General features: G+C 64.5%; 56 protein-coding genes (1 of these 56 only partly in view). 30 read left to right on the top strand and 26 right to left on the bottom strand.

Going from position 1 to position 56,577, the window contains the following annotated elements:
* The 5 genes from CO669_RS06940 to CO669_RS06920 form a co-directional block, all read left to right on the top strand.
* Positions 1-1,137, top strand: the 3' portion of a protein-coding gene (locus CO669_RS06940) for a hypothetical protein (RefSeq protein WP_097659036.1). The gene continues 117 nt to the left of window position 1, outside the view; 1,137 of the gene's 1,254 nt are visible here — the last part of the coding sequence; its start codon lies off the left edge, out of view; its stop codon occupies positions 1,135-1,137.
* Positions 1,138-1,433: 296 nt separating this feature from the next.
* Positions 1,434-2,441: a hypothetical protein gene (locus tag CO669_RS06935; protein ID WP_143278628.1), complete on the top strand. Its 1,008-nt coding sequence runs from the start codon at positions 1,434-1,436 to the stop codon at positions 2,439-2,441.
* Positions 2,442-2,500: 59 nt separating this feature from the next.
* Positions 2,501-4,324 (top strand): WecB/TagA/CpsF family glycosyltransferase, encoded by a 1,824-nt coding sequence (locus CO669_RS35910; RefSeq protein WP_198963880.1) that lies wholly within the window; start codon positions 2,501-2,503, stop codon positions 4,322-4,324.
* Between the two features lies 1 nt (position 4,325).
* Positions 4,326-5,648 carry an O-antigen ligase family protein gene (locus tag CO669_RS06925; protein ID WP_198963879.1) on the top strand — a complete coding sequence of 441 codons (1,323 nt, stop codon included), beginning with the start codon at positions 4,326-4,328 and terminating at the stop codon, positions 5,646-5,648.
* 8 nt (positions 5,649-5,656) lie between these two features.
* On the top strand, positions 5,657-6,568 hold the full coding sequence (locus CO669_RS06920; RefSeq protein ID WP_198963878.1) for an NAD-dependent epimerase/dehydratase family protein: 912 nt from the start codon (positions 5,657-5,659) through the stop codon (positions 6,566-6,568).
* Positions 6,569-6,588: 20 nt separating this feature from the next.
* Here the strand turns inward: CO669_RS06920 and CO669_RS06915 are convergent, their stop codons facing one another.
* The 3 genes from CO669_RS06915 to CO669_RS06905 form a co-directional block, all read right to left on the bottom strand.
* Positions 6,589-7,875 (bottom strand): hypothetical protein, encoded by a 1,287-nt coding sequence (locus CO669_RS06915; protein WP_097659033.1) that lies wholly within the window; start codon positions 7,873-7,875, stop codon positions 6,589-6,591.
* 18 nt (positions 7,876-7,893) lie between these two features.
* Complete coding sequence (locus CO669_RS06910) at positions 7,894-9,114, bottom strand: UDP-N-acetylglucosamine 2-epimerase (protein ID WP_158228747.1); 1,221 nt, start codon at positions 9,112-9,114, stop codon at positions 7,894-7,896.
* A gap of 200 nt (positions 9,115-9,314) precedes the next feature.
* Positions 9,315-11,117: an ABC transporter ATP-binding protein gene (locus tag CO669_RS06905; protein WP_097659031.1), complete on the bottom strand. Its 1,803-nt coding sequence runs from the start codon at positions 11,115-11,117 to the stop codon at positions 9,315-9,317.
* A 373-nt stretch (positions 11,118-11,490) separates the two neighbouring features.
* Here CO669_RS06905 and CO669_RS06900 point away from each other — a divergent pair, with 373 nt between their 5' ends.
* From CO669_RS06900 to CO669_RS06875, 6 genes are all read left to right on the top strand, one after another.
* Positions 11,491-12,117, top strand: a complete 627-nt coding sequence (locus tag CO669_RS06900; protein WP_158228746.1) for a 2OG-Fe(II) oxygenase — start codon at positions 11,491-11,493, stop codon at positions 12,115-12,117.
* Positions 12,118-12,245: 128 nt separating this feature from the next.
* A complete protein-coding gene (locus CO669_RS06895) occupies positions 12,246-12,530 on the top strand; it encodes a PqqD family protein (RefSeq protein WP_097659029.1) in 285 nt (94 codons plus the stop codon).
* Between the two features lie 10 nt (positions 12,531-12,540).
* Positions 12,541-13,476: an HPr kinase/phosphorylase gene (locus CO669_RS06890; RefSeq protein ID WP_158228745.1), complete on the top strand. Its 936-nt coding sequence runs from the start codon at positions 12,541-12,543 to the stop codon at positions 13,474-13,476.
* Entirely contained in the window at positions 13,473-14,306 is an 834-nt protein-coding gene (locus CO669_RS06885) for a sulfotransferase domain-containing protein (RefSeq protein ID WP_158228744.1), read from the top strand. Before CO669_RS06890 ends, CO669_RS06885 begins: the two co-directional genes overlap by 4 nt.
* Before the next feature lie 35 nt (positions 14,307-14,341).
* Positions 14,342-14,581 carry a hypothetical protein gene (locus tag CO669_RS06880; RefSeq protein ID WP_097659027.1) on the top strand — a complete coding sequence of 80 codons (240 nt, stop codon included), beginning with the start codon at positions 14,342-14,344 and terminating at the stop codon, positions 14,579-14,581.
* Positions 14,582-14,673: 92 nt separating this feature from the next.
* Positions 14,674-15,138: a lasso peptide biosynthesis B2 protein gene (locus tag CO669_RS06875; protein WP_097659026.1), complete on the top strand. Its 465-nt coding sequence runs from the start codon at positions 14,674-14,676 to the stop codon at positions 15,136-15,138.
* A 247-nt stretch (positions 15,139-15,385) separates the two neighbouring features.
* Here CO669_RS06875 and CO669_RS06870 read toward each other — a convergent pair whose 3' ends face one another.
* Positions 15,386-17,251 (bottom strand): asparagine synthase, encoded by a 1,866-nt coding sequence (locus CO669_RS06870; protein WP_097659025.1) that lies wholly within the window; start codon positions 17,249-17,251, stop codon positions 15,386-15,388.
* A 596-nt stretch (positions 17,252-17,847) separates the two neighbouring features.
* Here CO669_RS06870 and dusA point away from each other — a divergent pair.
* Positions 17,848-18,843 (top strand): tRNA dihydrouridine(20/20a) synthase DusA, encoded by a 996-nt coding sequence (gene dusA, locus CO669_RS06865; RefSeq protein ID WP_097659024.1) that lies wholly within the window; start codon positions 17,848-17,850, stop codon positions 18,841-18,843.
* Positions 18,844-18,961: 118 nt separating this feature from the next.
* On the opposite strand, the gene CO669_RS06860 is transcribed toward dusA, so the two are convergent.
* The 5 genes from CO669_RS06860 to CO669_RS06840 all read right to left on the bottom strand — a co-directional run bounded on the left by CO669_RS06860 (position 18,962) and on the right by CO669_RS06840 (position 23,775).
* Positions 18,962-19,516 (bottom strand): TIGR02281 family clan AA aspartic protease, encoded by a 555-nt coding sequence (locus CO669_RS06860; RefSeq protein ID WP_097659023.1) that lies wholly within the window; start codon positions 19,514-19,516, stop codon positions 18,962-18,964.
* 28 nt (positions 19,517-19,544) lie between these two features.
* Entirely contained in the window at positions 19,545-19,748 is a 204-nt protein-coding gene (locus CO669_RS06855; protein WP_097659022.1) for a DUF1289 domain-containing protein, read from the bottom strand.
* Between the two features lie 44 nt (positions 19,749-19,792).
* Complete coding sequence (locus CO669_RS06850) at positions 19,793-21,388, bottom strand: sensor histidine kinase (RefSeq protein ID WP_097659021.1); 1,596 nt, start codon at positions 21,386-21,388, stop codon at positions 19,793-19,795.
* A 137-nt stretch (positions 21,389-21,525) separates the two neighbouring features.
* Positions 21,526-22,806: a sodium:proton antiporter NhaD gene (gene nhaD / locus CO669_RS06845; RefSeq protein WP_097659020.1), complete on the bottom strand. Its 1,281-nt coding sequence runs from the start codon at positions 22,804-22,806 to the stop codon at positions 21,526-21,528.
* Positions 22,807-22,902: 96 nt separating this feature from the next.
* Positions 22,903-23,775 (bottom strand): NAD(P)-dependent oxidoreductase, encoded by an 873-nt coding sequence (locus tag CO669_RS06840; RefSeq protein WP_097659019.1) that lies wholly within the window; start codon positions 23,773-23,775, stop codon positions 22,903-22,905.
* A 199-nt stretch (positions 23,776-23,974) separates the two neighbouring features.
* On the opposite strand from CO669_RS06840, the gene CO669_RS06835 reads away from it, so the two are divergent.
* From CO669_RS06835 to CO669_RS06800, 8 genes are all read left to right on the top strand, one after another.
* Positions 23,975-24,412, top strand: a complete 438-nt coding sequence (locus CO669_RS06835) for a VOC family protein (RefSeq protein WP_097659373.1) — start codon at positions 23,975-23,977, stop codon at positions 24,410-24,412.
* 129 nt (positions 24,413-24,541) lie between these two features.
* On the top strand, positions 24,542-25,684 hold the full coding sequence (locus tag CO669_RS06830; protein WP_198963877.1) for an Mrp/NBP35 family ATP-binding protein: 1,143 nt from the start codon (positions 24,542-24,544) through the stop codon (positions 25,682-25,684).
* 218 nt (positions 25,685-25,902) lie between these two features.
* Positions 25,903-26,991 (top strand): TRAP transporter substrate-binding protein, encoded by a 1,089-nt coding sequence (locus tag CO669_RS06825; protein ID WP_097659017.1) that lies wholly within the window; start codon positions 25,903-25,905, stop codon positions 26,989-26,991.
* Positions 26,992-27,158: 167 nt separating this feature from the next.
* The gene (locus tag CO669_RS06820) at positions 27,159-28,247 is read left to right on the top strand and encodes a TRAP transporter substrate-binding protein (RefSeq protein ID WP_097659016.1); all 1,089 of its coding nucleotides are present in this window, start codon (positions 27,159-27,161) and stop codon (positions 28,245-28,247) included.
* 422 nt (positions 28,248-28,669) lie between these two features.
* Positions 28,670-29,233, top strand: a complete 564-nt coding sequence (locus CO669_RS06815; RefSeq protein WP_097659015.1) for a MarR family winged helix-turn-helix transcriptional regulator — start codon at positions 28,670-28,672, stop codon at positions 29,231-29,233.
* Positions 29,234-29,310: 77 nt separating this feature from the next.
* Positions 29,311-29,670 (top strand): hypothetical protein, encoded by a 360-nt coding sequence (locus CO669_RS06810; RefSeq protein WP_245444203.1) that lies wholly within the window; start codon positions 29,311-29,313, stop codon positions 29,668-29,670.
* Positions 29,671-29,779: 109 nt separating this feature from the next.
* Positions 29,780-30,454, top strand: coding sequence for a response regulator (locus CO669_RS06805; RefSeq protein WP_097659014.1), 675 nt, complete (start codon positions 29,780-29,782; stop codon positions 30,452-30,454).
* Between the two features lies 1 nt (position 30,455).
* Entirely contained in the window at positions 30,456-31,838 is a 1,383-nt protein-coding gene (locus tag CO669_RS06800; RefSeq protein ID WP_097659013.1) for a sensor histidine kinase, read from the top strand.
* A gap of 117 nt (positions 31,839-31,955) precedes the next feature.
* On the opposite strand, the gene CO669_RS06795 is transcribed toward CO669_RS06800, so the two are convergent.
* The 7 genes from CO669_RS06795 to CO669_RS06765 form a co-directional block, all read right to left on the bottom strand.
* Entirely contained in the window at positions 31,956-32,378 is a 423-nt protein-coding gene (locus CO669_RS06795) for a hypothetical protein (RefSeq protein ID WP_158228743.1), read from the bottom strand.
* Positions 32,379-32,441: 63 nt separating this feature from the next.
* Entirely contained in the window at positions 32,442-33,731 is a 1,290-nt protein-coding gene (locus CO669_RS06790; protein ID WP_097659011.1) for a M20/M25/M40 family metallo-hydrolase, read from the bottom strand.
* A 119-nt stretch (positions 33,732-33,850) separates the two neighbouring features.
* On the bottom strand, positions 33,851-35,506 hold the full coding sequence (locus tag CO669_RS06785; protein WP_097659010.1) for a TRAP transporter large permease: 1,656 nt from the start codon (positions 35,504-35,506) through the stop codon (positions 33,851-33,853).
* A 26-nt stretch (positions 35,507-35,532) separates the two neighbouring features.
* The gene (locus CO669_RS06780) at positions 35,533-36,114 is read right to left on the bottom strand and encodes a TRAP transporter small permease subunit (protein ID WP_097659009.1); all 582 of its coding nucleotides are present in this window, start codon (positions 36,112-36,114) and stop codon (positions 35,533-35,535) included.
* A gap of 167 nt (positions 36,115-36,281) precedes the next feature.
* A complete protein-coding gene (gene moaA, locus CO669_RS06775) occupies positions 36,282-37,301 on the bottom strand; it encodes a GTP 3',8-cyclase MoaA (RefSeq protein ID WP_097659008.1) in 1,020 nt (339 codons plus the stop codon).
* A 108-nt stretch (positions 37,302-37,409) separates the two neighbouring features.
* A complete protein-coding gene (locus CO669_RS06770; RefSeq protein ID WP_198963876.1) occupies positions 37,410-37,904 on the bottom strand; it encodes a hypothetical protein in 495 nt (164 codons plus the stop codon).
* Between the two features lie 155 nt (positions 37,905-38,059).
* Positions 38,060-38,734, bottom strand: coding sequence for an HAD-IA family hydrolase (locus CO669_RS06765; RefSeq protein WP_097659007.1), 675 nt, complete (start codon positions 38,732-38,734; stop codon positions 38,060-38,062).
* A 157-nt stretch (positions 38,735-38,891) separates the two neighbouring features.
* On the opposite strand from CO669_RS06765, the gene rpiA reads away from it, so the two are divergent.
* Genes rpiA through gor form a run of 3 tightly spaced genes read left to right on the top strand, consistent with a single transcriptional unit; the run spans position 38,892 to position 41,582 of the window.
* Positions 38,892-39,605, top strand: coding sequence for a ribose-5-phosphate isomerase RpiA (gene rpiA / locus CO669_RS06760; RefSeq protein WP_097659006.1), 714 nt, complete (start codon positions 38,892-38,894; stop codon positions 39,603-39,605).
* A gap of 2 nt (positions 39,606-39,607) precedes the next feature.
* Entirely contained in the window at positions 39,608-40,147 is a 540-nt protein-coding gene (locus CO669_RS06755; protein WP_097659005.1) for a DUF2059 domain-containing protein, read from the top strand.
* Positions 40,148-40,193: 46 nt separating this feature from the next.
* Complete coding sequence (gor, locus tag CO669_RS06750) at positions 40,194-41,582, top strand: glutathione-disulfide reductase (protein WP_097659004.1); 1,389 nt, start codon at positions 40,194-40,196, stop codon at positions 41,580-41,582.
* Positions 41,583-41,589: 7 nt separating this feature from the next.
* On the opposite strand, the gene CO669_RS06745 is transcribed toward gor, so the two are convergent.
* Positions 41,590-42,729: a hypothetical protein gene (locus CO669_RS06745; RefSeq protein WP_097659003.1), complete on the bottom strand. Its 1,140-nt coding sequence runs from the start codon at positions 42,727-42,729 to the stop codon at positions 41,590-41,592.
* Positions 42,730-43,105: 376 nt separating this feature from the next.
* On the opposite strand from CO669_RS06745, the gene CO669_RS06740 reads away from it, so the two are divergent.
* The gene (locus tag CO669_RS06740; RefSeq protein WP_245444201.1) at positions 43,106-43,414 is read left to right on the top strand and encodes a hypothetical protein; all 309 of its coding nucleotides are present in this window, start codon (positions 43,106-43,108) and stop codon (positions 43,412-43,414) included.
* Positions 43,415-43,427: 13 nt separating this feature from the next.
* Here CO669_RS06740 and CO669_RS06735 read toward each other — a convergent pair whose 3' ends face one another.
* The 5 genes from CO669_RS06735 to CO669_RS06715 form a co-directional block, all read right to left on the bottom strand.
* Entirely contained in the window at positions 43,428-43,613 is a 186-nt protein-coding gene (locus tag CO669_RS06735) for a hypothetical protein (RefSeq protein WP_097659002.1), read from the bottom strand.
* Positions 43,614-43,677: 64 nt separating this feature from the next.
* Complete coding sequence (locus CO669_RS06730; protein WP_097659001.1) at positions 43,678-44,907, bottom strand: carboxylate-amine ligase; 1,230 nt, start codon at positions 44,905-44,907, stop codon at positions 43,678-43,680.
* Positions 44,908-44,926: 19 nt separating this feature from the next.
* Positions 44,927-45,754, bottom strand: coding sequence for a class II glutamine amidotransferase (locus tag CO669_RS06725; RefSeq protein ID WP_097659000.1), 828 nt, complete (start codon positions 45,752-45,754; stop codon positions 44,927-44,929).
* An 83-nt stretch (positions 45,755-45,837) separates the two neighbouring features.
* The gene (locus tag CO669_RS06720; protein WP_097658999.1) at positions 45,838-46,434 is read right to left on the bottom strand and encodes a redoxin domain-containing protein; all 597 of its coding nucleotides are present in this window, start codon (positions 46,432-46,434) and stop codon (positions 45,838-45,840) included.
* A gap of 33 nt (positions 46,435-46,467) precedes the next feature.
* Positions 46,468-48,213, bottom strand: coding sequence for an MOSC and FAD-binding oxidoreductase domain-containing protein (locus tag CO669_RS06715; protein ID WP_097658998.1), 1,746 nt, complete (start codon positions 48,211-48,213; stop codon positions 46,468-46,470).
* 428 nt (positions 48,214-48,641) lie between these two features.
* Between CO669_RS06715 and CO669_RS06705 the strand changes: the two genes are divergently transcribed.
* The 4 genes from CO669_RS06705 to CO669_RS06690 are packed head-to-tail and all read left to right on the top strand — an operon-like array spanning position 48,642 to position 50,720.
* A complete protein-coding gene (locus tag CO669_RS06705) occupies positions 48,642-49,112 on the top strand; it encodes a tellurite resistance TerB family protein (protein ID WP_097658996.1) in 471 nt (156 codons plus the stop codon).
* Between the two features lie 2 nt (positions 49,113-49,114).
* Positions 49,115-49,477, top strand: coding sequence for a hypothetical protein (locus CO669_RS06700; protein ID WP_097658995.1), 363 nt, complete (start codon positions 49,115-49,117; stop codon positions 49,475-49,477).
* A complete protein-coding gene (locus CO669_RS06695; RefSeq protein WP_097658994.1) occupies positions 49,474-50,109 on the top strand; it encodes a TerC family protein in 636 nt (211 codons plus the stop codon). Before CO669_RS06700 ends, CO669_RS06695 begins: the two co-directional genes overlap by 4 nt.
* Before the next feature lie 29 nt (positions 50,110-50,138).
* Positions 50,139-50,720, top strand: coding sequence for a TIGR00645 family protein (locus CO669_RS06690; protein ID WP_097658993.1), 582 nt, complete (start codon positions 50,139-50,141; stop codon positions 50,718-50,720).
* A gap of 180 nt (positions 50,721-50,900) precedes the next feature.
* Here the strand turns inward: CO669_RS06690 and CO669_RS06685 are convergent, their stop codons facing one another.
* The 3 genes from CO669_RS06685 to CO669_RS06675 all read right to left on the bottom strand — a co-directional run bounded on the left by CO669_RS06685 (position 50,901) and on the right by CO669_RS06675 (position 52,900).
* Positions 50,901-51,347: a hypothetical protein gene (locus CO669_RS06685; protein WP_143278627.1), complete on the bottom strand. Its 447-nt coding sequence runs from the start codon at positions 51,345-51,347 to the stop codon at positions 50,901-50,903.
* A gap of 14 nt (positions 51,348-51,361) precedes the next feature.
* Positions 51,362-51,736: a winged helix-turn-helix domain-containing protein gene (locus CO669_RS06680; RefSeq protein ID WP_097658991.1), complete on the bottom strand. Its 375-nt coding sequence runs from the start codon at positions 51,734-51,736 to the stop codon at positions 51,362-51,364.
* An 81-nt stretch (positions 51,737-51,817) separates the two neighbouring features.
* A complete protein-coding gene (locus tag CO669_RS06675; protein WP_097658990.1) occupies positions 51,818-52,900 on the bottom strand; it encodes a substrate-binding domain-containing protein in 1,083 nt (360 codons plus the stop codon).
* Positions 52,901-53,013: 113 nt separating this feature from the next.
* Between CO669_RS06675 and CO669_RS06670 the strand changes: the two genes are divergently transcribed.
* Positions 53,014-54,498, top strand: a complete 1,485-nt coding sequence (locus tag CO669_RS06670) for an aldehyde dehydrogenase family protein (protein ID WP_198963904.1) — start codon at positions 53,014-53,016, stop codon at positions 54,496-54,498.
* Positions 54,499-54,681: 183 nt separating this feature from the next.
* The gene (locus CO669_RS06665; protein WP_097658988.1) at positions 54,682-54,945 is read left to right on the top strand and encodes a hypothetical protein; all 264 of its coding nucleotides are present in this window, start codon (positions 54,682-54,684) and stop codon (positions 54,943-54,945) included.
* A gap of 124 nt (positions 54,946-55,069) precedes the next feature.
* On the opposite strand, the gene CO669_RS06660 is transcribed toward CO669_RS06665, so the two are convergent.
* Positions 55,070-56,577: hypothetical protein (locus CO669_RS06660; RefSeq protein ID WP_210202676.1), on the bottom strand; the 1,508-nt coding region annotated here is incomplete at its 5' end.

Below are 56,577 nucleotides of genomic sequence, written 5' to 3'. Positions count from 1 at the left end.
CGGGCGGCCCTGGCCGCTCTCCGCGATGCCTTCCTGTGCCTGGGTCTCGAGGCGCGGGCGTCGGTGTCCTCGCCGGTTGTCGTGATCGCCAGCCGGGGTGGGTCCAGCGGCCTCGACGCGCTGCAGCCCTTCATGGACGATCTCGACCGGCGCGGGATCGACTATCGCAAAATGGTCCATCCACGGCTTCGCGCTGCCGTGGCGGGCGCTTCCGGCCCGCTGCGCCCCGCGCCGCGCGCGTGGCTCCATGCCTGTCAGGCGTTCTGGATCTCCTTCGCCCGTCCCGACCAGCGCGCCTTCGCGGTCCGCTGCTGCCTGTTCCGGCTGCGGCTCTGGCAGGGTGCCTGGTCGCGGGCCTTGTCCGGCAGATCAGGCGGCGTGCTGGTTCTGCACAACGACTTCGAGCTGTTCTGCGTTGCCGCACTGACGGCGGGGATGGGCCGGTGGCGGGGCGTCTGCATCCAGCACGGGCTGCCGACGGACGAGTTCTTTCCGACGCGTGCCCCGCGCCAGGTCGTGTGGGGCGACCGCAGCCGCGCGGCCTATGTGTCTCAGGGCACCTCGCCCGAAGCGATCAGATTTGGTCCGTTCCCGTCGCCGGCCATGCGATCGGGCGCGACGATGTCCGCCGCGGTTGCGCTGGTGTCGCAGACCCATACGCCTGTTTTCGGCCGCTCGCTGGCGCGCGATTTCCTCGAACTGGCCGAACGTCTGGCGGACCGTATGTCCGGACACGGCCATTTTGCAATTCTGCTGCATCCGGAGGAGGTCAAGCTCGGGCATCCCTTTGCGAAGACGCGGCTCGCCGGTCTGTGCCGATTGCCACCGCATCGCGAGTTCGGCGCCGACACGGGGCCGTCGTCGATTTTGGTGGGCTTCTGTTCGACCGCGCTCATCAAGGGGGCTCAGCAGGGGCATCTCGTGATCGGGATGAACTGGCCCGTCACTGCCTCACATGCATCTTTGTTGGTGGGCCGTCCCGCTGTCGTGGCCGACAATCCGGATCAACTCTGCGACCTGATCGAGCGACTGCTCGCCGATCCGGCCGAGCGCGCCTCGCTGATGAAGACCCAGCAAGCCTGGCTTGACCGCACCTTCGCTGACGGCGACGACTGGTTGCCGGAGGTCACGGCGTGAGCGTTAGACGAGCTTACCTTCTGGTTCTTGTGGTGTGGATTCATCTTGGGGATTTTGCCGCGGCGTGGGCCTATCAGGGGGGAGCGTTGCCGGAGGTGGGGTGGGCCCGCGTGGTCCGCGACATGACCGTGGTTCTCGCCGCATGCCTGTGCCTGGCGACAGTGCGGATCTCGCGCTCGCTGCTGCTGCCGTTTCTGCTCTATGGCCTGCTGATTTCCCTTTCACTGGCGACGAGCGCAAAGAGCGGAGTTCCGCTCGGTGTCCTGGTCGGATCGTTCGGCACGCTTCTGATCCCGATGCTGTTCTTTCTCGTCGGATATTACTGCGTCCGCGATGCCGCGGACATCCGGGCCCTGGTCGCTTGTCTCGTGATCATTGCCTGCCTCAGCGCCACTTTCGGCGCATGGGACATCCATCACACCGAGTTCTGGACGCGGACGATCCAGTTTCCCTCCTACATGGCCGAGGTGAAGGGGATGATCTATGGAGCCGAACCGGATACCGGCCTACCCTATAATTTCTTCATCGATCTCGATCAGACGCGCCGGGCCGCCGGGCTTCTCGCGGCGCCGCTGGCGCAAGGCATGGTATTGGCAGTTGCCGCAGTTTTGCTCGTCGCGGCGGGGCCAGCGCGGCTCACTGCGACGCATGTCGCGATCTTCCTCTTGATCCTGCTCGGACTGTGCGCCGGCGTCTGGATGTCCGGCACCCGCGGCGCGATGCTCGCCGGAACGATTGCTCTTACCGGTTATCTCATGACGAGTCGCGCCTTGAGGCGCCATCCGCTGGCGAGGTTGACCGTGGCTGCGGCCGTGGTGCTGGTCATCGGCCTTGCGACACGAGACGTCGTGGACGCAACGATCAATCAGACGGATGGATCGAGCCCGGGACACTGGGCTGCGCTCCGGCGCAATATCGACGGCCTTTTTCAGATCCCCGTGGTGGGCTACGGCATCGGCAGGCAGGGGCCGATTGCCGCACAGGCTTCAATCACCAATGTCGGAGGCGGTGAAGGCGCGGTGTTCTCGATCGCTTACCAGAGCGGAGTGTTGGCCGCGCTTGCCTTGCTGATCTTCTATGCCGTCTGTCTGAGGCGCCTCTGGTTCGCCGATCGCGAGCACCAGGCGCACTTCGCCTTGGCGATTTTCTGGCTGATGATCGGGCTCGCGACGACGCTGGTGACGTCCGATCATATGTTGTCAGTGTCCGGGTCGGCTTCGCTCTGGTTGCTGACCGGCGGCGCCATGCGCCTGCTGTCGCGCGCCCAGGAGCGCCCGGATGCAGTTGCCGAGGCCGGGGCATGAGAGGTCTCCGGCTGCTGCACGTCCATCGCGATTTCGCTCCGCATCAAGGCGGAGGCGGCGTGGCGCGGCACATTCACGGCCTGGCCACCACCGCCGCCAGGCTTGGGTTCGACGTTCGCATTGTTGCGCCGGGGGCATTCCTTGCCGAGACAGAGCCGGGCTATGAGGTGAAGGCCGATGCGTTTGGCGGCCTCTGGCATCATGTGGGCTGGGCCGACATCGTCCATGTTCACGGCTCCCGTAATCCGATCGCGGGAGTTGCGGCGGCGATGGCGCGGGTGCGCGGCAAGCGCCTCGTTTACACGCCGCATTGCTACTACGATGACGACGCTGCGCTGAAGCGGGCCGCAAAATGGTTATGGGACCGCACCGTCGAACGCCGCCTGCTTGCCGGAAGCCACGCCGTGGTTCTGCTCGCGCGGTTCTGGACCGACGAGTTACGGAGCCGTGGGCTGGCTGCAAGTTCGCCGGTTATTCTGCCGAACTGCGTGCTGGACACGGCGATCTTGTCGCGGGCGGCGCCGCCGCGGCGCCTGGAAGGCGATCCATCCCTGCTGTATGTCGGGCGGCTCGATCGGGTGAAGCGTCTCGACGATGCCATCCTGGCGCTGTCCCGGGAGGGCCTGACGCAGGCGGTGCTGCATATCGTCGGCCGGGGGCCGGATCGCGATCGCCTCCAAAAGCTGGCGGCGCATGCGGGCGTCGCGCCGCGTGTTCGGTTCCACGGCTTTGCGCCCGACGCGGAGGTCGCCGCGATGGCGGCGGGTGCGAACTGTTTCCTGCTGCCGTCCGCGGCCGAAGGCGGCCCGACGGTCCTGATCGAGATGCTGCTGATGGGCTGCAATGTCGTCGCCAGCGACATTCCGGCCAATCGGGCGATACTTGCCACCGCAGGTTGGACCGACGGACTCTATCCATTGGGCGATGTCGAAGCATTGGCCGCGACGGTGAACGACATCGCGGGGCGGCGCATGCCGCCCGACGTGACCGAGCGGACCAGGGAAGCTTTCACATGGGAGCGCCGGACGTTGCTCATTCTCGAACTATACGGAGCGCATCGCCGGCCCTGCCAGTCCGGGATCGTGCCGGCGGTCGCGGAAAGGCCGGATGCCCCGCTGAACGAGAGAGTCTGGTTTCTCGGCTGCCCGGTCGATCTGCTCGACAGCGCAGAACTGCTGCGTCGCGCCGCGGCGGCCGGACGGGGACGAGAACCGCGCATGCGGATCGAGGGTTTGAACGTCGCCAAGCTTGTGGACGCGCGCCGCGATCCGGATCTGTCTTGGGCCCTTCGGGATGCCGAGCTCGTCCACGTCGATGGCAAGGGCATCGCGCTCGGTCTTGCTGCCCTCGGCGTCAAAGGCGAGCGCTATGCCGGGATTGATCTAATGCTGGACCTCTGTGAGCAGGCGTCCAGACTTGGCCTTGCGATCTACCTCCTCGGCGCGCGGCCGGAGGTCGTCAACGCAGCGGCGGAGCGGCTGCGCCAGCGCTGGCCCTCGCTCCTGATTGCGGGTGTGCGCGGCGGCTATTTCGAGCAACACGAAGAGGCCGCCGTCGTCGACGCGATCAACGCCTCGGGCGCGGCATTCCTCTTCATCGGCATCAGCTCGCCGAAGAAGGAGATATTCCTGCGGGACAATTGGGAGCGCCTCGCCGTTCCCGTTGCGATGGGCGTCGGCGGCACGTTCGACGTCGTGTCGGGTCGACTCCCACGCGCGCCGCGCGCGGTGCAGAAGATCGGAATGGAATGGCTGTTCAGGCTGTCGCTGGAGCCGCGACGGCTGGCAATGCGCTATCTCCGCACCAATGCGATCTATGCCTCGTTGCTGGCACGCGCATGGTTCGAAAAGCGAATGGCGGCGACCAAGGCCAGGCTGCCCTGACATGGCCTTCTCGAGCATGGCGCCGGACACGAGACCCAAGGTCGCATCCGTAACGGTGCGGCAAACCGCCGCCACCATCGGTCTTGCGCTTCTGTACCTGCTGTTCTGCCTGCAGCACGTCGTGATCGGTCGCGCATTCGAGGAGGGGCAGGGGCTGTCGCTCGGCTCAACCGCGCTTCGTCTCGTCGCGTTGGGATCGACGGTCTTCTTCCTGGTCAGGGAGCGCGGCATCGCGAGCCGGCTGCGGGCTCCGTTCGTCGCGATCGTTGCTTGCCTCTGCGTCCTCGTCATCTCGACCGCGCTCTCCGATCACCGCGCGATCGCAGCGAAATTTGCCGTTCGCTATGCGACGCAGCTCTTGATGCTCTGGTGCATCCTCAATTTGCTTCTCCTCTATCCCCATCTGCGCGGAGCAGCCGGCCGCGCGCTGATCATCGCGCTCTGGATCGGGCTCGCCGTCGGGCTGGGCGATCGATACGGCATCGACTGGATCGCGCGGCTCGGCGTGCTGTTTCACGGCTCCGATGCACTCAGATACATGCCGCGCATCATCGGGCTCTACGAGCATCCCGCAACCTTCGGCGCCATCGCGGTGGTCGTCGCCGTCATCGCGACGCAGTTGCGTGCGGAAGGCGCGATCGGTACGCCGGATCTGACCGCGGCGATTGCCGGCGCGGCGGCTACATTGCTGCTGACCGAGGCGCGCAATCCGGTGGTGCCGCTTCTCATGCTGTCGGTGGTGTTCGCCATCACGAGACGGGGCCGCCAGCGCTGGCTCGCCCTTTCCGTGCTGGCGCTGCTGGCCGGGCTCGTCGCGGCGGTGATCTGGCTTCGCTATGAAGAGCTGACGAGCGCATCTCGCGAAAGTTTTGCCACCATGTTCTCGCTTGGCCGGACATATATCTGGCAGGGCGCCCTTGATGCCTGGACCGGGCGGCCCTGGTGGGGCTTGGGTCCCGGGGTGTTTCAGTTCCTGACGCCGGATTTTACCGGAGGGCGATTCCTGCGTGGTGAGCTGCATGCGCACAATCTTGTCCTCGGAATTCTCTCGGAAACCGGACTGATGGGGCTCCTCGCCATGACCGGGCTCTTGATGACGCTTGGCTTGCCCGCTCTGTCCGATACGCGCGACAACACCGGCCGCCGGTGGGCGCTGACGTGGCTCGTCGTCATACTGGGCCTTGAGCTATTTGATTTCTACCTGCCGTTCCACGGGTTCGCGCTACATATCTCGGTGGCGGCAGCCTTGGTTTTTTCTGCTCCGGCAACCGAGCCCGGTGCCGAGCGAAGCGCTGCCGAGACCACGTGGGAGGCGCAATCATGAGGGTGTGCGTGACGGGCGGTGCCGGCATGATCGGACGACGCCTCGTTTCCCGCCTGGCGGGCCAAGGCCATGTCGTCGCGGTCGTCGACGACCTAAGCAGCGGGTTGCCGATGCCGGCCGACGCCGTGATCGCGCACCGCTGCGATATCCGCGAAGAGCGCGAGATGCAGGCGTTGATTGGTGATTTTCGACCGGGTGCGATCGTGCATCTGGCGGCGCTCCATCATATTCCGACCTGCGAGATCGACCGGCGACGGTGCCTCGACGTCAATGTCCTGGGGACGGAAACGGTGCTCCTTGCTGCGTCCGAAGCCAGGGTCGCGCGCGTCGTTCTGGCGTCCAGCGGCGCGGTCTACCAATGGACGGACGGCCCGCTCCAGGAAGAGACATCACCGACGCAGGCGATGGACAATTACGCCCTGTCCAAACTCTCCAACGAAATCCAGCTGCGGCTATGGTCCGAGCGCAGCGGCGCCACCGGCCGCATCGCGCGGATATTCAACACGATCGGCCGTGACGATCCGAATGCGCATCTGCTTCCCGATATCCTTGCGCAGCTGGAGCGCCCAGACGTGGACGTCGTAAGGCTCGGCAATCTCGACTCGCGCCGCGACTACCTGCATGCCGACGAGGTGGCCGGCGGACTGCTTGCGATCCTGGCGGATGCACGGCCCCAGCCACTCGACGTCTTCAATCTGTGCTCGGGCGAGGAGCACTCGGTGGAGCGTCTCGTGAACTGTCTTGCCACTTGCCTGGGACGAACCATCCGCATCGAGATCGACGAGACGCGCCGCCGCCGCTCCGATCGTGCCAGCCAACTGGGCGACCCCAGCAAGGCCTACGCGCTGCTCGGCTGGCGCGCCCAGCTCGGGCTGCAGGGCATCTTGAACCGTTTGCTGGCGGAGAGGGTGTCTGCCTGAACGCCGGCTATCCGGCTTGGCTAGGGTGTCTTGTGTGGGTAGCGCCGCTCGTAGCGGAACAGGACGCCGCGCAGTCGCTGCGGCAGCCATGCAAAGAGTGGGTCCTTCGAGGCCAGCCAAGGCGTCGTCCGGGAGGGCCCGTCGATCTGCCTTGCGCTGCGATAGATGCTCAAGAGCAGTCCGAACAGCAACATCGCCGCAACGAACACGCCGCCCGCCACCGGCAGCGGCGACCGGGTCGCGACCGGCCGGGGGTCGACGATCGGCGCGGCGCCGTAGACGATCCGATCGCCGCGGGTGCGCGCTTCGGCGATGGCGAACGCGATCTCCTGGTCGACCTGGATCGCCGCGCCCGCCGGCGCGGAAAAGAACGCCTTGCGTTTGCCGTCGAGCCAGTCGGCGAGGCGCGAACCGGAGCGAACGTCGTCAGGCGGCGCAGCCGCATGTGCGAAGAACTGCTCGTACCACCGAAGGATATCGAGCTCGCGCTGCGCGGTCGCGATCTGCCCTCGCTGATCGATCAGCGTCGATTTGAGCGCGACGAGTTGAGCCGTCGGAGACAGATAGCGGCCGCCACCATTCTCGGGCGAGACGATGGTGTTGCCGCCGGCGTCCCTCAGATCCGGGAATGCATCGACGAGCTGGCGCATGTCCAGGATGCGCGTCTCGGTCTGCGTGAGTGCGAAGCTCAGCTTCGTCAGCATGACCTCCAGCTCGGCCTTCCGGCTGACCGTGGCGTCCCTTCGATCGCGCAGGAACGTGTCGAGCATCGACCAGGACAGGGCCTGACCGACATGACGCGCGATCGCGTTCATCAGCTCGGTCGCGATCTCGCGGCCGGGCGCCCGTAACGCGACATCGATGCCCAGGGTCGTGGACGCTTTCGGATCTGAGCCGGGCGCGTCGCGCACGTCCTCGCGCCGCAACGCGCTGCGGTACTGAAGACTTCCTTCCCAGAAGGTCCGGGACGCGAAGCGCTTGCGCACCGCCACCGCATGCGGCGTCGCTTCCGAGCCATCGCCGTTGAGCCATCCGAGTTGCCCGAACGTCCCGCTGATGAGGCGAGAGTCCGGAAGCAGTGGGCCGAGATGGCGCCATTCGTCGAGCGACAGTTTCGGTGCATCGAGCAGGCCGGTGGCCTCGTAGACCGGCTTTGTGTGGACGTAGATCGCCGCCGTCAGCGCCGCCAGCAACGCCAGCGGAACCAGCAGCGCTGCGAAGTCCAGATAGAAACGGAGCACGGATCGCCCCAGCTCCGAGAGCAGCACGTCCTCGTTAGCGTTCTTGTGCTGTCGATCATGGGTCATGGCGTCAGCCGTCCGGCGTCAGGAATCGCACGCATCGGCTCCCGAGGCGGCCGCAGTGAAGCGCCCGGATCGCTGGCCGGTCCGAAGGTCCTTGACGAGGCCCGGGCTCTCCGCCGTCCTGGAACGCGCGAACGGAACGAGGATCCCCTGCTGGTCGCGATCAGGATCGGTGCGGCCCTTCGCGTCACGAACGCCGCTGTCGTTGAGGTGATCGAGAATGAGTGTCGCGATCCGCTTGGCGCTTTGGCCGTCACCAAAAGTCTCGCGCAGCGGACCGCGACCGCCGCGCTGCCGGGACAGCAGACGTTCGATCAGCCGCGGCAACTGCGGACCTTCAACGTCGGCCGGATCGATGCAGTCGACACCCTCGACCAGCCGACCACGCTCCAACGTCCGGCGCAGGCACACGACCGGCACGCCCAACGTCACGGCTTCCTCCAGAATTCCACCGGAATCGCAGATCGCGATCTGGGACCCGGTCAGCATTTCGAGAAAATGCAGATGTTCCGTCAAGCCGATCATGGTGGCGTTGGCGCCGAAATCCGCGGCCTCGCTCGCCGCCAGCAGACCGCGCTTCAGCAGACGAAATTCAGTCTCGGGAAAGCTCGCGATGAGCCTCGCGAGCGATTTCAGGATCAGCTCGCGATGCCGGTAGTTCTCGCGCCTGTGCAATGAGACGAGAACGCCGTTCGGCCATGTCGCGGCCGAAGCCAGTTGGTCGCGGTGCTGGAAGATCGGGTCGCAGACCGTGTTGCCGACGACAAAGCTCTTCTTGTCCGCGACGCTCGCGGTCGCACAGAGGTCGTCGAGATCGGTCCGGGTTGCGCAGAACAGCAGGTCGCTCTGCGTGTCGATGAACACGCGGTTCATTTCTTCGGGAAACGGGCTCAGCGGGTCATGGCTGCGAAGTCCCGCTTCGATGTGGGCGAGCGCCGCGCCGGCCCTGACGGCGCCGTGGGCGCCGGCCAGGGCGCTGTAAGTATCGCCCTGGACTACGACGAGATCGCCGCACAGCTCGGCGATCTCGGCTGCGCAACTGGCCACCCAGTCCAGATCGTCACGACACTCGGCGCGCACCACGCTGCTCCGGATGATTCGGACATCGCGATGCCGATCGAATTCGTCCGACCTGTTCTGAAGCGTATCGTAGATCGAGACGCTGAGTCCGTTCGTCGCCAGCTCTCGCGCAACATCGATCGACTTGATGATGTCGGGCACCGTCCCGACGACGAAAGTCACAAGGGGCATCATAATGAGCGCAGCTGATTCCGAGGCAAAAGTGGTGGACGTCGTCTAGTCGTAGTGGATTTTGTCGTTGCTAGCATAGCGAGAACTGTCCGGCGACCCTCGCCGCCGGGAAATGGCCATGCAGGGCTCGTCAGCGGGACGAAGCCAGCCGATGTCCACAGGCCGGGTCCCAGGGCGCCGTCATGGGGAAGTTATCGGTTCCGAGGATCGACGGATGCCGGTGCCGATCCGCCGCCAGGATCGCATCCGGCGTCGGGCACAGACGCGACAGATGAGCGCATGACACTGGTCCATGGTCCGGCGGCAGCGACGCGACCGCCACGGAGCATCACCACCATGTCGGCGCGGTCGAGGTCGAGCAATCTGTGGCCGATGATGAAGATCGTCATCCGTCCACGAAGGGCGTCGAGAGCCGCCTGGACCTGCCTCTCGCTGTCGAAATCGAGGGCGCTGGTGGCCTCGTCGAGTATCAATACGTCCGGTCGCGTCAGAAGCGCGCGGGCAAGTGCGATCCGCTGGCGTTCGCCTCCGGACAAACGTGCTCCGGCATCGCCGATCATCGTATCGAGGCCGCGAGGAAGCTGCAGGACGAATTCGGCAGCGGCCTGTTTCAGCGCGTGCCGCAGATCGTCCTCGCTCGCGGTTGGTCGGGCCCAGAGTAGATTGGCGCGAATGGTGTCGTTGAACAGAAACAGTTCCTGCGGAACATAGCCGACGGCCCTGCGCCAGCGTGGCTGCAGGGCGGGGGTCAGTTCGACGCCGTCCACCGACACCGTGCCACGGTCCGGACCGAGAAGCCCTGCCAGGAGGTCCACCAGCGTGCTCTTGCCCGCCCCTGATGGCCCGACGATCGCCGTCGTGGTTCGGGCCGCGAACCGCAGCGAGACCTCAGTGAGCGCGGCTTCTTGGCGTCCATCATAGCACAAGGTCACGCCGTCGAGCCGGATCTCCCGCTGCGGCGGGAGCGCCGGATCGTCGCGGCCGGCCCTCGGCCGTCCGACCCGTTTGCATTCCGCGATCAATCGCTCGACCTCGGCATAGGCGGGCAGGGCGTGCAGCCATAGATGCGATTGCTGCTGAAGGTTTCCGAACATCGGGATCAGGCGCGCGAAGACGACAACCAGCGTCAGGATCTCCGCCATGGGCACCTGCCAGATGGTCAGCCCGACATAGATATAGACGGCCACGAGCGCCGCGCCTGCGGTCTGGAACAGCGCCCGCGACAGGCTCGCATCGGAGCTGAACGCCAATTGCGAGGTCCGCAGGTTCCGGCTGGTGGAAAGAATGGCCTCGGCCTGGCGGTGCTCGGCGCCAAGAATCTTGGCGAGCTTGATGCCGGAGAGACTGTTTTGAACGTCTGCGTGCAGCGCACGGCTGGCTTGTCCCAGTGTCTGGCCGAGGCGCAATGCGGCACGGCGATGACGCGCGAGCAGAAGGAAGATGCTACCGCCGCTGATGATCGCGAGCGCGCTGATCTTCCACGAGAGCAGGATCGCGGTGGAGAGATAGGCCAGCGTGATTGCGCATCCGGCCAGCAAACCCAGTCCGGCGTTGAGGCCGAGGCCGACACGGTTGATCTCCGTCAGCAGGAGGCTGGCATGATCCGCCTGCCGTTGCCCGACGATCCAGCGCCAGTCGGCATGGAGTATCGCATCGAGGCAGTCGCGGCGCAGGGCGTCGACGAACTCGAACTGGACGCTCGTCGCCAGCCGTTCGCGCGCAAACTGAATTCCGTTTCGCGCCATCACGACACCGACGAAGAGTGTCAGGACGCCGTGCAACGTCAGCGGGATTCCGGATGTCGCGAGCAGGCGGTTCAGGCCATGCGTTGCCCCGGTCTCCGGCGCCGATCCGAGCAGATCGAGCAAGGGAACGAGCAGGATCAAGCCCACGCCCTCGCTGATGCCGCCGAGAGCCATCAGGACGAGAAGCAAGATCAGGCGACCGCGCGGCGCCGTCGCCATCAGGCGCAGAAAAGTAGGCATGCCGGTCATGGGCCGCTGGACGCGTTGCCAGGCTGGTCGGTCGTGGCGACCGGGTGTCCTCGGCGGATCGCAGGGAGGGATTTGGCGAAGGTCGGGAGTTCTTCGCGGTGGATGTCTCCATCGGGAAGAAGCTCGCGCATCCGGGCGGCGTTTGGCCCTCCATTAGGTCCGGTGTTCTTCGACATTGATGCCCTCGCGCGAGCCGACTATCGGCAGATCGGGATTGATACGCAAGCGGATGTGTGGATATTGGCGACAGCACAGGCGTTCAGCCCCGGCTAAGGCGAATGACGAAAACCACGAGTGCAGGCGAGGCCGCGATGGCCGAACAGGCGATCCGGCACGACGTGCGGCAGTTCTCAACCCGCCGGGACCGTCGGCATTGATCCCGCTTCAAAAGGCACTGGAGCAACTGCCGCCCTACAGACGCGTCGAGTCGTTTCTGGGAGAGGCGTTGGTCGAACGGTTGCTGGCCTACGCGGCCCGTCGCGAAAGCGATTTCGTGTCGACGCGCGTCAACAAGGGCAGGCTGAACGAAACCATTCGGGTCTCGCGCATGCTGAGGGACTTGGGCGATCTGCGTCCCGAGCTCGAGGCGCGATTCCTCAGCGTCGTCGCGTGGGCCATTCAGGATCTCGGCCTCTCCGCCGTCAATCTTGCTCCGCTCGAACTCGAACTGGTGGCCCATGGCGACGGCGCCTTCTTTGCGGAGCACATCGATACCGCAACGGACGAGCCTCATGCCAGTTCGGCGCGGGCTTTGACCGGCGTCTATTATTTTCACCGCCAGCCCAAGGGATTTGGCGGCGGCGATCTGAGGCTGTTTGCGATGGCGCCCGCAGCGGACGGCGAACGACGCTTCGTCGATCTCCCACCCGGCCCGGACACACTGCTCCTGTTTCCGTCATGGGTCCCCCATCAGGTGCAACGGGTGTCCTGCCCGTCCGGTGCGTTTCTGGACAGCCGCTTTGCCATCAACTGCTGGTATCGCCATCGATGGGCGGAATGAGCGGCCGCGAAGATCGGTTCCGGTCCGCATGGTTCTGACTGACGGTTTCGACTGCAGATTTGTATCTGCGGCACGGAGACGCTAAAGGACCTCAGTTTTTTCGATATCGTGAAAGTCGGCGATCCCGTATGCGCAGCACGTTGAGCCTCACCGATACAGTATCCCGGGCACAGAAGCATCTTGCCACCGAGGTTGACGGCAACTTCATCCTGATGAGCATCGAGGGTGGCACGTATTGCGGGCTGGACGAGATCGCCAGCGACATCTGGCGGCGCCTGGCGCGGCCGTTGACCGTCGAAGCGCTCTGCCAGGCCATGGCGGCAAATTACCGCGGCGATCGTGAGCAGATCACGGCCGATGTTCTCGAACTGCTTGCGTCCTTGCGCGATCAGCGGCTGATCGATGTCGGGTGAATCTGGCAGAGTGACGGCCGGACCGGGCGGCGATCTGTTCTTGTGCGGCTGGCGTGTCCGCTCCGACCTCGTGCTTCCCGAACTGGCGCCTTGGAACGGAGACGAGCAGGAGCCGGATCTGACGATTCGGATCGGCGCCGTCCCGGCGAGGCTCGATGGCGCGCTTGATGTCTCGCCGCTGTTGCAGGTCACTTCGCAGCGGCAGGCCCGCCTTTCCATCGACGGCGTCGCGAGCTACTGGCTGCGCAGTTCGCACGAGATCGTCGTCGATCCGCAAATGGCCGCGGATTCCCCTGACATTCGCACGTTCCTGTTCGGCACCGTTCTGGGCCTTCTCGTGCATCGCCGCGGCCTGATGCCGCTGCATGCATCGTGCATAAGGATCGGCGGCAAGGGGGTTGCGATTTCAGGGATGTCAGGGGCCGGCAAATCGACGCTGGCAGCCGCCCTGACGCGGCGCGGCCACGCGCTGGTGTCGGACGATATCTGCGTCATCGATACCGGCGCCGTCGGCGGGCCCGTGGTATGGCCGGCATTCCCGCGCGTCAAACTGTGGCAGGATTCCCTGGAGGCCATGGGCATGGGATCCGATGGCCTGGAGGCGAACCGCTTCGGCCAGCGCAAATATTACCTGCGCTTCGCCGGCGCCGCCGACTTTCAGACCGCGCCGGTACCGCTGAAAGCAGTTCATCTGCTCCGCGCCCAGAACGTCGCTCTCAGCGGTCAAGCCGATATCCAGAAGCTGTCTCCGATGGCTGCGGTGGCAGGGCTGAACGATCAGATCTATCGGAAGCGCACCGCCGCAATCTGGGGACGGGAAGGCGAGCTCTTCAAGGCGATCGGACAGATCGTCAGCGCGGCCGATGTCTATCGCCTGACTCGCCGGAGCGATTTCTCCCAGCTCGATTCGTTGCTTCGAAGCATCGAGGACGACGCGGTGTCATGAGCGGGCTGCACCTGATCGCGTCCTATCCGAGATCGGGCAACACCTGGGTGCGGGCGTTGTTGACGGCCCTCATGCGAGGTGATGGCCCGCTCGACATCAACGCGTTGGAGGGGCCGATCGCCTCCGATCGCTCGTTTTTCGACAACGCGCTTGAAATCGAAACGTCTGATTTGCTGCCCGATGAGCAACGTCGATTGCGACCGCTTGCCCACCGGGCGGTCCCGCCGCCTGGAAAATCATTCCCGATCAAGACGCATGACGCGTGGCTGCCGGCGCCTGGAGCTGCCGAGCCACCGTTTCCACGCGAGGCGGTAGGGGCTGTGGTCCTGATCATCCGGGATCCGCGCGATGTCGCACCGTCGTTCGCGACCTATTACGGGGTCACACTCGATGAGGCGATTGCCTGGATGGCGCGACCCGAATTGTCGATCGGCAACAGCACGCAGGGTCTGCGGCCGCAATTGCCGCAGCTCGTCTCCAGCTGGAGCGCTCACACCGCAAGCTGGCTCGATTCAGGGCTCAATCTGACGCGCGTGCGTTACGAGGACTTGCTCGCCGATCCACTGCCGACCTTTGCGGCCATCGCGCGGGCTTTCGGCCAATCCGCGCCAGCGGATCTGCTGGCCTCGGCCATCGATGCCAGCCGTTTCGACAGGCTGCAGGCCGCAGAAAGCAGCGAAGGCTTTCGCGAGTCGTCGCCGGAAGCGCCGAACCGCTTTTTTGGCGCAGGAACCGCCGGCGGCTGGCGTCAGCGTCTGACGGCCGCGCAAGCCAGCCGCATTCTGCGCGATCATGGCCCCATGATGCGGGACCTCGGCTATGACGATTGAATGGTTGTTTTCCAGTCGGCTTCTTCGGGGACCGCATGACTGGAGTCGCGGATTCGCTTTTCAACTTTTGTTTTCCCGGTGATGATAATATCGTAGAGGAGACTTGGTCTTACGAGGATGAATCGATGCAGGATCATGAGAGTGCGGCAGAACGGCAACCCGCTGTGGAGACGCCGGTTTTGGAATGGCACAAGCCGGTCATGACCATCCTGCAAGCCAACAGCGCCGAAAATACTCCGGGCGCTTTTCCGGATGCGGGAGTTGACTTTTCGTGATCCGTTGCGGCCTTTGACGAGCTGGCTCGGTTCCGAATTTTTCCTTGAACTTGTTCGTCGCGAGAATCTGGTGTCCAGGCCGAAGCTGGGCGATGACAGTTGAGCGACGCTGCAGGCTCTGGGCGCGCCGCCGCGATCTCCCGCTGCTGGCCGAGGCCGTGCGCGAACTTGCGCTCGCCGCTCTCACCCTGAAGGTGCGGCCATTCGACCGGGTCGCGCGTGATCTCACCCGTCCTGCGGGTTCCGCCCTGGTCGACGATCCGGACCTGCTGTCGAGGCGCGTGCGTTGGGCTGTTCTGGCCGCGTCCAAACGCGTGCCGTGGCGCTCAGTCTGCTTCGACCAGGCTATTGCCGCGCAGCGCTTGTTGGGGCGGCGAGGCATTGCCGCCGATCTGGTCTACGGTGTCCGCAAATCGGAGCAGGGTCTGGACGCGCATGTCTGGTTGCGCCTCGCAAGCGGGTGGATCGTGGTTGGCGGTGAGCAGGCTGGGTTGTTTCGGCCCATTGCCATGTTCCGACCCGGACAGGACGATGTGACCGTCCCGCTAGACGATTGACGCCGGTACGATCGGTTGTGCCGACCGCAATGCGTGATAGAATTGTGATCGCGAATGGACTGGAAGGGACCTGTGGTGCGAGAGTCGGAAAATACTCAGAAGAGCGAAGCCGCCCAGGCTTCGAGTGCGTCCACGCCGGTCAAGGTTTGGCACAAGCCTGGGCTGACGATCGCTGACGCGAACACTGCGGAAAATGGACCCGGAGCCATTCCCGACAGTGGTGGAATCGATTTTTCCTGAGAGGCGATCACTCGTTACCGCCCTCGAAGCGGCGAAGGAAGCGGCCCGTCGCCAATCCTCGCGCCAGCGCGAGCTGGTAATCGTAGACGACCTCGGCCCGGTGCCATCCGCCGTCGGGCCAATTTTCGAGCAGACTGCGAAGGCGCGGCAGATCGAGGCTGGCCTTGGCCAGGGGGCTTCGTTCCAGTCTTTCGATCTCAGCCTCGATCTCCGGCCGGGCTGCGATCATGTGACGCGACCAATCGGCGGCTTGCATACCCTTGCGCCGTTCGAGCCTGACGATGTCGGGCAGAATTCCCTGCATTGCGCGGCGGATCAGCGAACGGTTTTCTCCGTGAAGCAGAAATTGCTCGGCTGGAATCGCAAGGCAGAATTCAATCAGGCGTCGGTCGGCGGTTGGATCACACTGTGTAAAGCCGTATCTGCGCTTGTAGGATCGCCAAACCATCGCGCCGTCAGTCCGCCCAAGCACGGCGAGTCGCACGTCCTGTCGCCCCAGGTCGGAATTGCCGACATTGCCGGCCATGGATTCTGCTTCGTCCAGGACGCCGACGCGGTCGGCGAAATCGGATCGTAACGCCGAGTACTCGCGCAGTCCTCGTTCCGGCCGGCCAAACAGCCCGCGCAGGAATCGGCGCATGTATGGCGGCAGCAAGGGTGCGATCACCCGGTTGCCGAGCGAAAGCCATGACGTCCCGGTGCGATGGAGCGTCCTCAGATGCCTGCCAAGCGTGATCCATTCGCCGTCGCGCGCCAGCCGGGTGAGGTAGCCGAAGCCGTCATAACTGATCGTCATGTTGCCTTTGCCACCGCTCAGCATGACGGTGACGCCGCGGCGCTTTGCTGCCTCGCCGAGCGCATGGCTCCAGATCTGATTCATCGTATTCACGGCGGGGATGCCGGAGGCATCGCCGATCTGATCGAGGACGTCGAACAGGGCCGGCCCCTCGTTGGGCACCAGCACGTGATCGATATTGGGATAGGCCTCCGCAACCCGCGCCGCCAGCGGGCCTTCGTCCCAGATTCGATCGCGGACAGCGCTGCCGTCGAAGCCTGACGAGGGAACGGCCGTAAAGGCCGACAGCCGCAGCCCACGCTGGTCGAGCTGACGCGCTGTGAGTGCCGCGACGCTGGAGCTGTCTAGGCCCGCGCTCAAATGGCTGCCGACGGCGACGGCGCCGGCAATCCTGCAGCGGATGGCCTGGTCCAGCAGCGCGCGGATGGCTTCGGCATAGTCCTCGTCACGCGCGAGCCGGATGGGACGCAATTCTTCCGGCCGCCAGTAGCGCAATTGTCGCGCGGTGCCGTCCTCGAACAGCGCGACATGCCCCGGGATCACCCGGTTGATCCCGCGATACAGCGTGCAGGCATCGTGCTGCGGCAGCAGCGCCAGCCAGCGCGCGATCCAGCGCTCGTCGACTTGCCGCTCGATTTGCGGATGCGTCAGGAGGCCCCGGGGCTCGGTCGCGAAGAAGACCTGGTTTCCGTCACGCCAGAAATGCAGCGGCTGGAATCCCAGTGCGTCGCGCGCCAGCAGCAGGCGTTTGGTTTGGCCGTCCCATACGGCGCAGGCGAAATCGCCGATCAGCCGCAGCGGGAAGTCCAGCCCCCAGCGTCGGTAGGCGTGAATGACGATATTCGCAGCCGACAGGCCGGCGCGCGGGACGTCCGGCTCGGTGACTTCGTCGAGGCGCCCGTGAAACAGTGCGACGATCGGTCCGGCGACAGCAAGCTCCGCGTCGTCGCAAACTCCCATCATGGTGCCGGTCTCGCGATGCCAGCTGGGCCTGGCCGGACCAAGTGCCATCGCCCGCAGCGCGCGCGGCAGATCCGGCATATCGTTCGTGAAATTGATTGCGCCCGCAATGGTCATGCCGCGCCGCCGTCAAGGCCGGAGAATGGAATGAAAACGATTTTCCACGCGGCGTGTTGCGGCGTTGCATGATTGCCGATCGGAAGGCAAGGCCGTCCGGGTTCGCTTCGACGTCCAACTCAGTCGTACGTTCAAGGCAATTCCTGTTACGTTGTCCATCATCGCCGGGATGTCCTTCCCGGCTCGATAGCCGACCCTCGGACGGATGCCAATGAGATTTCCCATGGCCTCGTAGCAACCCGCCAAGCGGCCTCCGGACGCAACGATCCTATCCATGGCAGCATAAGGCTGGCCTGCGGATGGCGATTGTCATGCCACCGGCAAATCCGCAGGAGCTCGGCGACGAATGAGGCCCGCCGGCGTGGAGCCGCCGCAGTTTGATCAAAGCAGTTGCGAGGCGCGGCTCATCAGACGTCACTATGTCAGTTGTATCTCCCTGGCATACCCGGCACTGATAATCCGAAGATGTGATTTTCACTTCCAATTTATGCATGTATGGCCCTAGAAGGGGCCGGCAGCGGAAGCCTCGTCAACTCGGATTTCTCGATCGCTCCAATTGCTTTTGGGGTCGATACGGTGCGAAATATCTCAGTAAAATGAACGGTTTAAATAGCAAATTCTCCGTCGCGCCCATGATGGACTGGACCGACCGGCATTGCCGGGTGTTCCACCGTCACCTGACGCGGCGGGCGCTGCTCTATACGGAGATGCTGACCACGGGCGCCGTCATTCATGGCGACCGGGAGCGGCTGCTTGGGTTCGATGCGGTCGAGCATCCGGTGGCGCTTCAGCTTGGCGGCTCGGATCCGCGCGAGCTCGCGCAGGCCGCGCGGATCGGCGAGGGGTTCGGCTACGACGAGATCAACCTCAATGTCGGTTGCCCGTCCGACCGCGTCAAGGACGGCCGCTTTGGCGCCTGCCTCATGGCGGAGCCGGAACTCGTGGCGCGCTGCGTCGAGGCCATGAAGCGCGCGGTCGTCGTTCCCGTCACGGTGAAGTGCCGTATCGGCATTGACGATCAGGATCCCGAAGTCGCGCTTGATGCGCTTGCGCGCGCGGTGGTCGCCTCCGGTTGCGACGCGCTGATCGTGCATGCCCGCAAGGCCTGGCTCAACGGATTGTCTCCGAAGGAGAACCGTGACATCCCGCCGCTCGACTATGATCGCGTCTATCGCCTCAAGCGCGCGATGCCCGATGTGCCTGTCATCATCAACGGCGGCATTCCTGGAATCGACGAGGCCAAGGCGCATCTCGAACATGTCGACGGCGTGATGCTCGGCCGTGCCGCCTATCAGGAGCCGTGGCGGCTCCTCTCCGTCGATTCCGACATCTTCGGCGAGGCAGCGCCACACGCGACCATGCAGGACGCGCTCGAGGCGATGATGCCCTATATCGAGCAGCAGCTTGCGCGCGGCACGCGGTTGCATGCCATCACGCGGCATTTCGTCGGGGCATTCCACGCGGTGCCGGGCGCACGGGCATTCCGCCGCCATCTGGCCGAGCAAGGTGTGAAGCCGGGTGCCGGTCTCGACGTGCTGCGCGATGCGATCGCGCGCGTCGGCGCACGCGCGCCGGCCGAGGCGGCTGCCTAGCTGCACCATGAAGCGCCGCGACATCCGGCTCTTCGTCGCTCTGTTTCAGCGGAACAGGTCGAAGTAATAGTTCACGCCGAGGCGAGGTGTGGCCAGGGGCGTGGCGTCGCGGCTGCGATCAGTCGATCGCCGTGCGCGAGCGGCGATGGCTGCTCTGGAGCTCGGGATAGCCTGTCAGCATCAGCTTGTCGGCGCGCACGCCCCAGCTCTCCAGGCGGTCGAGGAAGCTCATGCCGAGCAGATTGGTCTTCATCTGTCCGCGCTGAACGACGAGGGCCGGTACCGATTTTTCGACGAGGTGGCCGACGGAGAGGCGGTCGAGCGTCAGGCGGGCTGCCTTGGTATGGCCGCCCGCGGTTTCGAGGTCGACATCGTATTCGAGCATTTCGAGCGGCAGCCCGATCGCCTTTGCGGTTTCCCAGGTCAGCACCACCGACGTCGCGCCGGTATCGATCACCATCGGCGCTGCGACGCCGTTGATCTTCGCCTTAAGCGCAAATTCGCCGCCCTGGCCGCGAGGGATCTGCACCGCTGGTGCGGGCGTCGCCGTCTGCGCACGAAAAATGTGCGAGACCTTGTGGCTGGCGCGCGCGATCTGATCGGAATCGCCGTAGGCGACGACTGCACCTGCCGTGCCGGCGAGCATGACGAGAACGAGCAGGAAGCGGATCATCGCGCGCCTCCGGCGGCGCGCAGGCCGGTCAGGTGCGTTTCGGTGATGCCGCGATCGGCACAAGTCCGGCTTCCGTCATGCGTGCCGGCAACAGGGCCATGACGGCGAGCCGTTCCGGGCTTTCCATGGCGTGCCAGCGCGCGATCTCGGGCAGGGTTCGGCCGCAGCCGAAGCAAAGCTTGGTTTTGGGATCGATCATGCAGACGGCGACGCACGGCGTTTCTTTGTTCATTCGGACATAGTGAGGGATGGTCGGGCATGTCTGCAAGCATCTGGTTAGGAGCCCGTGCCGGCGCTCATGATCGGCTTGTGGCGCGGCCGGCGTTTCTCGTCGGGCAGTACGGAACTCTCCGGCTGGAGCGGTGGGGAATCATCCGATAGCGGCGCAAGCGCGCTCATCACACGTTCCGGCGGGAACGTGACGATCACCTCGGTGCCGATGCGCAGCTTCGATTTCAGGGTGAACGTGCCGCCATGCAGGTCGATCAGATTCTTGGCGATGGGCAGCCCGAGGCCGGCCCCCTGTTCTGCCGATTTGATCGAGTTGGAGCCCTGGCCGAACGAAGCCAGCACGACCGGGATCTCGTTCTCGGGGATTCCGGAGCCGGTATCCTTCACCGAGAGATATTGTCCACCGGAAGCGGTCCATCCCGCCTTGAGCCAGATCTCGCCGCCCTGCGGGGTGAACTTGATCGAGTTGGAAATCAGGTTGAGCACCACCTGGCGGATCGCGCGCTCGTCGGCCCAGAGCCGCGGCATGGCCTGCTCGAATACTTCGTGGATGGTGATGCCGCGGCTCGAGGCACGCAGCTTCATCAGATGGTGGCAGTCGGCGACGATGCCGACCAGCGACACGGCTTCCTCGTTGAGCTCGTAGCGGCCGGCCTCGATCCGCGAGAGGTCGAGGATCTCGTTGATGAGGTTGAGCAGGTGGACGCCGGAATTATGAATGTCCGCCGAGTACTCCTTGTAGACCGGCACCGCGTGCGCGCCGAAGATCTCGCTCTTCATCACCTCGGAGAAGCCGAGGATCGCGTTCAGCGGGGTACGCAGCTCGTGGCTCATCTGCGCAAGGAAGCGCGACTTGGCGACGTTGGCGGACTCGGCGCGGTGGCGCGCTTCGTCCGAGATCGCCTTGGCCTGTTCGAGCTCGCCGATCAGCGCGTCCTTCTCGGCCCGCGCCTCGAGCGTCGCGAAGGTCGAGGAATGCAGGCGATGCGCCAGCAGCACGAAATAGCCTTCGGCGGCGAGGGCGAGCGCAGCCAGGATGTAATTATCCAGCGAGCCGGTCATCGCGAAGCTCAGCGCCATCGCAACCGCGACCGGCGCGGTGGCGGCGAGGGCGGCGATCGGCAAGTTCGCGGCCAGCATGCTCGACACTGCGATCACCAGCAGCATCAGGAACATCATCAGGGTTTCCGTGACCATGTCGAGCACGGGATGGATCAGGATCGCCATCCAGCACAGGCCATAGAGCAGGTCGAGCACTACGAAGCGCGTTCGCCATGTGCGCATCGCCGCGGGCGAGGCCGGTTCGGTCAGGAAGCGCCGGCAGCTGCGGACCATCGCACTGTGCAGGCAGAGCATGCCGGCGGTCCAGGCGGCGGCGGGGATCGGCTGCATCCACAGACCGAACAGCACGCCGGTTGCGACCACCAGCAGCATCACGACATAGGAAGCCGACAGCCGGGTCTGGGCATATTGGCGCAGCATCTCGGCGTCGAAGGCCGGACGGGTTCCGCTGGTCGACGTTAACTTGTCCCGCGCCTCGCGCACCCGCTGCGCCGCAGCCCTTCGGCTGCTCGCCGATGGAGCGCTCACCGGCTCGGCCGGAAGCTGCACTACCTCAGGCTTTTCAGCGGGGTTACTCATCAAGCAACAACGATTCCTGCCCACGCCGGACGCGGGCCTTCTGCATTGTCTATCTCTGGCAAGAAATCCTTAAGAGGTGACTTAAGGAGCTAAAGAATTACGTTAACCCGGCGTTAATTTGGATCCGCCCGCGCCGTTCAGTGCAGCGCGGCATACTGCGCGATGTAGACCATCGCCCCCGCCAGATATCCCACGAGCGCAGGGCCCGCGATGCGGCGGGCGTACCAGAAGAACTCGATCTTCTCGAGCCCCATGGCGGCGACGCCCGCGGCCGAGCCGATGATCAGGATCGAGCCGCCGGTTCCCGCGCAATAGGCGATGAACTCCCAGATGAAGCTGTCCGGCGGATATTGCACCAGATTGTACATGCCCATCGTGGCGGCGACGAGCGGCACATTGTCGATGATGGCGCTCAAGAGCCCGAGCAGGATGACGATGACGTCGAGGCGTCCGACCGTGGCGTCGAGCCATTTTGCGAGCAACTCGAGGACGCGGGCGTGCTCCAGGCACGCCACGGCCATGAGGATGCCGACGAAGAACACGATGGAGCTCATGTCGATGCGCGTCAGCGCATGGACGAGGGTGAGGGGACGGCGCACATCCTCGTCCTTGTGGCGGTGGACGATCTCGCCGACCAGCCAGAGGATGCCCAATCCGAAAAGGATGCCCATGAACGGCGCAAGATGCGTCACGGCCTTGAAGACCGGAACGGCAACCAGGGTGCCGAGGCCGAGATAGAACATCAGATTGCGCTCGAACACTTCCACCCTGAGGGCCTGTTCTCGGCCCTGCAGCGGAGGGACGATCTCTTTTCCCTTGAGCGAATAGCCGATGATGAGCAGCGGGATCAGGAGATTGAGCAGGGACGGCAGGAACACCGACTTCATGATGTTGACCGGCGAGATTTGCCCGCCGATCCAGAGCATCGTCGTCGTGACGTCGCCGATCACGGTCCAGGCGCCGCCGGCGTTTGCAGCGATCACGATGATGGAGGCGAACAGCAGGCGATCGCCCTTGTTGCCGATCAGCTTCTGGATCAGCGAGATCATCACGATGGTGGTCGTCAGGTTGTCGAGGATCGAGCTCAGGAAGAACGTCACGAAGCCGATGATCCACATCAGCGTGGTCTGCTTCGTGGTGCGGATGATCGAGGTGATGACTTCGAAGCCGTTATGGGCGTCGATCACCTCGACGATCGTCATCGCGCCGATCAGGAAGAAGACGATCTGCGCGGTCGAGGCGACGGATTCGTCGAGCTGGTGATTGACCAGCGAGGCGTCGCCGACGGACATTGCATAGATGGTCCAGAGCAGGCCCGCTCCGAGGAGGGCCGAGGCGCTCTTGTTGACGCCGAGAGGGTGTTCAAGCGCGATGGCAGCATACGCAACGACGAAGATGGCGGCGATCACGCTCAGCAAGTCAATTCCCCCCGGAATTCGTTCTTCGGCTCAATACGGGGCCGGTCGAGACTCGCGGGGGCCGCAGCTGCCCGGCTGCGGCCCCCGATGCATTCCTCAGCGTTGCAGGCGCGCGAGCAGACTCGACGTATCCCAGCGCTTGCCGCCCATCTTCTCGACCTCGGAATAGAACTGGTCGACCAGCGCGGTGACGGGCAGGTTGGCGCCATTGCGGCGGGCTTCGGCGATCGCGATCGAGAGGTCCTTGCGCATCCATTCGACCGCGAAGCCGAAATCGTACTTGTCGTCGTTCATGGTCTTGTAGCGATTTTCCATCTGCCAGGACTGCGCGGCCCCTTTCGAGATGGTCTCGATCACAGCGGCGACGTCGAGGCCGCTCTTCTTGGCGAAATGGATCCCCTCGGAGAGGCCCTGCACCAGGCCGGCGATGCAGATCTGGTTGACCATTTTCGTCAGCTGGCCGCTACCGGCGGGCCCGAGCAGCTTGCACATGCGCGCATAGGCGCCGGTGATGATCGGCTCGGCGCCGGAATACGCATCCTGCGTGCCGCCGCACATCACCGTCAGCACGCCGTTCTCGGCGCCGGCCTGGCCGCCGGAGACCGGCGCGTCGACGAACTTGAAGCCCGCCTTGGTGGCGGCTGCGTCCAGCTCACGGGCGACCTCGGCGGAGGCGGTGGTGTGGTCGACGAAGGTTGCCCCCTTCTTCATGCCGGCAAAGGCGCCGTCGGCGCCGATCGTGACCGCGCGCAGGTCGTTGTCGTTGCCGACGCAGCACATCACGAAATCCTGACCTTCGGCGGCCGCCTTCGGGGTCGCCGCGGTCTTGCCGCCGAACTTGTCCGCCCATTCCTTCGCCTTGGCCGCGGTGCGGTTGTAGACGGTGACCTCATGGCCCCCTTTTTTCACGAGGTGTCCGGCCATGGGGAAGCCCATCACGCCGAGACCGAGGAAAGCGACTTTAGCCATGTGTGGTACCTTGTCCGTAGTTTTGAGTTTTTACGGTTTTAGCCGGGCGAGGGCGCCGGGCGGCGTCCTCGAAGTTCCGCTGCGAAGGCGGACCGGAGGCGCACCATAAACCGTTAAGGGCGGAGGGCAACGGCTTCGTTTGGCGGCCCCCTGTGCTAGGATGGCGGGACCCAAGGACTTCGAAAAAGGGAGCGAGAGCATGGGCGGTGTGAGCGTTGGCGTCCTCGATCATTTCAACATCCGGACCCGGAATCTGGGCGAGACCGTCCGTTTCTACGAGGATGTGCTGGGCCTGGAAAAAGGCGCTCGGCCGAATTTCGCCTTTCCCGGCGCCTGGATGTACAGCGAGGGCAAGGCGGTGGTGCACCTCGTCGATATTTCCGCGACGGCGGAGCCGCAAAAGCCGGATTCCGGCGTCGTGCATCACGTCGCGTTCGTCAGCCGCGGCTTCGACGGTATGAAGCAGCGGCTGGCATCCAAGGGCATGAAGTTCGACTCCCGCCAGGTGCCCGGCGGCGACCTCTGGCAGATTTTCGTTCACGATCCCAACGGGGTCATGATCGAGCTGAATTACGAGGCCGCCAGGGAGGAGGGGGCTGCGCCCGCCGAGATGGCTGACGATATCGGCAGGCAGTAGCCTTTTGGGCGTTTCCGCTCTAATGGGGCATCCTAAAGTCTTGAGCATGACCTCGCCGGAATGCCGCTCAGCGCTTTGCGCTGGCGCGGCCCTCCGGGGCCGGATCAGGCTCCGTTCAGGAGATGCGCTTTGAGCGTGACGCAGCAACAGGTTCTCGACAGCCTCGCCAGGATCAAGTCGCCCCGCGGGGTCGCGCTCACCAATGCCGATGTCCTGAGCGCCATCAGCGCGTCCGACGGCAAGGTGTTCTTCTCGATCAATGTCGATGCTGCCGAGGCCAGGGCCTGGGAATCCATCCGGGCCGAGGCCGAGGCCGCCGTGCGCGCCATTCCCGGCGTCACCACCGTCATGGTGGCGCTGACGGCGGAGCGCAAGCCCGGCTCCGCGCCGCCACCGCCTCCGCAACCGAGCCGCGGCACGCCGGGCGTGCAGCCGGTCCACGCCCACAAGCCGCCGCCACAGGGCGGCGCCCAATCGCCGATGGCGCGGCAGTCGGAGATCCCAGGCGTTGCCGCCGTGATCGCGGTGGCCTCCGGCAAGGGGGGCGTCGGCAAGTCGACCACCGCGCTCAATCTGGCGCTGGGCCTGCGCGATCTCGGCCTCAAGGTCGGGCTGCTCGATGCCGACATCTACGGCCCTTCGGTGCCGCGGCTGACCGGCCTGCACGACAAGCCGGAGCTGAATGACGAGCGCAAGATGATTCCGCTCCGGCGTTTCGGCCTTGCGATCATGTCGATCGGCTTCCTGGTCGAGGAAGAGACCGCGATGATCTGGCGCGGTCCCATGGTGATGTCGGCGGTGACGCAGATGCTGCGCGACGTCGAATGGGGCACGCTCGACGTGCTCGTGGTCGACATGCCGCCGGGCACCGGCGATGCCCAGCTCACCCTGGCGCAGAACGTGCCGCTGAAGGGCGCCGTGATCGTCTCGACCCCCCAGGACCTGTCCCTGATCGACGCGCGGCGGGGGCTTGCGATGTTCAGGAAGGTCAACGTGCCCGTGCTCGGCATCGTCGAGAACATGAGCTATTTCCAGTGCCCGCATTGCGGTACGCGGTCGGACATTTTCGGCCATGGCGGGGCGCGGCACGAGGCCGAGAAGCTCGAGGTGCCGTTCCTCGGCGAGATCCCGCTGCACATGGCGATTCGGGCCACCTCGGATGCCGGCAATCCCGTCGTCGACAGCGAGCCGGACGGGCCCCATGCGGCGATCTACCGCGCCATTGCGGGGCAGGTCCGGGACCAGCTCAAGGGCGTCGTCGCGCGGGCCTGAGCAGGGGCCCGCCGCACGCCTTCTCGTTCTTTCGGGGGACATGCGACTTTCGTAGAGCCCCGTCATGCCATTGTCGCGTTCCGAAAACCGGCCTTCCGTGTTAAAGGCCCACGGCAGTCAAGCCCCTTCGGTTCGACGCGGCAGAAAACGCGTCGCCGGCATGAGCGGCGGCAAAAGAGAAGTTTAGGGGAAACGCCCCAGCAAGGAGAGACCTGAAGATGAAGCGTCGTGATTTTCTGAAAGTGTCGGCGGCAGGCGCGGCGGCGACCGCGGTGGCCTCGCCGGCGATCGCGCAGTCCTCGCCCGAGATCAAGTGGCGCCTGACTTCGAGTTTCCCGAAGTCGCTGGACACCATCTATGGCGGCGCCGAGCAGGTGGCGAAGTACGTCGCCGAGATGACCGACAACAAATTCCAGATCCAGGTGTTTGCCGGCGGTGAAATCGTTCCGGCCCTGCAGGCGCTCGATGCGACCTCCAACGGCACTGTCGAGATGTGCCACACCGTCTCGTACTACTATGTCGGCAAGGATCCGACCTTCGCGATCTTCGCCTCGGTGCCGTTCGGCCTCAACGCGCGCCAGCAGAATTCGTGGCTGTTCCAGGGCGGCGGCAACGAGCTCGCCAACGAGTTCTTCAAGAAGTCGAACGTGATCGGCTTCCCCTGCGGCAACACCGGCACCCAGATGGGCGGCTGGTTCCGCAAGGAGATCAAGACCGTCGCCGACCTCTCCGGCCTCAAGATGCGCATCGGCGGCATTGCCGGTCAGGTGCTTCAGAAGGTCGGCGTGGTGCCGCAGCAGCTCGCCGGCGGCGACATCTATCCGGCGCTTGAAAAGGGCACCATCGACGCCGCCGAGTGGGTCGGCCCCTACGATGACGAGAAGCTCGGCTTCGCCAAGGTCGCCAAGTACTACTATTACCCGGGCTTCTGGGAAGGCGGTCCGACCGTGCACGCCTTCGCCAACCTGGAGAAGTGGAATGCACTGCCGAAGAACTACCAGGCGATTCTTACCAACGCGATGACCAACGCCAACACCTGGATGGCCGCGCGCTACGACATGCAGAATCCGGCGGCGCTGAAGCGTCTGGTCGCCGGCGGCACCCAGCTTCGTCCCTTTACCAACGAGGTGCTGGAAGCCTGCCTCAAGGCAACCAACGAGCTCTGGGGCGAGATCTCGGCCAAGAACCCCGACTTCAAGAAGTCGATCGACGCGATGCAGGCCTATCGCTCCGACGAATATCTGTGGTGGCAGGTCGCCGAATATACCTACGACAGCTTCATGATCCGCTCGCGCACGCGCGGCTGATCGCCTCATCCTAAAGTCGCAAGACTGGAAAGCCCGGCCTCCCTGGAGGCCGGGCTTTTTGTTTGCCGCAGTGCGATCGGGATGGCATTGGGCCACGGCTTGCGCCATGCTGGTTCCAAGCCTCGGCAAGAAGGCTCACAATCACTGGTACATCAGGGCAGGAAATCATGAAGAGACGAGACTTCATCAAGGTCACGGGGCTCGGCGCGGCCGGCGCCGCCACGCTCGCGGCTCCCGCGATCGCGCAGTCGATGCCGGAAATCAAATGGCGCATGCCGACGAGCTGGCCGAAATCGCTCGACACGCTGTTTGGCGGCGCTGAGATGATGTGCAAGATGGTCGCCGAAGCGACCGACAACAAATTCCAAATCCAGATCTTCGCGGCAGGCGAGATCGTGCCGGGCCTTCAGGTGCTCGACGCCGTGCAGAACGGCACCTGCGAAATCGGTCACACCGCCTCCTACTATTATTTCGGCAAGGATCCGACCTTCACCTTCGGCTCGGCCGTGCCGTTCGGCCCCAACATGCGCATCAACCAGGCCTGGTACATGCAGGGTGGCGGGCGCGACGTGCTCAACGAGTTCTACAAGAGCTACAACGTCGTCTCGCTGCTCGCGGGCAACACCGGCTGCCAGATGGGCGGCTGGTTCAGGAAAGAGGTCAACACGCCCGACGATCTCAAGGGCATGAAATTCCGCGTCGGCGGTTTCGCCGGCCGCGTGCTGCAGAGGCTCGGCGTGGTGCCGCAGCAGCTCGCCGGGGGCGACATCTATCCAGCACTGGAGAAGGGCACGATCGATGCCGCCGAGTGGGTCGGCCCCTATGACGACGAGAAGCTTGGCTTCTACAAGATCGCGCCGCACTACTACTATCCCGGCTGGTGGGAAGGCGGGCCGATGCTGCTGGCCTTCGTCAACCTCGACAAGTGGAACGCGCTGCCGAAGTATTACCAGAGCGTGCTGGAGCAGGCCGGGCACTACGCCAACAACTACATGATGGCGCGCTACGACACCGCCAATCCGCTGGCGCTGAAGAAGCTGATCGCCGGCGGCACCAAGCTGCACGCCTTCTCGCCGTCGATCATGGATGCCTGCTACAAGGCCGCCAAGGAGCTGCACGCCGAAGTCGGCACGACCAACGCCAATTTCAAGAAGGTGCACGACTCCCTCGCCAAGTTCACGGGCGACGGTTACTCCTGGTTCCAGGTCGCCGAGGTCGGCTACGACATCTTCATGGCGCGGCGCTCGCAGAGCTGAGCGCATGCCCGATGAAATGCAGCGTCCCGGAGCGACGGCTCCGGGACGTTTTCTTGTGCGCCTCGGCGGTCCCAGTGAACGCAAGAGCACTTTGGCGCGTCGGGCAAAACAGGGGCTGGATACGATCGTCGAATAATCCGAAATAGGATTCGTCGCCTGCGCGCCCGAAGCTCGGTGCTCGTAACCTTGCCGTGAACACGATGCGTAGTTTTGCGGTGTTCCTTTCGCGGAAGGGGCGGGCTATCGGGAGCCTGCAATCGGGCTGGAGTCGCGGCCTTCGGCGCATGTCTGCGCCATCCGGACTTCACGGTACGATATACCGGACTCAACCAGTCCCGACCAAATTCAGCACTTCATCGAATGCGGCGACATCCGATCCTCGATCGAGATGTCGAAGAGCCGTTTCCGGTCGGTATCTATCAATGAGCGTGGCAACTGAAATCGTACAACTCCTCGTGCAATCGGCCGGCAGTTGGCTGTTCGAAGGCACGCGGTCGGGCCTGAGCGATCGAGAATGGATGGCCTTGCGCTTTCTCGCTCTCGCAAACAGACTTTCGAGGACGCCGACGGCTCTCGCCGGCTTTCTGGGGACGACCCGCGGCGGCGCATCTCAGATTACCGCCGCGCTCCTGGACAGGGGATTGGTGGTCCGCAAGCCCTCCCAGGAGGACAAGCGCTCGATCACGCTATGTCTCACGGCTGAAGGCGAGAAGTTCCTCAAGCAAGATCCGATTAACGCCCTGCGAGACCAGATCGTGGCACTCGAAGGCTCCGATCGATCGCGGCTGCGCGATACGCTTCGCCGCGTCCTCGTCGGGCTCGATGTTGCCGAGCGCCGTCATCATACTGACGTTTGCAATCAATGTGTGTTCCTGGTCGAGAACGGAGAGGGCAAGGACCGTCATTTCAAGTGCCGGCTCTTTCGGAAATCGATCGCCCCGAAGGAGACGAGCCAGCTGTGCACCTATTTCGAGGGGCGGAGCTGAAGAAGTCCCCTCTGCTGCGGCGCAATCGCCCTTGAACCTCATTCCGGCGGAGGACGTCCAACCCGGGATGCTGAAGGGTGCTTGCCTTGTCCCCGGGTCTGATCGATCTGTTTCACATCCCGACGCTGATCCTTGCATGGGCCTTCACGCTTGCATTGACGGCCGGGCCGCTGCTGCTGAAGTTCTTGAATGATGAGCCGGTCGCGCGGTGCGCGGTCCTGCAAGCCGCCGCGAGCTTCATCACGACGGGGTGTTGGCTGACATTTGGTTCCGCCGCCATTAACGCTCATGAGCATGGCCTGATCTCGCTGCCCATGAGCATCCTCGCGGTGGCGTGCATGTTTGCCGCCGCGGCCGGCAGCTCGTTTCTGATCGAGCGCCGGTGTTCCGATCAACAGGCCGGCGCGCGAAACTTACACGAATCTGACAAGATATGAAAAAGCGGGCAAGACCTGCCTTTTTGCTGGCTGAAACCGGTCGAATGATGGAAGACAACGCGAATGCGGCGCGAGCCGTGCGCTGATCTGGCTATCCCGCAGGACCGCAATGCGCCTTCTGATCGTCGAGGACAATGCCGAGCTGTCGCGGCTCGTCGCGGCCGGGCTGGCGGCGGCCGGCTATCAGAGCGACATCGTGGGCAGCGCGGCCGAAGCACGCGAGGCGGTCAGCAGCGTCAGCTATGCTGCGATGATCCTCGACCTCGGACTGCCCGACGGCGACGGACTGTCGGTGCTGCGCGAGCTACGCCTCAAGATGGAGCCGCTTCCCGTGCTGGTGCTGACTGCACGCGGCGGCCTGCAGGATCGCGTCAGCGGCCTGCGCAGCGGTGCCGACGACTATCTCGCGAAGCCGTTCGCGATGGAGGAGCTGGTGGCGCGGCTGGAGGCGATCCTGCGCCGGCCCGGCCAGCTGCTCGGTCGCTCGCTCAGCCTCGCCAACCTCGTCTACGACACCGAGAGCCGCCAGATCTTCGTCGACGACCAGCCGCGGATCATCTCCGCGCGGGAGACCTCGGTGCTCGAGATCCTGCTGCGCCGGCAGGGGCGGGTGGTACCGAAGAAGAACGTCGAGGACCACATCTTCGGACTGGACGGCGAGGTCGCCTCCAACGCGGTCGAGGTCTATGTCTCGCGGTTGCGCAAGCAGCTCGCCGAACATGGCGCCAAGGTCGTGATCCATACCATCCGCGGCGTCGGCTATCTCATGGACGTGGAGAAATAGCGTGGCCACGGTCGGATCCAACGCCGGGTCCTATGGCAGGTCGCCGACCTTCAAATCGCTGATCTGGCGCATCGTGTTCCTGCACATCCTGGCGGTCGCGGTGGTCGCGATCTTCCTGCCGCTCGTGCTGTTCTGGCTGCTCAATTCGGAGATCGACCAGCTGCATCGCGATGCCATGCGCGCCCAGGCCGAAGTGCTGGCCGAGCGCATCGTCGTGCAGCCGGACGGCCAGTTGACGTTCAATCTGCCCGACAGCCTCAGGGGCCTCTATTCGGATGCGTATGGCCGCTATCAATACGATATTCGCGATGCCGAGGGCCGCTTGCTGTTTTCCTCGCACCGGCGCTCGGCTCCCGCGGCGCGCCTGTCGGAGAGCATTTCCGGCGCGACGGTTACCCGCGACATCGACGGCAAGACGGTGCGCATCCAGGTCGCAGAGGACCTCGCGCACCGGGATGTCATCATCGACGACATCGTCTCGAACTTCTTCCGGCGCGTGGGATGGATCACGATCCCGATCCTCCTGGTTCTGCTCGCCACCGACATCATCATCTTTCGCCGCGCGATCGCGCCGCTGTGGAGGGCCTCCGAGAAGGCCAGCAACATCGGTCCCGCGCGCACTGACATCCGTCTGCCGACGGAGCAGATCCCGCGCGAGATCCTGCCGCTGGTCACTGCCGTCAACCAGGCGCTCGACCGCCTCGAGGGCGGCTTTCGGGTGCAGCGGCAGTTCACGGCGGATGCCGCGCACCAGCTGCGCACGCCGCTTGCGATCCTGCGCACGCGGATCGAGACGCTCGACGATCGCGCGGCGCGGCAGGCGCTGCATGCCGACATCGAAGCCATGAGCCGCATCGTCGCCCAGCTCCTGGAGATTGCCGAGCTCGATACCCTCGTGCTCGACCCCGGCGAGACCGCGGATTTGCGCGCCGTCTGCGCCGAGGTGGTCGCCTCGATCGCCCCTTTCGCGATCGCCAAGCACAAGGACATCGCCCTCAAGGGCACCGACGCGCCGGTGCTGATTCACGGCAATGCGGAGATGCTGCAACGTGCGATCTTCAACCTCGCCGAAAACGCCATCAAGTTCACCGCAACGAATACGGCGGTGGACGTCGAGGTACGCGAGGACGGCTCGATGCGGGTGCGCGATTGCGGCCCGGGCATTGCGGAGGCCGAGCGCGAGCTGATCTTCCAGCGCTTCTGGCGTGCCGACCGCCAGCGCAGCGACGGCGCGGGCCTGGGGCTTTCCATCGTGCGCGCGGTGGCGGACGACCATGCCGCGACGATCGCGGTGGTGAATCTTCCGGAAGGCGGGGCCGAGTTCACGCTGCAGTTTCGGCTGGCGGACGAGGTGAAGGTCGACGCGGACATCGCCAGGCACTGACACGACATCCTCTCCCGGGGGCAGGAGGACGGGAGAACGGCGGAGAAGGTAGGCCAGGAGGCGGTCGTGGCGGGGTGGTCGATCTCTCAATTCATGCAGGCTGCGGCTTCGCTCACTTCACCGCTGACCCTCGAGCACCGCAATGTTCGCCTTCACCCGTTTTGACAGATCAGGAAAAGGCAGACACGCCCCGACATAGGGGTCGTTGGATCTCGGCGGCTTGTCCGTCGGCTCGCCGACCAGCTCCTTGAGCTGATTGAGATTCTTTTCATCGATGCGGTCCATGCAGGCGGCAGCGTGAATGGCCCGGTCGCATTTGTCGATGTCGTCGGGCAATCGAAGCGACGCGTATCTGATCCTCGATTGCTGGAATTTCCGGAGCGCCGTCTTGAAGTCATTGGCTTTGTAGGCGTCGTGCCCTTCGTCGAAGAGAGCCCGGCCCTCGCGATGAACGAGGCGCTCAGCTTCCGATTCCTCCGAGCGGGCGGGCGATGCGTATTGAAGGACAAGGACAACGGTCAGAAAAAGCAATGATCTCATATCGCCCCCACTCATAATGGGACGATACTATTGGAAAGGTGCATGCGATGTCCACGTATCAGGCTATTTCAGCTTGCCAGTGGACAGGTCCATGATCATGCGCGTCGCCAGATACAGCCGCGGGACGATGCTGTTGATCTGAACATATTCGGCGTCGTTGGAGTGCGCACCGAAGCCCGACAGGCCCATGCCTTCCACCACGGCTCCCCTGGCCTTGAGCGCGGCGAACGCGGCGTCGGTGCCGCCGCCGGTCGCTCTCTCGTCGACCTTGAGGGGCATTCCGAGCTCCCCGTAAATCGTCTTGCCGTGGGCCGCGACCTGGCGCGAGGCCTCGCTGGCTTCGAGCGGCGGGCGACGCACCTCGAACTTCAAATCGACCTTGGAATTCGCCAGCAGGCGGTTCTTGATCTTGTCCCGCAGCGCCTTCTCCAGCTCGTCGAAGTCGGACACCTTGAGCGCACGCGCGTCGGCCTGGGCGCTGGCCTCGGCGGGGATCACATTGCGGTTGGTACCCGATTGAGCGACCGTCCAGTTCAGCTTCAGGCCCTGCTCGGGTTTCGACAGGTCCTTCATCTGCAGCACCTGGTGCGAGAGCTCGTACAGCGCATTCACGCCGCCCTCGGGCCTTGCGCCGGCGTGTGACGACTTGCCCTTCACGGAGAGATAGGCCGAGCCGATGCCGCTGGTGGCGAGGCGCAGCGTGCCGTCGGTGCCGCCGCCTTCGAACGAGAACACCGCGTCCTGGTCCGAAGCGAATTTGGTGATGGTGCTGCGCCAGCCGGGGGAGGAGATCTCCTCGTCGCCGTTCGTGAGCACCGTGAGCGTGCCATAATCCCTGAAAGCCAGCTTCTGCAGCAGGGCCACGGTGTGGAGAATGAGCGCGACGCCCTGCTTGTCGTCGGCAATACCGAGCCCGTAGGCCTTGTCGCCGTCGACGCGGAACGGCTGGTCCTTCAGCATGCCCTTCAGGTACACCGTGTCCATATGGGCGATCAGCATGATCTTCCTGGTTCCCGTGCCCTTGAACACGGCGTGCACGGCCGGCCCGATCTTCTCCGGCGTGTCGTCGAGACGCGTGATGTCGGTGGGCTGCAGGATCTCCACCGTGCCGCCGAGTTGCCTGAGCTGGCCGGCAACGCGCTCGGCGATCTGGTTCAGGCCCTCGATGTCCTTGCTGCCAGATTCGATGTTGACGAGATCGCGCAGCGTGTCGAGCAGCGGCTGCTGCTCCTTTTGCGCCAGCGCGTGGACATCGGCGATCGGCTCGGCCCGCACCATCGTTGCGGCGCATGTCAGCCAGAGCGAGGCGATCAAGGGGCCGAGGACTGAGGGAGCAGGGTGCAATCGGGGCATGAGCGGCCATCCATGGACTTGGGATGGCCCGGTATGCCTCCGTTTCCGGTGCTTGTCACGCGCGCCATCGCGCGTCATGCGCCGCTTGAGCGGAGCACGACGGCGAGGGGCGCCCGCCGCTACTTCGATGGCGGGCCAAGATCCAGCGGCGGCAGCTCGATCTGCGGCACCTCGATCTTGATCGTGTTGGGATCGATGTTCGACTGCACGCCCTTGTAGTGCATCACCATCGACGGGAACGCGATCACCAGACCGACCATGATGATCTGGATGACCACGAAGGGAACCGCACCCCAGTAGATCTGCCCGGTGGTGACGGGCTCCATTCGCTTGCCGGTGACGCGATCGGTGTAGCGTTCCTTCGGCGCGACCGAGCGTAGATAGAACAGCGCGAAGCCGAATGGTGGATGCATGAACGAGGTCTGCATGTTGACGCCGAGGATGACGCCGAACCAGATCAGGTCGATACCGAGGTGTTCGGCGGCAGGCCCGAGCAGCGGGATCACGATGAAGGCCAGCTCGAAGAAGTCGAGGAAGAAGGCCAGCACGAACACGAACGCGTTGACGAAGATCAGGAAGCCGACCTGTCCGCCGGGCAGCGAGGTGAGCAGGTGCTCGACCCAGACGTGCCCGTTGACGCCGTAGAAGGTCAGCGAGAACACGCGGGCGCCGACCAGGATGAAGACGACGAAGGCCGACAGCTTGGCGGTGGATTCCGTGGCCTGCCGGATCAGGTCCCAGCTCAGCCGACGCTTCGCGGCGCCGAGGATGAGGGCGCCGGCAGCACCCATCGCGCCGCCTTCGGTCGGGGTCGCGATGCCGATGAAGATCGTGCCGAGAACCAGGAAGATCAGGAACAGCGGCGGCACCATGACGAAGGTGGTCTGCTGCGCCATCTTCGACAGGAAGCGGAAGCCGGTCAGCTTGTCGATGACCCAGTTCACCACGGCGACGGCGAAAGCGAAGATGATGCCGCAGAACATGCTGAGCACGACGTAATCGGCGCCATGCACGGTCGAATTGCGCATCATGAACCAGCCGAACACGCAGCTCGCCAGGAACAGCATGCCGAGTGAGACGAGGCCGCGGTCGCCATTGTTCTCGCGGAAGCCGATGGCTTCCTTCGGCAGGCCCGGCGTCGCCTTCGGGAAGATCATGCTGACGAGGAAGGCGTAGAGGGCGTAGAGGCCGGCGAGCACGAGGCCCGGAATGAACGCGCCTTCGTACATGTCGCCGACCGACTTGCCGAGCTGGTCGGCCATCACGATCAGGACGAGCGAGGGCGGGATGATCTGCGCGAGCGTGCCGGACGCGGCGATGACGCCGGCTGCCACGCGGCGGTCATAGCCGTAGCGCAGCATGATGGGGAGCGAGATCAGGCCCATCGAAATCACGGACGCCGCGACCACGCCCGTCGTCGCGGCGAGCAGCGCGCCGACGAAGATCACCGCATAGGCAAGACCGCCGCGGATGGTGCCGAACAGCTGGCCGATGGTGTCGAGCAGGTCCTCGGCCATGCCCGACCGTTCCAGCACCAGCCCCATGAAGGTGAAGAAGGGAATGGCGAGCAGCGTGTCGTTGTTCATCACGCCGTAGACCCGCTCCGGAAGCGCCTGGAGGAAGTCGGGGCGGAATTCACCGAGCTCGATGCCGACGACGGCGTAGAACAGGCCGACGGCGCCGAGCGAGAAGGCCGCCGGGTAGCCAAGCAGAAGCATGACGACCAGCGACGCGAACATGATGGGCGCCAGATTGGCGATGATGAATGCGGTCATGGTTCCCCCTCAACCGTCGCCAACGGCTATTTTTGCTCGATCGCTTCGACGAGATGCTCGACTTCGGCCTCGAGCGCGGAGACCTGGGACTCATGCGGGTCCGGTATCATTCCGCGCATCACCGCAATCCGCTTGATCAGCTCGGAGATGGCTTGAACGAGCAGGAAGGCGAACCCGATCATGATCAGGGCTTTGGCGGGCCATTGCGGCAGGCCGCCGGCATTGCCGGATTGCTCGTTGATGTGGAACGAGCGCTGGAAGAACGGCACGCCCGTGATGATCATTACGATGCACAGCGGAATCAGGAAGAACAGGTGGCCGATCACGTCGATCATGTTGCGGACCGGCTTCGGCAGCGCGTTGTTCACGATGTCGATGCGGATGTGCTCGTTGTCGAGCAGCGTCCATGGCGAGCACAGCAGGAACACGACGCTGAACAGCACCCATTGCAGCTCGAGCCACGAATTGGAGGAGGTGTCGAACACCTTGCGGATGATCGCGTTGACCGCCGAGATGATGACGGCGGCCACGATCAGCCACGCCAGGCGCTTGCCCGTCCAGCGCGTGAACGCGTCAATCCCCTGGCTCAGCTTCAAGAGCGCTTGCAATGATCTGTCCTCCCGATTGTGCCGCGGCGTCTTTGACGGCGCCGAGCGGCCGCGTGGCTTATTCCGCCGCGCAGGCACGAGGCCGCTGCACCAGACCAGCGGGCGTGCCGCCAGTCAATTGGAAGTTTGTTGATAGTTCAGGGGAATAAGGCCGCGACCCGCGGATATCAGCCGCCGGTGACGCTCATGTGCCTGCTGACGCTGGGACGGTCGTGGCGGCGGTCGATGATGAAATCGTGGCCCTTCGGCTTCAGGCCGATGGCGCGGTCGATCGCATCCGCAAGCAGCATGTCGTCATCGGATGCACGCAGGGGTTTGCGCAAATCCGACGCATCCTCGTGGCCGAGGCAGGTGTGCAGCGTTCCCGTGCAGGTAATCCGAACCCGATTGCAGGATTCGCAGAAATTGTGCGTCATCGGGGTGATGAAGCCGAGCTTGCCGCCGGTCTCGGCGACGCTGACATAGCGCGCCGGCCCGCCCGTGCTCTCGGCCAGATCCGCCAGCGTGAATTGCTGGGCGAGGCGCGCGCGCACCAGCGACAGCGGCAGATACTGGTCGATCCGTCCCGACCCGATCTCGCCCATCGGCATGACCTCGATCAGGGTCAGGTCCATGCCTTTTCCGTGAGCCCAGCGCATCAGTTCGGGAAGCTCGTCCTCGTTGAGGTTCTTAAGCGCCACCGCGTTGATCTTCACGGCAAGCCCTGCGGCGCGCGCGGCCTCGATGCCTTCCAGCACCTTGTCGATCTCGCCCCAGCGGGTGATCTCGCGAAACTTCCTGGGATCGAGCGTGTCGAGCGAGACGTTGATGCGGCGAACACCGCAATCGGCGAGCTCGGCGGCGTGCTTCGCCAGCTGGGTACCGTTGGTGGTGAGCGTCAGCTCGTTCAGGGCGCCGCTGGACAGATGGCGCGACAGCGAGCGCACCAGCGTCATCACGTTGCGCCGGACCAGCGGCTCGCCGCCGGTCAGACGCAGCTTCCTGACACCCTTGGCGATGAAGGCCGAGCAGAGCCGGTCGAGTTCCTCCAGCGTCAACAGATTCGCCTTGGGCAGGAACGTCATGTCTTCCGACATGCAGTAGAAGCAGCGCAGGTCGCAGCGGTCGGTGACGGAGACGCGCAGATAGCTGATGGTCCGACCGAACGGATCGGTCATCGGGGTCGACAGCGCGGTGGATCCGTTCATGGAAAAGGCCTTGTCACTTACGGCGACGGGCGCACCTTGGCTTCAGCGGTGCTTGGGATCCAATCTAAGCATCGGACGCGGCGAGGACAATCGGGTGGTATACGTAGATCAGCGCCTGCCTGCATTCGGGTCGGGGAACGGCGAGGCTGCGGCCGGCGCGGTCTCGACGGGTGCTGCCACAGGCGCGGATGCGGCCGGTTTGGGCTTCCGGAGCCGGTGCGGCTTGCGAACCGGTTTCGGCGGGGTGGCCGGCTGGAGTTCCGCAAACACCGGATTCGGGTCTGATGTCACCGAGGCCGGTGTGGTGAAATCCCCGGGATTCTTGATCACGTTCACCGGGACGCTCGCCGGTTGGTACTTGGGCAGCGCGAAGGTGACCGTGAAGGGAGCATCGGGGGCGGGAACCGAGACAGAGCAGGGGGTCTTGCAGCCCGGACCTACCGAGGTGGTGGCGTCCGCGCCTGGAGGATTGGATTCGAGCCTGACCTGGAGCGGTGGCGGGGCGGATTTGAACATGTCCCAGGACATCGAGGAGCAGCCGCCAAGGCCTGCCGCTCCCAACAGACCCGTTCCCGCTAACGCAACCGCGATGACACGACGCATGACCCATCCACTCAAACTGCGACGAACCGCCACATAACCCGCGCGGACCTTAGGAGCGTCGTTGCAGGCAGGCAACCGGCGCGCCGCGCATGGTTAGCGAGTGGTTAACGCCGGGTACAGCAGAATGATAATGCAATTTCAGTGGGTTGGTGGCGCTATGCCGACATCAGGCTGGACGCCGCGGCCGGGAGGTCGCGCATATGATGGATCAGCCGGTCCGGCTTCAGCTCGGCAATCGGCACGTCCGTATAGCCGAAGCTGACCCCGATCACCGGGACGCCGGCGCGGCGGGCCACCCCGACGTCGGTTCCGGCATCGCCGACCATGATGCTGGCTTTGACCGCTCCGCCCGCGCGCGCCACGGTTTCACGGAAGATGGTCGGATCGGGCTTTTGGACCCCAAAAGTGTCCGCGCCGCAGATCGCCGCGAAGCGGCGGCTGAGGCCGAGCTGGTCCAGCAGGCGCTTGGACAGCCATTCCAGCTTGTTGGTGCAGACCGCGAGCCGATGGCCCTGTTCCGAAAAATGGTCGAGCGCGGCCTCGAGCCCCTCGAAGGGGCGGGATTCGACCGCGATATGATCGGCATAATAGTCGATGAAATCCGCGGTCATCCGGTCCATGTCGGCGGGGGTGACGATGCGGCCCTCCGCTTCAACCCCGCGCTCGATCAGCTTGCGGGCGCCGGCGCCGATCATGTTGCGGGCCGAGGCCATTGGCACGGGCGGCAGCCCTTCGCGGTCGAGCACATAGTTCAGCGCGGTGATCAGGTCGGGCGCCGTATCCACAAGCGTGCCGTCGAGATCGAAGACGATGGTGTGAGCGGAGGTCATGATCCAAGCGCTACCGGCCCGATCGTGTCCACGCAAGGGGCGGGCCCATAAGTTCACCTTATAGGCCTGTTCCCGCGAGGAAAACGAGGCTACATAGGCCGCCGAAAGCGGGCCGGGATCGGCCGGCAGGTTCGAGACTTCAGAGGCGGGCGCAAACGTGAATATGGACCAGTTGAAGCGGCAGGCTGCGGCGCGCGCGCTCGAAGAGGTGCGGGACGGCATGCAGCTCGGGCTCGGCACCGGCTCGACCGCCAAGCATTTCGTCGAGCTGCTCGGCGAGCGCGTCGCCGCCGGGCTCAAGGTGATCGGCGTGCCGACCTCGGAGCAGACCCGCGCGGACGCGGAGCGCTGCGGCGTGCCGCTGACCACGCTCGATGAGGTCGACCATCTCGACATCACCGTCGACGGCGCCGACGAGATCGATCCCGCGCTCAACCTGATCAAGGGCGGCGGCGGCGCGTTGCTGCGCGAGAAGATCGTGGCGGCCGCCTCGGATCGCATGATCGTGATTGCCGATGACACCAAATGGGTGCCGACGCTCGGCAAGTTTCCGCTGCCGGTCGAGGTCATCCCGTTCGGCCTCGGCGCGACGCGCCGGGCGATCGAGAAGGCATTTGCCGAATGCGGCGTTTCCGGGCAAATGGCGGTCCGCAAGGGCAAGGACGGCCACGTTTTCGTCACCGACGGCGGCCACTGGATCATCGATGCCCAGCTCGGACGGATCGAGGATCCTGCCAGCCTCGCCAAGGCGTTGAGCGCCATTCCAGGTGTGGTCGAGCACGGGCTGTTCATCGGCTTGGCCAGCTCTGCCGTTCTGGCGGGGGCTGAGGGAATTCGCGTGATTGAACGGCGCAAGCCGAAAGGAGACTAGGAATGAAGATCGTATTGAAGTTCTTGCCGGCCGTGACCCTCGCTGCGGGATTGGTCTTCCCGGCCATGGCGCAGCAGCCGGCTCCGGCCCCCAAGGCCGCGGCGGCGCCCGCCCAGCCGAAGGCCTCGCCCGCGGCGGTTGCGGCGGCCAAGGAGATCCTGCAGATCAAGAACGCCACCGCGATGTACCAGGGCGCCGTGCCCGGCCTGGTCGAGAAGACCAAGATCGCGCTGATTCAGCAGAACCTGAACTACCAGAAGGACCTCAACGAGGTGGCAGGGATCGTCGCCCAGCAGCTCAACGGCCGCCAGAACGAGATCGGCGACGGCATGGCACAGATCTATGCCAGCGAGTTCACCGAGCAGGAGCTGAAGGACCTCGTCACCTTCTACAAGTCGCCGCTGGGCAAGAAGCTGATCGACGCCGAGCCGCGCGCCATCGGCCTGTCCATGGCCTTCATGAACTCCTGGGCCCAGAACTTCTCCGAGACCGTGATGGGAGCCTTCCGCGCCGAGATGCGCAAGCGTGGCAAGGAAATCTGACCGACACTATCTGAGAGGGAGTTCCTGAAAGAGGTCGGAGTGGACAATGGCTGAATTCGACGTCGACCTCTTCGTGATCGGTGGTGGCTCGGGCGGCGTGCGTGCCGCCCGCATCGCGGCCGGTTACGGCGCCCGCGTGATGATCGCGGAAGAGTACCGCATGGGCGGCACCTGCGTGATCCGCGGCTGCGTGCCGAAGAAGCTGTTCGTGATCGGCTCGCATTTCCGTCACGAGCTGGAAGATGCCGCCGGCTTCGGCTGGACCGTTCCGCCCGCCAGCTTCGACTGGCCGACGCTGATCGCCAACAAGGACAAGGAGATCGCGCGGCTGGAGGCGGCCTATACCGCGAATGTCGAGAAGTCGGGCGCCCAGATCGTCAAGAGCCGCGCGGTGATCGAGGACAAGCACACCGTTCGCCTGCTCTCGGACGACAAGAAGATCACCGCGAAATACATCCTGATCGCCACCGGCGGCGCGCCCAACCACGGCGCTTCGATTCCCGGCATCGAGCACGTGATCTCGTCCAACGAGGCGTTTCATCTCAAGAAGCTGCCGAAGCGGATCGTGATCCAGGGCGGCGGCTATATCGCGCTGGAATTTGCCGGCATCTTCGCCGGCTTCGGCTCCGACGTCACCGTGATCTATCGCGGCGACAACATCCTTCGCGGTTTTGACGAGGATGTTCGCACCCACGTTCGTGCCGAGATGGAGAAGCAGGGCATCACCATTCTCACCGGCTGCACGGTGGCGAAGGTCGATCGCCATGGCGAGGAATTCACCACGCATCTGTCGAACGGATCGAGCATCGCCTCGGACCAGGTGATGTTCGCGATCGGCCGCCACCCGGCCGTGGCCAATCTCGGCCTGGAGAACGCCGGTGTCGCCATCAACCCGAACAATGGCGGCATCGCGGTCGACCATTTCTCGAAGAGCTCGGTCGACAGCATCTACGCGATCGGCGACGTCACCCATCGCTTCAACCTGACGCCGGTCGCGATCCGCGAGGGCCATGCCTTCGCCGACACCGTGTTCGGCAATCGCACGGTGCAGGTCGATCACTCGCACATTCCGACCGCGGTGTTCTCGCAGCCGGAGGTCGGCACCGTCGGCCTGACGGAAACCGAGGCGCGCGCGCAGTTCAGCCACGTCGACATCTACAAGACGACGTTCCGCCCGATCAAGGCGACGATGTCGGGCCGCGATACCCGCGTGCTGATGAAGCTCGTGGTCGACGGCTCGACCGATCGCGTGCTCGGCTGTCACATCGTTGGCGATTGCGCCGCCGAGGTCACGCAAGTTGTCGCGATCGCGGTGAAGATGAAGGCAACCAAGGCCGATTTCGACGCCACCATCGCGCTGCATCCGACCGCGGCCGAGGAACTCGTCACCATGCGCACGCCGACCGCGCGGCACGTGCGCCAGGCGGCGGAGTAGGGGCCTCCTAAGCGTACAGATATCCGACCGGCTTGCCGTCGGTGCGCAGCGGACGAACCTCCTTCTGGGTGATGAGCTGGCCGGCGAGGCCGTCGATCTCGTCGCGCTGGGTCGGTGTCCAGCTGCGAAGGTTGTCGATGCCCTTGAGAAGGCCGAGCCGGAGCACCTGCGTGTTCTCGCCGACTGCGACGAGGCCGATCGACTCCTTGCCCGCCGTCACCACATCGCCGGCTGACAGCTCAAAGGTCTCGCCGGACTTTCTCTTGAACTCGGCCGTGCCGCGAATGACGCGATAGATCACGACTTCGCCCTTGGCGAACGAGGCGGCATCCACAGATGCCGATGCACTCTTCGGCAGCAGCGACTGGCCGCGCGGGTCGGTTGCGATGATGTGGCCGGTGACGAGCTGGCCGCTCGGAATTTCGATGCCGATGTCGCGCACGTAGACCGGCAGCGCCGATTTGATCGAGCGGTCCGCGACCGGCTTGAACAGCGCATCCAGCGCCAGCGGATCCTGCAGCCAGAAGCCGGCGTTGGCAGGGCGATCGTGCAGCGGATGGCTCCAGGCCACGCGCGGCGTCTCGGCCTCGTCGATCTGATCCGGGCCGACGATGGTCGGATTCGGAAAGGTGGTGGGATCGGTGATGAAGGCTTCGAGGAATTTGCCGGAATAGCCCATCGAGATCGGATCGGGCACCACCGTCTGCGGTGTCTTTAAATTCTCTTCGGTCGGCAGGCCCGACCAGGTGTAGAACAGCTGGCGGTGCACGATCGCACTCTGCAGCATCACCGCGCCGGGGCCGACATTGTAGAAGCGCCCGTCATAGTCGAAGGTGAAGGCGCCCGAGGTGACCAGCACGAGCTGGAAACCGCCGGGCGGCAGATGCAGATGGAAATCGGTGGGGCCGGTGTCGGGGCGGTAGATCGGCAGGTTGGTCGCGACTTCGTGGAGCAGGAAGGTTTCGTTGTTGGCGTGAAAGCCTTCGTTGGCGCGATTGTAGAGCGCTTGCGGACGATAGGTCGCCTCGAACTTCGCGTTCTTGTCGCGATCGATCGCGACAAAGTCCTGCATGTTGAGGCGGAGCGGTACGCCGTTCGGACGGGTGAGGCCGGTCGTCTTGAGATCGCCCGCAGCATGCACGTTCATGACGTTCTCCGCTCTGCGCCGTTGCTTCGCTGACAACGTCATTGCGAATTCTGGGCCAGTTGGTTTGCGAGGCAGCAGGCGGGCCCGGCGTCGCGATTCGAGCGTGCCCGCGCGGGAGAAATCCGGAGGTTGCACGGGACGTTAGATCGACGGCTTGTTCCGATCGTCAGACGCGGTGCGAGAAGCGCCGCCTTCACTGGAGCTGCGGGGCCTGTCTAATTTGGCAGCAGGCCTCGCCAGGGCGTGTGCAGGGGCATTCGGTCGGATCGCCGCAATGCCTTCCCCAGCGCCCGGAGTTTGCGCCGCGGCCGGCGAGGCGGCGATTGACAGATTGTTCATGTTTTGTTCTTATGCTGCGACCGAGATGGAGGCAGCCATGGACAACCGCATCAACGAAATTCGCAGAACCATCAGAGCGCTCCGCGTCAGCATGCGCGAAGCCGAGGCGATCATGCATGAGCAGGTCAATCGCGGTGAGGACTGCAGCTTCGTGGCGCAGGAAGTCATGAAGATGCGTTCGGTCATGAGCCTGCTCGCGAAGGAGCGGATCGCGCTCGGCGATCACGAGCCGATCATCGTGCACAGCTTCTTCATCCCGCGGCGTCGGCCGGTGCGAAAGCCCGCCGCGGCGCCTGCGCCGACCGCCGCATCCGTGTTCCGTCCGCGCGTGGTGGCGCGGGTTTGACGCGAAGGGGCGCTCAATCCAAAGCGTGAGGCGCAGCCCGGTCCGGTTTGCCGGCCGGGCTGTCCGCCCATTTTGCCATCTCCAGGGTCCGTGCGTCGACGCCCTCGCACCAGAAGCAGTTCGGCCGTGCGCGGCCTTTTTCGGACAGGATCGGGACCAGGCTGTGGCCGCAACCGGCGCACCAGGCGATGTCAGTCATGCATTCCTCTGGGACGGACCAAATCTTGGAAATGACGTTCTCGTTCGTGAAGCTTGCGCGAGCACTATGACGGCGCTGTTGCGCCTTGCCCGATCGGGGCACTCGTCCCTGATATCGTCGATGTAGCAATCCATCGTGACACTGCTGCGATGTCGTCGCCGTTCTCCCGATAGGCGCGAAGCTGGAATTCGGCCGAGCTGCCGCGGTCCACGATGGTGCGGCAATGCCCGATCTCGGCGGTGCAGCCGAGAGCCTCCGCGTCCCCGGCGATGTCGTCGATGATTCGGGACAGCATCTCCGAGATCGTGACCGGACCGTCCCTGGAGGCAAAGATGCAATCGGTGCCGTAGCGCTGCGCGCGCCATTTGTTCTCGACCGCAATCGCGCGCTCGACCACGGTCACCTCCTTCGACAGATGCGGCCGCAAATAGAGGTGCCGCGTCAGGCAGCGATACAGCGAGGCGATGGCGACGGCATCGTCGACGAAGGTGCAGGTGTCGGGCGCGCGGAGCTCGAGCGTCGGGTGCCGCATCGAGGGCCGCATCGCCCACCAGATGTGGCTCTCGTCGGGGATGACGCCCGAGCGCTGCAACGCGCCGATATATTCGTCGTAGTCCTGCCGGCTCTCGAACAGCTCGGGCAGGCCGGTGCGCGGCAGCTCGGAATAGGCGGCGAGCCGGTAGCCCTTCAGCCCCGTCTTGTGCGAATTCCAGAACGGGGAAGAGGCCGACAGCGCGATGAACAGCGGCAGATGCGGCAGCATCGCCCGCATCACCGCCATGCGCTTCTCGGGATCGGGCAATTGCACGTGCACGTGCATGCCGCACATCATGTTGCGATGGCCGATGCTGCGCAGATCCTCGATCATCTCCTCATAGCGCGGCTTCGGGCTCGGCTGCGACATGCGCCAGACCGCGGTCGGGTGCGTGCCGCAGGCCATGATGACGAAGCCATATTGGCCGGCGACGTTCGCGACCTCGCGGCGCAGGAAGCGAAGCTCCTCGCGAGCGTCGTTGACGTCGACGTGGACGTTGGTGGCGACCTCGAGCTGGGACTGCAGCATCTCGCGCATGGCTTGGCCGCCGGTGGACCAGTTCGCCGACTCGAACAATTCGTTGGGAGTCTGGATCGCGACCTCGAAGGTGCGGCGGTCGGCCAGGAAGTATTCCTCCTCGATGCCGAACGAATACTCAGCCGCCTTGCCGCCGCCACCGGCGGAGCGAATCACGAGATGCTGCTTGTCCTGGGAGGAATCTAGGCGAAGCAGTTTCAAGACGTCCGAAGCAAATGTCATTGGCCACCCGGCAAAGGCATTACCTGCGGGCAATAATCCTTCTGGCCGGGGCGGGTTCCCGCTCGGTGCTACTGCAAATTGTCGCGTCGAACGGAACAATTTTCACGCTTTCGGACCCGCGCGCGATCAGTGCGTGGTTCGGCGGCACCTCGGTCCAGTCCGATTCCTTGTCGAACGGTTCTGACACGACGATGACCTGGCCGCCGTCCTCGCGGAAGTAGAGCGTGTTCGCGTCGTCGTTGACCGCAACACGGAAGGCGTAGAGATCGCGGCCGTTGGCGATCGCGCTGGTGAAGCGCAGCCGTTCGCGCAAGCGGCCTTCGTTGACGAGGCCGACCAGGGCCTGCAGCACGCGCTGCGTCGCTCCAAGCGGGTCGCCGTCGAGGCCGGCGCCCATCATCGCCAGGAAGACGGCTTCGGAATCGGTCGTGCCGAGGCGCGACGGATAGTAGGCATCGGGGATCAGGGCCTCGACCTTGCGCCGCAGCCGATTCCAGCTGCCGACGAATCCGTTGTGCATGAACATCCAGTGGCCGCAGGCAAAGGGATGGCAATTCTGCCGCGTGACCGCGGTGCCGGTCGCGGCGCGCACATGGGCGAAGAACAGATGCGAGCGCAGGTGCCGGCAGAGATAGCGCAGGTTTTCGTCAGACCACGCCGGCCGCGTCTCGCGATAGAGCCCGGGCTCCGGATGCTCGCCGTACCAGCCGAGACCAAAGCCGTCGCCGTTCGAGCCCGCCGTCGATTGCAGCGAGCGGATGCTCTGCGCGATCAGCGAATGCTCGGGCTCGGTAACGTAAGGCTCGAACGAGGTGGTCTCGCCTCGGTATGCGATCCAGCGGCACATGAGGTTCCTGTCGGGGATATGTCCTGACAGCACCAACAACTAGGCCCGGGCTGCGTTCCCGGGGAGATCCGGTCGCTCGTGCGTTAGTCCCGGCCGCCGAGCGTTTCGCGATAAGCCTTGCCGTAGGGGTAAAAATACTCCTTGCGGCCCTGGTCCCAGAGCGCCCTGAATCCGGGCGCTGTGATGTCCCAATCCGGGCGGCACTTCATGCTGACGGCCCTGAGGTCCTGGCGCAGCTCCTCCATGGTCGGACGCCCGAAGAACCAGTAGCCGTTGTAAATCTTGTGAATGACGAGACGGGGCTCCAGCACGATGACATGCGGGATCATCGGATTGTGGACCGGATCGGTGTATTCGGCGATGTCGAGGTCCTTCTGGACGATCCGCCTGGGGTCCGAGAGGAAGGGCCAGTGCGCGCCGGCGCCGCTGCGATATTCATTGGTCTCGGTGATGGTGTCGGTGGTGATCGTGACCAGCCGGCAATAGCCGACCTCCATCTCGCGATGGAGCTGAACCAGCCCTTCGGTCTGGCGACGATCCTTCGGGCAAAATCCGCCGCGGCCGAGCACGACGATCATGGGATCGTCGCCCTGCAGCTCGGAGAGCTTGCGGTGCTTTGCGGTGTGGTCGCTGAGTTCGTAATCCGGGAAGGTCACGCCCGGCATGATGTCAGTTCGCATCGAGCTCTCCTGTGTCCGGCGCCGATTTCATCTCTAGAGATCGATCACGACGTCGCCTTGCGGTCGTGCGCAGCAGATCAGCAGATTTCCCTCTGCCGGCGGGTCGAGCGGATCCGGCGCGTAGCTGACCTCTCCGGCCACGAGCCCGCTCTCGCAGTTGTGGCAAACCCCGCTTCGGCACGACCAGCGCACCGGGACATCGCATGCCTCGGCGAGCTCGAGCAGGCTGGCGTAGGATGGTCCCCAGCAGACATTGAGGCCGCTGCGGGTGAACGACACCATGGGACCCGGGCCGCGCGCTCCGGCCGGCTGATGGGGAATCGTCTTCGCCGCAGCCGTGATACCCGGTGTCAGCGAGGGCTTGCTGCCGAACAGCTCGGTGTGGATACGATCGGGCGCGACACCCAGCGCGGCGAGACCGGTGGTCAGGGCGCTCATGAAGGCCATAGGTCCGCAGAGATAGAAATCGCCGTCTCTGGGAACGTCGAGCATCTGGAGCCGCTGTCGATCCAGGCGACCTATGCTGTCGAAATCGGCTCCCGGACGGTCGGCCGGATCGGGGGCGCTGAAGCAGACATGACTGTGATGACGCGCCAATCCTGCAAGAAGTCCGCGCGCCTCGGCCGCGAACGGATGCTCACGGCCGTTGCGTGTGCCATGCAGCCACCAGACATCCCGCGTCGTGTGCTCCGCGGCGAGGGCGTGCAGCATGGCGAGCACCGGCGTCACGCCGATGCCCGCGCTCAGCAGCACCACGGGCCGTGTATCGGCGTGGAGGGTGAAACTGCCGCGCGGCGCACCGACCGGCACGATATCGCCGGCCTGGATCGTCTCGGCGACATAGAAGCTGGCCGCGCCGTGCGCCTCGCGCTTGATGCTGATGCGATAGGATGCCGCGTCGGCGCGGCTCGACAGCGAATAGCTGCGCGTCATCGCGGACGGCCCCAGCCGCACGACCACGAATTGACCTGGCAGAGCGGCCGCCAACGGCTGTCCATCCGCAGGCTCGAGGATCAGCGAGGTCACGCTGGCACTTTCGGTGATCTTGCGCGTCACGCGGAAGGGGCGGAAGCCGCGCCAGGCCGGCGCCGGACTAGCGGTTGGGCCAAGCCCGGCGTTTCCCGCTGCGGGGCTGTCCTTCTGCGCGAGCAGCGCTGCGAAGGACTGATTCCAGCCGCGGCTCAGCGCCGGAATTTTCAGCGCGCGCGCGAGGCGCTCGGGCGGATGAGGGGGCAAGTAAAGCAGCGCATCGATCTCGGCTACGCTCATGCCTTCCGGACCGCTTTCGACCTGCACGATCTCGTCGCCGGCCTCGACGTCGCCTTCCTCGATGACACGGAAGTAGAAGCCCGGCCGGCCGTGCTTGACGAGCAGCGCGGGCATATCAGGCTCGTCCATGCGAATGCCGAGCCGGTAGCAGGTGACGCGCGGCTGCGTGACCTCGAACAGGGCGGTGCCGATCCTGTAGCGATCACCGATGCAGACCTCGGTGTCGGCCAGGCCCTCGACGGTAAAGTTCTCGCCGAATTGACCATGAACGAGGTCGGACCGGCCGAGATGCTTTTGCCAGTATCGATAGGATTCGTCCTGGTAGACGAAGACGGCGCGCTGCTCGCCGCCGTGACCCGCCGTATCGCCCTGGCCGTCGCCGTCGATGTTGAGCCGGCGTACCCGGCGCGGGCCCGTGACGGGAGTCTTCCAGATTCCGGTGTGGACGGTCCTGCCTTGCCAGGCGACGTCGCGCGGCAAGCCGACATTGAGGGAGAGCAGACGAGCCATCGGTTTCCTCGATCGTGGAGGCGTATTCCCCGACCTGGCGGGGCGCCCGCACGGTAATCTGCACCCTAATCGGATTGTTGGCCCGTTAGTGATTGTTAGACGTTGCGAGCCGGCCGGCGGCAGTGGGCAGTGCAGAGCCGCACGCACGAGGCTGGATCAGTCAGCCCGGCAACATGGAACCCGATGCGGCGGCTGGTCGCAGTCCTCTCGCCTTGATTCCGACGAGCCCAGCTTTATCTCTGACACGAACAAGAATCCGGGCCCCTCTGGCGAGGACGCCGACAATGTCGGCAAACCTCGCGATGTCGGATGACCTGTCCCGCGCGAATGCGATGGATTGGCCGATCGTCGGGCCCTCGATGTTCTCTCCGACCCCATCGTCCCCATCGCAGCTCCGTGCGGCCATTTCGCAAGATTGAGGAGCAACGATGACTGACGCCAAGCATTCAAATCCTATCGAGATCGAGATCGCGGAGCCGTCCAGCCTGAACGAGCAGGCTGCGGCCGCGCTGGTGATTGCCGGCGCGCTCGTTGCCGTGGCCGACCGGCAGGTCTCGCCGGTCGAGCGTGACGAGGTGATCCGGTTCATCCGCGATCGCGGATTGGCGCCGCATCTCGACGACGAGAGGCTGTTTGCGATGTTCGACGCCCTCGCGGAGCGGCTGGAGGAGCCGGATTTCGCCAATGTTGTGATCGACACGCTGCGGCCGGTCTCGGACATGCCGCTGTCGTCGCATCTGATGGAATTGTCGGAGCGCGTCGCCGCCGCCGACGAAGACGTTCATCCCCATGAGGTGCAGGCGATCAAACTGTTGCGCCTGCTGACCTTGGTGCTGCCGCGTGCCAAGCCGGTGACATCGGTCAAGGAGCGCATCGGACAGCCGATGACAGAGGAGTAAGCATGAGCGCAGCATCGAACGAGCGTGGCAATGAGGCTGCAGGTTCCGCCGGCGAGATGGCCGGCGGTGACCCGCGCCTCGACAAGCTCGTCGATCGGCTGCCGCCACGAATGGGTGACACGGTCACCTATCTGCTCAAACCGTCGAACCGCTGGGTCAGAATTCCCTCGGGCGCGCTGCTCATCGTGGGCGGCGTGCTGTCCTTCCTGCCGATTCTCGGCGTCTGGATGCTGCCGCTCGGCCTCGCGCTGCTTGCCGAGGACGTGCCTGCGCTGCGCTCCTCACGTTCGAAGGTGCTGGATTGGGTCGAGCGGAAGAGGCCGCACTGGCTCGACCCGTCCGCACCGAAAAATGATCAATCATGACTGAATTCATCACTGCCGACGCGCTCACCGCGCTGCTCCAAGTCGTCCTGATCGACCTCGTTCTTGCCGGCGACAACGCCGTCGTCATCGGCCTTGCCGCCGCCGGCCTGCCGGCCGAGCAGCGCCGCCGCGCCATCATTGTCGGCATCGCGGCCGCCACGGTCCTCCGCATCGTCTTTGCCGGTGTCGCGACCCAGCTGCTGCAGGTCATCGGCCTCTTGCTCGCCGGCGGCGTGCTGCTGCTCTGGGTGTGCTGGAAGATGTGGCGGGAGCTGCGCGAGCAGGCCCATGAAGGCCAGCTCGCGTTCAGCCACGGCGGCGGCGCGGCCGGCGCGTCGGTGCAGCGAAAGACTTTCGGCCAGGCCGCGTTGCAGATCATCGCCGCCGACGTCTCGATGTCGCTGGACAACGTGCTCGCGGTCGCGGGTGCCGCGCGCGAGCATCCCTACATCCTGGCCTTCGGCCTGTTGCTGTCGGTCGCCCTGATGGGCGTCGCCGCCGATCTGCTCGGGCGCGTGCTCCAGAAGCAGCGCTGGATCGCCTATGTCGGCCTCGCCATCATCATTTACGTCGCCTTCGAGATGATCTATCGGGGCTCGCTGGAGCTCGCCCCCGTCATCGCGAGTCTCTGACGCGGTATTTTGACAATCCGGAGTAAGTCATGACGTCCGAACCCAAAGCACCTTCGGCGCAGCCGGTGCCGCCGCGCCTCGGCCTGTTCGCCCAGCTCATCTTCGGCTCGCGCTGGCTGCAGGTGCCGCTCTATGTCGGCCTGATCGTCGCGCAGGCCGTCTACGTGCTGCTGTTCCTGAAGGAGCTCTGGCATCTGGTCTTGCACTCGTTCGACGCCAGCGAACAGCAGATCATGCTGGTCGTGCTCGGGCTGATCGACGTCGTCATGATCTCGAACCTTCTGATCATGGTGATCGTCGGCGGCTACGAGACCTTCGTGTCCCGGCTGAACCTCACCGGCCATCCCGACGAGCCGGAATGGCTCAGCCACGTCAATGCCAGCGTGCTCAAGATCAAGCTCGCGATGGCGATCATCGGCATCTCCTCGATCTCGCTGCTCAGGACCTTCATCGAGGCCGGCAATCTCGGCACGACGCGCAGCAATTTCACCGAGACCGGTGTGATGTGGCAGGTGCTGATCCACATGACCTTCATCGTCTCCGCGATCGGCATCGCCTGGGTCGACCGCCTCAGCGACAACGGCCATCGCAAGGAGGCCGACCACGGCTGAACCCGCGGCGAGGGGCCTCCGGCGCCATGAAGCCTGATTGAACACACGGTTCGTCGCGTGCGGTTGTTTGGCCCGCATGCGGGTCTGTCGCCCTTCATCACGAGGCATCGAACGGGGCACGGTCGCAACAAGTCCTGCCCCAGCCGATGCCCGAAATGACGGAGCGGCCGAACTTGCGGCTCAATCGGCCTTCGCGCGTCCCATCTCGTTCAAATAGGCGGCCCAATCGAATTGAAAGGGGCCAAGGTCGAGCGTGGACGCAGGATCGAATCCATTCTCATACGCGAAATCGGACCACTGCACGCCCCCGTCGGTTCGCGAAACACGAGCGGTAATCGCACCACAAGCGACGTCGCCACATTCCGGGCAGACAAACAAGGCCACGCGGTGCCCCCCTGTAGGGACATCCGAAGTCAACAGAGCAGCCGTCTCGCCGTTGACCCGCCGCGCTATCTCGCGTTCGAATTGCGGATTCGATAGAGAGCCGCACATGTCGTATTCGGCGGCCCGGGTGGCTTCGAAGAGAGATACGCCGTTGACGATAAAATCAAACGAGTGCCGCTCCAGTTTCTGAGGATTTGTGCTTTCGATCCGATGAAGGGCCGCAAGTCTTATCTGATCGCTCAACGCGGCCGATCCATTCATGATTTCCGCGAACGGGCGATGTCGCTCCTGAGCGCTTGCAGCTCCTTGCGGACGGCGCGTGCGGCGTCGCGCTCGATCTTGCGGTAGCGTGCGACCAGGCCTTCGCCGAACGGCGTCAGCATCGCGCCGCCGCCGTTCTTGCCGCCGGCCTGCGGCTCGACCACGGCATGTCCGCAGATGCGCTTGATCTCGCCGACGAGATCCCAGGCCCGCTTGTAGGACATGTCCATGGCGCGGCCGGCCGCCGAGATCGAGCCGTGCTCGCGGATCTGCTCCAGCAGCTCGATCTTGCCGGGACCGATCCGGTCCTCGGCATCGAGGTCGATGCGAAGGCTCAGCTGGGGCAGCGATCTGGCGCTCGCGCGCGACATGACGGGTCTCTCAATTTCTGCTGTCCGACCTTGCCACTCCAGCCCGTCGCGGACAAGCGCGGCCGCGCCATGCGATCTCGCTCAGCGCACGGCGTGCATCTCCAGAAATGCTTTCACGCCGGTCACGGTGCCGGTGTCCGACGGCACGTAGCCGGGCAGGGTGGCGATCGCCGCGCGGAAATCGGCGCTGCGGATGATCTCCAGGATGCGCTGCATCGGCTCCGTCTCGAGAAAGGTCCGCTTGCAGACGAAGAAATAGTCCTCGGTGAGGATGCGGATGAAGTCGAGCCCGAAATGCCGGGCGGCGGCTTCGACGCCGAAGCTCGCATCCGCCATGCCGCTTGCGACATAGGCCGCGACCGCAGCATGGGTGAACTCGATCTGCTGGGCGCCGTTGATCCTGCTCTCGTCGATGCCGTGCGCCGCGAGCAGCTGGTCGAACAACAGGCGCGTGCCGGAATCGTGGTCGCGGTTGACGAACCGAACGTTTGGCCTGGCAAGGTCGTCGAGCGAGGCGATGCGCTGCGGATTGCCGCGCGCCACCATCAGGCCCATCTCGCGGGTGACGAAGCTGATGATGCGGTCCTCGCGCGGATCGAGCCATTCGCGCGCGGCCTTGATGCCCTGCGCGCGCAGCGCGCCGTGCGGCAGATGCAGGCCGGAGAGGTCGCAGGCGCCTTGCGCCAGTGCGACCAGCGAATGCTGGTTGCTGACATAGCGTAAGTCCACGCCGATGCCGGGCTCGCGGTCGAGGAATTCGCGCAGCTTGGCGACCGCAAAGCCGTGGCTGGCGTGAACGCGGATCACGGAGGGGCGCTGTTCGAGGAACGGCTTGATCTCGCTGGCCAGCTCCTGCGCAAGGTTTTCGAGTTGCGGCCCGAGCCGCGCCTGCATGCGTTCGCCCGCCCAGACCAGCCGCTCGCCGAACGGCGTGAGTTTCGAGCCCTTGCCGCGCTGGGTCTCGACCAGGGGCGTTCCGAAGAACTCCGACCATTGCTCGATCAAATTCCAGACGTGCCGGTAGGAGAGGTGCGCATCGCTGGCGGCGCTGGTGATCTTGCCGGTCTTGCGGATCTCGTTGAGCACGCCGAGCATGACGACGACGGTGCGCGGGCTGCCCTCCCGGCGAAACCGCCAGACGGCCTCGATCTCGATCTGGAGCATCGTGCCTCCTTATGAACTAGACTTCATATATGGGGCGTCCATTTGCAGACCGTCTCATATTTACTTCGGGCGACTTGCGCCTAGTCTGGTATACCAGAACAGGAGGAAATATGATGTCTGTTGCATATGATTTTGCACATTCGCCGGCCACTGAATTCATGGCCCGGCCGCAGCATCTGCTCATCGACGGCCGCCGCGTCCCCGCCAGCTCCGGCCGCACCTTCAAGTCGCTCAATCCCGCCACCGGGCAGGTCATCGCAACCATCGCCGAGGGCGGCGAGGCCGACGTCGAGATGGCCGTGGCGGCGGCGCGCCGGGCGTTCGAGGGACCGTGGCGCACGATGCGGGCGTCGGAGCGCGGCCGGATCCTGATGCGCTGGGCCGAGCTCTTGAAGCTCAACGCGGAGGAGATCATCGAGCTGGAGTCGATCGACGCCGGCAAGCCGATCGCCGCAACCACGCGCCAGGATTTTCCCGCCGCCGTGGACACGCTGATCTACTACGCCGGCTGGGCCGACAAGATCAGCGGCGACGTCGTGCCGGTGCGCGAGGACGCGCTGACCTATACCGTGCGCGAGCCGGTCGGCGTGGTCGCGGCGATCGTGCCGTGGAATTTCCCGCTCATGATCGGCATGTGGAAGCTCGCCCCCGCGCTCGCCTGCGGCTGCACCATCGTGATGAAGCCGGCCGAGCTGACCTCGCTGTCGGCGCTGCGCATCGCCGAGCTTGCGCTCGAAGCCGGTGTGCCGGCGGGCGTGTTCAACGTGGTGACCGGGCCAGGCCGCGTCGTCGGCGATGCCCTTGTCAATCACCCCGACGTCGACAAGGTAACCTTCACCGGCTCGCCCGGTGTTGGGCGCGGAATCATGAAGGGCGCGGCGAGCAACTTCAAGCGCGTCTCGCTCGAACTCGGCGGCAAGTCGGCCAATGTGATTTTCGACGACGCCGATCTCGAGGCCGCCAGCAAGGCCGCGGCCTCCGGCATCTTCTTCAATGCCGGGCAGGTCTGCTCGGCCGGCTCGCGCGTGCTGGTGCAGGAGAAGGCCTATGACGAAGTCGTCGAGCGGCTGGCGGCCCGCGCGAAGTCGATCCGGATCGGCGATCCGCTCGATCGCAAGACGGCGCTCGGCCCCGTCATCTCCGAGAAGCAGATGAAATCGATCCTCGACTATGTCGAGATCGGCCAGAGGGAGGGAGCGCGGCTCGTCACCGGCGGGATGCGGATCGGCGACCGCGGCTATTTCATCAGCCCGACCGTGTTTGCCGATGTCGCCCACGAGATGCGAATCTCGCAGGAGGAGATTTTTGGCCCCGTCGTCAGCGTCATCAAGTTCACCGACGAAGCCGATGCGCTCAGGATCGCCAACGGCACGGCTTACAGCCTTGCCGCCGGCGTCTGGAGCCGCGACATCGGCAAGCTGCAGCGCTTCGCCAAACGGGCGCGCGCCGGCACGGTCTGGATGAACACCTATGGCTACACCGACGTGCGCCTGCCCTGGGGCGGCGAACGCGACTCCGGCCTCGGCCGCGAGCACGGCACCGCCGCACTCGACAATTTCACCGAGCCCAAGGCTGTCTGGATGAATCTGGCCGTCTGAAAACCTCCCGATCGGCCAATCCTGGGCCCGCCTGACCCGGTCAGGCGGGCCCTCTTTTCAAGATCGATAAAATTGTCTGCATTCCCTTCAGCGGCGGCCAACCCTGCGGACAAGAACCGCGTGGCGTAAACCGGGACTTTGGAACCAGCGTGCATCCTGCCTGCAAAAGGGTGGGGCATCAAAATGTCTGTCTTCAAGGAGGTCGTCGCTGCCGTCGTGGGAGTCTATGCGCTCCTGTTCGCCTGCGACGCAGTGTTCGGGGTCGGCGAGGTCCGCTTCGACGACAATTATTACAGCGCCAGCTTCTACGCGCCGCGGCCCCAGGAATTCCGCTTCGCAGACGGGACCACGCCGGCCACACGTGTCAGCGATGCCTTCGCCCAGTTCTCGGCCGGCGAAGCCAAGCCGAACAGGCGCTACTCGTCGCTGACGACGATCATCCGGTAGGGCCTGAACTCATCAGGCGACTATCCGCCGGACGTCCGGTTTGCCGCCGGAATCGGCCTAGCAGCGGATGGCTTCCGAGGTCGCTGATGGGCCAGAAGCAGAAGAAAACACTTCCCAAGTCGCCTCAGACATCGCCCCACAACGTAGCAAAGCCGAAGGTGAACGACCGAAAGACGAACTCATCGCGCTCGATGATCATTGGTGGGCCCATCCCGCCCCAGTTTGAGTGACCGGAGACCTCAATGCCGTCGATGAAGTTGACCTGGGGCAAGCGTATGTAGGGAATGGACGGATGTGCGTTGGGATCGGAATACTCCACGCCGGTGGGGAACTCCGAGACCGTAGGCCGGCAGTACCCAAATCCTCTAGTTGCTCCGTCGCGGAAATCGATACTTGCACCAACATGCGGCCCGTTTCGAAGTAGAGTCTCCGCGCGTGTCGCGGCGTCTGGGGGCCACGGCAAGGTAATCCAGCCGCCAATATCGGGATAATAAGAAGAGGCAATGAACCGCGTGTGCTTTTCAGGTCGGTCCAAACCGCGTCGGGGCATCCCTAACGTCGGCACAAATTCATGCTGCATGACTTGATTGGCCGGATACGGTGTCGCCCCATCATGATCCGTCAGTACGGGGTGACCGTAAGTGAATGGATGGATCGCCTCGCTATCGTGCTGCGTCGCGGGCAGCCAAAACCGCGGCCTTTCGGCCGGCCAAAGTTCATGCGCACGGTCTTTCCCTTGCCCGAAGAGCCGATAGCGGGCGTAGCTAAAACAAACAACTCCCATTGGAATACGCGCTGCGGGTATTCCGCGGCTCTTGAGCGCTGCCGCGCCGGCCCGCGTCCAATACGAAGAGCGTGTGATTAGATTGGCTTGCTCGCGACGAAATTGATCAAATCCCTTACGATCGGCGCGTTCGATCGTAGCGCCGCCAAACCTCAGGACTGATAGCGGACTGTCATACGCATCGTCCGACATATAGGCCGTGCCAAACGCCAGCGTCTCGGCATCATCAAAGACGACGACGGCCGGTAACAAGTCTTTGGCAACTCCGCCGTTCTCAGTTGTCTCACCGCGGCAGGCTTGTGGCGGAACAAGGACAAGCCCTTTGCCATCACTCATCCGCCGGCCGAACACGCCTGGCGCAACCCCAAGCTCTGACGTGCGACTACCATCCGCGTAATTGATTTGGCGCCCCCCGCAAGTGACGACGATGTCGAAGTCTTGCGGCTCGCCTTTATAGGCAAGCTTTACCTTCAAGCGATAGTAGGTCCCGGTTTCCTCCTGTACAGATTTGACAAAATCCCAGTTGCCGCGAAGTGCTTGGATGACCGGTGAATGCTTCGCAGCAACGATGGCCGCAGCAGATGCGACCACTCCGACCAGGAACAGGAGAGCTATCTTGGCCTTCATACTTGCTTCAAGGGTTCCAACGGTCACGACGGCCCGGCGCGCGCCCGGGGCAGTCTCCTCCCCTACACGCAACACGATCGACGACCGCAACTTACGCAACCGAAGGTTAAGGCACAGTTTGCTCCAACTGCAACTTTGTTGACTTCCGCTTTGGGTCGATTTCGTTGAAAAAGGCAGCGGCAATCCGATGGATTGGCGCCAGCTCCGAAGCGGCCTAGCGC

Source organism: Bradyrhizobium sp. Y36 (genome assembly GCF_002531575.1).
Taxonomy (GTDB): domain Bacteria; phylum Pseudomonadota; class Alphaproteobacteria; order Rhizobiales; family Xanthobacteraceae; genus Bradyrhizobium.
This window is presented reverse-complemented; position numbering and strand designations above follow the sequence as displayed.

Excerpts from the sequence above, each read along its gene's own strand:
- CO669_RS06855 (WP_097659022.1), bottom strand. The coding sequence starts at position 19,748 with ATGAACAAAGAAACGCCGTGCGTCGCCGTCTGCATGATCGATCCCAAA.
- CO669_RS06680 (WP_097658991.1), bottom strand. The coding sequence starts at position 51,736 with ATGTCGCGCGCGAGCGCCAGATCGCTGCCCCAGCTGAGCCTTCGCATC.
- CO669_RS06860 (WP_097659023.1), bottom strand. The coding sequence starts at position 19,516 with ATGATCCGCTTCCTGCTCGTTCTCGTCATGCTCGCCGGCACGGCAGGT.
- CO669_RS06870 (WP_097659025.1), bottom strand. The coding sequence starts at position 17,251 with ATGACCATTGCGGGCGCAATCAATTTCACGAACGATATGCCGGATCTG.
- CO669_RS06885 (WP_158228744.1), top strand. The coding sequence starts at position 13,473 with ATGAGCGGGCTGCACCTGATCGCGTCCTATCCGAGATCGGGCAACACC.
- CO669_RS06705 (WP_097658996.1), top strand. The coding sequence starts at position 48,642 with ATGACTGACGCCAAGCATTCAAATCCTATCGAGATCGAGATCGCGGAG.
- dusA (WP_097659024.1), top strand. The coding sequence starts at position 17,848 with ATGAACGGTTTAAATAGCAAATTCTCCGTCGCGCCCATGATGGACTGG.
- CO669_RS06675 (WP_097658990.1), bottom strand. The coding sequence starts at position 52,900 with ATGCTCCAGATCGAGATCGAGGCCGTCTGGCGGTTTCGCCGGGAGGGC.
- CO669_RS06820 (WP_097659016.1), top strand. The coding sequence starts at position 27,159 with ATGAAGAGACGAGACTTCATCAAGGTCACGGGGCTCGGCGCGGCCGGC.
- CO669_RS06795 (WP_158228743.1), bottom strand. The coding sequence starts at position 32,378 with ATGAGATCATTGCTTTTTCTGACCGTTGTCCTTGTCCTTCAATACGCA.
- CO669_RS06815 (WP_097659015.1), top strand. The coding sequence starts at position 28,670 with ATGAGCGTGGCAACTGAAATCGTACAACTCCTCGTGCAATCGGCCGGC.
- CO669_RS06850 (WP_097659021.1), bottom strand. The coding sequence starts at position 21,388 with ATGAGTAACCCCGCTGAAAAGCCTGAGGTAGTGCAGCTTCCGGCCGAG.
- CO669_RS06790 (WP_097659011.1), bottom strand. The coding sequence starts at position 33,731 with ATGCCCCGATTGCACCCTGCTCCCTCAGTCCTCGGCCCCTTGATCGCC.
- CO669_RS06875 (WP_097659026.1), top strand. The coding sequence starts at position 14,674 with ATGACAGTTGAGCGACGCTGCAGGCTCTGGGCGCGCCGCCGCGATCTC.
- CO669_RS06915 (WP_097659033.1), bottom strand. The coding sequence starts at position 7,875 with ATGACCCATGATCGACAGCACAAGAACGCTAACGAGGACGTGCTGCTC.
- CO669_RS06665 (WP_097658988.1), top strand. The coding sequence starts at position 54,682 with ATGTCTGTCTTCAAGGAGGTCGTCGCTGCCGTCGTGGGAGTCTATGCG.
- CO669_RS06770 (WP_198963876.1), bottom strand. The coding sequence starts at position 37,904 with ATGCGTCGTGTCATCGCGGTTGCGTTAGCGGGAACGGGTCTGTTGGGA.
- CO669_RS06765 (WP_097659007.1), bottom strand. The coding sequence starts at position 38,734 with ATGACCTCCGCTCACACCATCGTCTTCGATCTCGACGGCACGCTTGTG.
- CO669_RS06720 (WP_097658999.1), bottom strand. The coding sequence starts at position 46,434 with ATGCGAACTGACATCATGCCGGGCGTGACCTTCCCGGATTACGAACTC.
- CO669_RS06740 (WP_245444201.1), top strand. The coding sequence starts at position 43,106 with ATGGACAACCGCATCAACGAAATTCGCAGAACCATCAGAGCGCTCCGC.
- CO669_RS06785 (WP_097659010.1), bottom strand. The coding sequence starts at position 35,506 with ATGACCGCATTCATCATCGCCAATCTGGCGCCCATCATGTTCGCGTCG.
- CO669_RS06695 (WP_097658994.1), top strand. The coding sequence starts at position 49,474 with ATGACTGAATTCATCACTGCCGACGCGCTCACCGCGCTGCTCCAAGTC.
- CO669_RS06735 (WP_097659002.1), bottom strand. The coding sequence starts at position 43,613 with ATGACTGACATCGCCTGGTGCGCCGGTTGCGGCCACAGCCTGGTCCCG.
- CO669_RS06730 (WP_097659001.1), bottom strand. The coding sequence starts at position 44,907 with ATGACATTTGCTTCGGACGTCTTGAAACTGCTTCGCCTAGATTCCTCC.
- gor (WP_097659004.1), top strand. The coding sequence starts at position 40,194 with ATGGCTGAATTCGACGTCGACCTCTTCGTGATCGGTGGTGGCTCGGGC.
- CO669_RS06690 (WP_097658993.1), top strand. The coding sequence starts at position 50,139 with ATGACGTCCGAACCCAAAGCACCTTCGGCGCAGCCGGTGCCGCCGCGC.
- CO669_RS06905 (WP_097659031.1), bottom strand. The coding sequence starts at position 11,117 with ATGACCGGCATGCCTACTTTTCTGCGCCTGATGGCGACGGCGCCGCGC.
- CO669_RS06670 (WP_198963904.1), top strand. The coding sequence starts at position 53,014 with ATGTCTGTTGCATATGATTTTGCACATTCGCCGGCCACTGAATTCATG.
- CO669_RS06880 (WP_097659027.1), top strand. The coding sequence starts at position 14,342 with ATGACTGGAGTCGCGGATTCGCTTTTCAACTTTTGTTTTCCCGGTGAT.
- CO669_RS06895 (WP_097659029.1), top strand. The coding sequence starts at position 12,246 with ATGCGCAGCACGTTGAGCCTCACCGATACAGTATCCCGGGCACAGAAG.
- CO669_RS06715 (WP_097658998.1), bottom strand. The coding sequence starts at position 48,213 with ATGGCTCGTCTGCTCTCCCTCAATGTCGGCTTGCCGCGCGACGTCGCC.
- CO669_RS06805 (WP_097659014.1), top strand. The coding sequence starts at position 29,780 with ATGCGCCTTCTGATCGTCGAGGACAATGCCGAGCTGTCGCGGCTCGTC.
- CO669_RS06840 (WP_097659019.1), bottom strand. The coding sequence starts at position 23,775 with ATGGCTAAAGTCGCTTTCCTCGGTCTCGGCGTGATGGGCTTCCCCATG.
- CO669_RS06825 (WP_097659017.1), top strand. The coding sequence starts at position 25,903 with ATGAAGCGTCGTGATTTTCTGAAAGTGTCGGCGGCAGGCGCGGCGGCG.
- CO669_RS06935 (WP_143278628.1), top strand. The coding sequence starts at position 1,434 with ATGCTGTTCTTTCTCGTCGGATATTACTGCGTCCGCGATGCCGCGGAC.
- CO669_RS06725 (WP_097659000.1), bottom strand. The coding sequence starts at position 45,754 with ATGTGCCGCTGGATCGCATACCGAGGCGAGACCACCTCGTTCGAGCCT.
- CO669_RS06700 (WP_097658995.1), top strand. The coding sequence starts at position 49,115 with ATGAGCGCAGCATCGAACGAGCGTGGCAATGAGGCTGCAGGTTCCGCC.
- CO669_RS06755 (WP_097659005.1), top strand. The coding sequence starts at position 39,608 with ATGAAGATCGTATTGAAGTTCTTGCCGGCCGTGACCCTCGCTGCGGGA.
- moaA (WP_097659008.1), bottom strand. The coding sequence starts at position 37,301 with ATGAACGGATCCACCGCGCTGTCGACCCCGATGACCGATCCGTTCGGT.
- CO669_RS06835 (WP_097659373.1), top strand. The coding sequence starts at position 23,975 with ATGGGCGGTGTGAGCGTTGGCGTCCTCGATCATTTCAACATCCGGACC.
- CO669_RS06745 (WP_097659003.1), bottom strand. The coding sequence starts at position 42,729 with ATGAACGTGCATGCTGCGGGCGATCTCAAGACGACCGGCCTCACCCGT.
- CO669_RS06925 (WP_198963879.1), top strand. The coding sequence starts at position 4,326 with ATGGCCTTCTCGAGCATGGCGCCGGACACGAGACCCAAGGTCGCATCC.